This is a genomic window from Mycobacterium sp. (genome assembly GCF_032159565.1).
Lineage (GTDB): Bacteria > Actinomycetota > Actinomycetes > Mycobacteriales > Mycobacteriaceae > Mycobacterium.
Genome location: NZ_JAVHWR010000185.1, coordinates 1 through 46988, shown reverse-complemented (window position 1 = coordinate 46988; position 46988 = coordinate 1). Strand labels below are relative to the sequence as shown.

Below are 46988 nucleotides of genomic sequence, written 5' to 3'. Positions count from 1 at the left end.
GGTGGTCAGGGCCCGAATCGATAAATACGGGCGTCGATACGCTAATCTGTGCACGCCCATTGGCGCGGTAACCCAGTACCCGCCCCCGTAGCTCAGGGGATAGAGCGTCTGCCTCCGGAGCAGAAGGCCGCAGGTTCGAATCCTGCCGGGGGCACCACACATTTACCCAGTTCAGCGTTGGTTTTTGCGGGTTCCGGCCAAAGGCCGTGCGATTAACGTGCGATAGTCCCGGCGGTTTGGCGTGGACCAGCTAACTCGACCTGTCTATCCGTGGAAGCTGTCGAACACGGAGATCGCGAGACGCGCGAATACATATATATGTGGCGCGTGTCGTCGGGTCGGCATGTCAGACCGACTGGGTAGCGTGATATGCCACGTCGATTGCAGAGGTGGCCAAGTGCGCAAACTCGATGCGGACACGGCGTCGGCCGTGCGCCAAGGGATTCTCGCCGCGGCGGATCAAAGCGGCATTTTCTCGGGCCTGGACGGCTTCACAAAGGGTCTGTTTCCGCCGGGTGCGGCCATGAAGTCGATGTTGGATGCCTTCGGCAAGGATTTCGCAGGGCCGGGTGTCGTGGGGCTCAAGTTCCCCGAAGACCTAATTGGGCCGAGTGTGGGCCTGAAGATGCACGAGTTGTTTCCGTCGGGTGCGCCGATGACGTCGGTGTTCGATGCCTTCGGCAAGGACCTCGCAGGACCGGGCGTCGGCCTGAAGATGCACGAGTTGTTTCCGTCGGGTGCCCCGATGACGTCGATGTTCGATGCCTTCGGCAAGGACCTCGCAGGACCGGGCGTAGGGCTTAAATCGATCTTGGACGCCTTCGGTAAGGACCTGATTCCCCCGGGGTCGGCCTTTAGCACGATGGCGAATGAGGCTCTGGGCGGCCTATTGAGAGACGCTAAAAATTACCGCTCGCCGGAGGACTTCGCCGTAGCCGTTAGGCATACCGCAGCGCCCCTGGTCGCCGGACAGGTGCGGTCACTCAAGACCCGTGACGAGGTTATTGCATACATCAACCTCGTCGCTGCCATCATCAATTTGTTGGTGACGATATGGACTGTGGCGTCGAAAGTGGTGGACGATCCGACACCTCCGCGCGAAACCCAAAACCAGGTCGTGATCAACATACACGACGAATGTGACAAATCTGCCTCCAGCTGCGCCGTCTGTGCTACCAGTCCCGTCGCATCAGATCCCGTTCTCCGCCAACCAAATTGACCCGTCGTCGTCGTAGAAGGACACCGCCCCGTCTGCCGTCACGGTCGCCCGTAGCCACCAGTGGGAGTAGGCCTTCCCGGCGGGACGAACCCCAGCAGGGAGATCCCCGGCGCACACGTCGACCGGTTGCCCGGTGCGCAGCGCGGCCAGACGCGCGGCGTTCGAATGGTGCGGCATGCTGTGGCGGGATTCCTGTTCCTCGCGTGCCAACAGCATGGTGTAGACCCCGGCGTGCTGGCCGGTTGTCGGCGGGCGTCGCGGGCCATCAGGCCGCCCCCGGCGGCGGATGTGCACAGGGTCGCGATCCCATCGCGACCGGGCCGCCCGGACATGCCGGTCGGACTTCGCCTGTCCCGGTTCGGGGTTCACCCGCGCGAGCAGGTCGACGACGTGCTTCTCGCACAGCCGGATCTCGGCGGCCAGCTTGACCGCCACGCTCGCGCGGGTCTGTCCGGCCAGCTCGGCATCCCACAGGGCCCGCAGCTGATCGCCGCGATCGGCGGCCGCCGCCGCCGGTGATCGTCTGGGCCTCGCGCTCGTCGAACTCCAGCACGCGCCCCGCCTCGCGGGCGGCGTGCTCTAAGGCGCGGGCCATGTCGGCGCGGAGTTGGTCGCCTGCGGTCATGGTTTAATCGTCCTCTCTGACGTGGCCCAGGGCGTTCTAGATCTTCTTGGTAAAGGTGGAGATCTAGTTCTACTGCCGGACTTGATCTCCCGCCCAGAAATTCCGGTCGTACTGCATCGTGGCTGGCACGCTATGCGATACGGGCGACCGCCCGGAGTTTGCTGGGTACCCTCCCCACCGCATCTAGCCATCTGCTGGGACGACGAACTAAGCGACGACGAGAAGCGGGCCGCGGTCGACACGCTGTTCACGATCACGATCTACCCCGGGCCAGCGGGGCGGTAGCGCCCCGTTCGACAAGTCCCTGGTGGTCCCGAAGTCCAAGCTGTGACCGTGACGGTCCCGCAATCTGAATCGCATTAGCTGACCTAAGCATAAATCTGAAGTATCTCTGCGTTTTGCTGCTAAATCGCCGTACCACAGCGTTCGCGGGGTTACCGTGCAGCAATCTCCCAGACGAGGAGAAAGGTGGAGATGATGAACAGATCAACGATGGCAGCGGCGATCGGCGCGCTGGCGGTGGCGGGCCTGGTCGGCATGGCTCCGATTGTGATGGCGGCACCGGCCCCACCCGGCGGCGGCGGCAGCGACCCCACCGGCGGCGGCGGCACTCCCGGCACCCCGACCGCCCATCCCTGCGGCGTGGCCCACACCACCACCACCCCGACACCCTCAACAACCAAGGCGACGCCCAGGGATCACCCGCTGTGGCTCGACACCTGGCGGCGCTGACGCTTGACCGATGCGGCGCCCCGACCTACGGGTGATCTCCATGACCTAGATGCGTGACTCCGCACCGCCTCACCCCGTCCGGCTGTATATCGCCGTGCGGGGTGATTTGCGTTCTAAGGTGCACGCCACGCCCGGCGCATGCGCATCACCGAGTCGCGACAGGCAAAGTGGGACGACGGCGTTATCGCCAGGGCCTGGGTTGGTTGGTTTCCTGGTTTCACTGCTTTCCAGAACATTCGCCGCCGCCCACTTAGTCTTGTTAAGAGCCACCAAGTCCGATCTTGATAATGGCTGCTTGGTGTGGGTAGGCGAAGCCGAACCTGGTCACACAGCGCACGCCCAGGCGATCGCTGGAGAAGTACGCCGATCTGTCAGTGACCACGCTGACCGGAAGCCGCAGCACCGCAAAGACTTTGGCCTTCGGGATGCCCCAGATCCTGCCTTGGGGTACCGCCGGGCTCCAGTGCACCTGCACGCCCTGTGCCGATCTCTTTGTCGGGCTTGACGGGTCGATGCCCAGGAGCGGCTGGTTCCAGTCAGTGGCCACCTTCAGCGTCGAGAGGGTGAGCAGCATGTCGGGATGCATGACGAACGCCGTCAGTGTCGCGCCGACCTGCTCGGCCTTGCTGATGGCTTCGGCGAACACGTCGAGGTCGGCGATCGAGGACCCGGCGTTGACGAGCTGCACATCGGACAGGCTCTCCAGGCCGCTGGGCCCGTGGGTCGTGGTGTCGCCGAAGAATGCGGCGTCCAGACGAGTTTGAAGATCGCGAACCAGCCCTTGCCCGACAACGTCGAGCGCCGCCGGATCGGAGTCGTCGGCCAGCTCGGAGGACACGACGGTGAGGCCCTTCAACGCCGATGGGACACAGTTAATCTCATCGAGGTTCGCATCCGAAACCGCGATCTCTTGCCCCTCCTGGGTCCAGGCGGTTGTGGGGTCGGTCTGGACGACGGGAAAGCGCACGCTGTGGCTTTCGGTTTGAACGACCGTCGATACGGTGGTGGCGATGGAGCCTCGCACCAGTGGTTGGACGATGAGCGCTTCGACTTCTTCGGGCCGAAGGATGCTCGCACCGTCGCCGGAGGTGAGGAGTGTCATGGGTAGCTTTCCAGGAGAACGGATTTGGTGGACAACCGCGCCGATACCTGACCGGTCGTGCGGTGCGCTCTCCTGGAGCGACTGGCAGTAACTTTACTCCTGTGGGCGGGCCAGCGCCGCCTGCCAGGACGTGGGCCGAGGCTCGGCCAGGCCGGTTGCACCGGAGGCGAACGCGTTGCGAGCCGGGTACTTCGTTTGCACCCGCCAATGCGCGGGCACCCGAGTTTCGACGATCTCGGCCACCGTGTCCTCGCTGATCTCGCCGTCCTCGTCGAGCACCTCGGCCATCGTGGCGTGGTGCCAGATCTCGGCGGGGTCGATCAACTTGTGCCCGGCGGCCAGTGCCTCCACGTCGCGGGTGATCCGTTCCTGTTTCCAGTCCTGCAGCGTCGCGATCTCGGTACCGGCGGCCTGCAGTTGTTCGTCGAGTTCGGTCATCGCGACCCGCTTGTCGGCTGCCTCGCGGCGGAGCTTCTGGATGTGGTTGGCCAGCTTGGGGTCAGGCCGTCGAGCAGGCTGGGTTCGGGTTCACCTTCGGCGGCCAGCTCGGCGGCGGCGGCTTCGTAGTCGGCCGCGCTGAACGGGTGCCCCTCGTCGGGGTCGGCGGTCGTGTCAGGTGGGACATCGTGTCCCACCTAGGGTTGCTGGTCATCGGCCACGGCATCGGGTTCTGGTGCCTCAGCGTCGATCTCAGGGCCGGTATCGGGTGTCTGTGTCATAAGCCTGTTCCTTCGAGTCGGGGCCAGCGTCGGTTGCGCAGGCCGTTACTCAGCCAGGTGACCCGGGTGAGCAAGATGTCGGGCACGGTGTAACCCAAGTGCCCCAGCAGCTGTCGTTCGGCGTTGGTGGCAGGCCGGGCGAACGACACCCCGAATAGCTCACCGGCGATGCGCTCGGGATCGCCACCTAGGGTGGCGTCCTCGGCGCGCCGAAGATCGTCGGGCACGCCGTCGAAAACTAGCCAGCCGCGCGCATCGTTGACCCGTTGGGGCCCAATGGTTTCAGTCATCGTCCCTACCATGCTTCAGCGTTCCCTTCAGGGCTTCCACCTCGGCATCGGTGGCCTTGAGGACATGCTCCAGGGTCGTGTGCAGCAAGTGGAGGTTTGTGCGGCTGAGTGTCACCACGAATGTGCCCAGCCGGTTGTCGACGATCTCCAGACTCAAGGTCACCGTGTCGCTATCGTCGTCCGGCAATCGGGCCAGCACGGTGAGCCCGGTGGGCGTGATCGTGACAGTGTCGGGGTTGGGCTCGTGCCAGCCTTCGTAGATGTCGGCCAGGGTCATGAGGCGTCCTTTCTCGAGTGTTCCTCCGCAGTGATGGTGCTGCGGTTGGTTTTCGGATTCCGGCGGTGAACGAGACCGGCCACAACGCCCTCCGGCCGGTGCCGAGGAGCTAGGCCGTCGAACCATGCCCGGCAAGGCTGCAGGGCCCCACAGTGGCCGCACAGCGCCAGCGCGGCGGCCTCGTCGCCGTCTTCGTCGAACTGCGGGGCGCACCCCCGGCAGGCCGCTCCCGGTAAGGCCGGGGTCGCACAGAAACTATTTGTGCGCGTTCGGAGCATTGGCCGGTTTTCCGTACTGGCCGGGTAAGGGCCACCAAATTCTGAAACAGATCGCGAACGACATCATCGCGGCGTTCCCGATGTCGAACGGCCCGCGCCAGTTCAACGCCGACGAACTGGCGGGCTGCCTCAACCGGGCATGGGGAACGGAACTGCTGCTGGCCATGAGTACGCGTTTCGCCGGTGAAGACGAAATGATGCGCGTCTCGAATCATGGGGATGCATCCAGCTGTATACGTCGGCTACTCGTCGGTGCAGGCGTTAGTGGTCGCCAACGGTCAACCCCGACCGGCCAGCCACCCGAAGACCCAGGAACAGGCCATCACCTTCTGGGCGAACCGTTCGGCGAGCGTCCCGCCGTTCTCGTTTGCCGCCAAACCGGGATCAAGTTGGAACCGAGATCCACAGGCGTACGCGCACGGGCCAGACCGCGACATCGACAACGTCCATTCCTGGATCGCGTGTGATTCGACAAGCTGCTGGGACATCGCGGCGCTGGCGCTTCGGACGACCCGCCAGGACGCCGTCGAAAAGCAGTTGACCGAAGCGCGCCAGAAGAAAATCCGGCAGAAGCGCAAAGAATGGCAGACCGCCGAAAACGCGCGGCTGGCGAAAGGCAAGCCGCCGAAGACGATGCCGGTCTGGAAGACGGCGCAGTTGTCGACCGCCGAGAAAGCCGCGTGCGAACAGAACGTCCGCGCCTACGGATGGCTGGACTACCTCTACCGATTGCGGATCAAAGCCAACTACGAGGAAGCGCGAATGTTCACCGAAGGGCCGGACGACGAGCACACGTCAGCGATTTTCGCGCGCAACATGATTCGCTTTGCGACGGCGGTGATGATCGCGCACGAAGTGCGGATCGCCCGAACCATCGGCAAGACGGCGTTTCTCGATTTGGCGAACACGTGGACGGCGACGAACAGTCCCCCTGCAACGATGGGCATCGGCTTGCGATTACCGATCCTCACCAAGGTGCTGTGCGACGCATCACGCGTCGAGCAGTCCGAGCCGCCGCGCAGCGTCTTGCAGGTCGGCCTGGAACTGGTCAAGGCTGGTGAGTGTGTACATTCCGTCGATCTTCTTGTTGACCCAGAGTTCGTGGATCCTGCGCAGGTCCGCTAGTCGAGAGTGCCAACCTATGCCGTCAACGATGGCGAAGACGTATTGATGTGCGAACCGATGATTGGCTACGTCGGCAATCTCCCGGTACGCGTCAGTGAGCTTGCTGCCGGTCGAATCGAAACCCTTTGCGGCAACGACGATCTTCGCGTCTGCCACCGACGGCGCGAGCGAGCGAATCGAGGTGCTGGACAGCAAGATCGCGTGGCAGGTGCATGGCGAGGTCAAATGCTGTCCGATCGGGTGTCGTCACCGACAGGCCGTCTACCTGCATGATCTCATCTGCATCAATGCGCTCATTGCGGACGACGATGCCGGGCGGCGGTCGGCCACATCGCCAGATCATTTCGATCGGCGCAGCCGCCCTGACCCAGAGTGCGCCATGCATTGCCGCGGCGGCGCGACCCGTGATCACGCCACTGCGACCAGACCACAGCCACGCGCCGATGGTGTTTTGCGCTAGCGAGGGCACGATGAGCTTCGGCACGTACACGTCGGGGAAGATCGCGCGATAGTTCCACCGCAGGCGTCCGCGGGTAAGCCCGCCACCCGCCAGCGCTGCACTGCCGACGAACACCTCGTCCATGTCGCGATGGCGCGATAAGCGCCGACAATTCAGCCGCGAGATCCGAAGATTGCATCCGGGTTTGTGGATAACGCGGCGTCACGACCCTGCGTGCAAAATTGCGGCGTCAGACTCGTCGACCAGTGGCAGACCGAACAACGTGACCAGGCCGGGATCGCCGAACACGACAATGCGGGCGATCCCACCCGCGGTCACCTCGAGCGCCGCGATCCCGAACGCGCGCAGCACGCCGTCCTCGTCACGACGGTAGGCCGCTGCGGCGGGTTGCCCGTTGGCTGCGATGGCCACCATCCGCCAATCACCTGGCACCCCAACCACTCCGGCAAGATAGGGCAAGCAGGTCGCGCGGCCGGCGAACCAGGTCCGCGACCCGACCATCTCCAGCGCGGCGTCGTGGCGCAGCACCGCCTCCAGCAGGGCGGTGTCAGCGGCCTCGAAGGCGGCCATATACCCATCGAGCAGCTCGCGAGCCCGCGGCTCCGTGGGCTCGATGACCTCGTCGGCGCTCGGGGCGACGTCGCGCATCCGCGCCCGGGCCCGTTGCAACGCGCTCTTCACGGCGGCGACGCTGATGTCGAGCATCGCGGCGACATCCGTGGCGGGGAATGCCAACACGTCGCGCAGCAGTAGCACCGCGCGCTGCTGGGCCGGAAGGTGCTGCAGGCTGGCGACCAACGCCAGCCGCAGGCTCTCGCGCGAGGTAACGACCGCGGCCGGGTCGTCCGTCACCCAGGCATCGGGAATCGCCTGTAGCCATAAAACATCTGACGCCGGCACTGGCTCGGTGTGCGGGTCATCGGCCGCCGCGCCCAGACCCGACGGCAGCATGCGCCGACTGCCGTGCGCAAGCGTCGTCAGGCACGCGTTGGTCGCGATGCGGTGCAACCACGTGCGCACCGACGAGCGGTTCTCGAACTCCCGATAGCCGCGCCACGCGCGCAGATACGTTTCCTGGACGACGTCCTCGGCGTCGTGCGCCGAGCCGAGCATCCGGTAACAGTGCGCGAGCAGTTCGCGGCGAAACGGCTCGGTGTCGCGGATGAAATCGCTCATGCCGCCGCCGGCGGGAACTGGTAGACCTTCTGCGGCGTGATCCGCACGATCAGCCGCTCCGCGTCGGGCTCGGGCGTTGGCGCCATGCCGCCCATGTAGCGCTCATACATCTCATAGAGCAATCGCTTCTCGGGGTCCTCGGTGATCTCCCCCGTGCCACGGATCTCGACGTAGCGCCCCTTCTCGTCGATCACCAGCAGGCTGACCCGCGGGTCACGCGCGATGTTGCGGGACTTCAGCCTGCCCTTGATGGTGCTGAACACCACGGAGTCGCCGTCGCGTTTGACGAAGATCACCGACGATTGTGGGCGCCCGTCGGCGTTCGACGTGGCGATCGCCGCGATGTGCGGCCCATCGAGCACTTCGCGGGCGACGTCATTGAGCGTTATGTCCATGCGGTTATAGACCGGGCGGGGCGGGAAAAGGAATCGGTCACCGGCCCGGCTGGCGTTCAGATGCCGTTCAGGAACGGCAGCAGATGCTTACGGCGAAATCATTGATGGAGGTGACCACGATGCGCAGGCTCATCATCGCTCTCGTGACCGCGGTCGCGCTGGCCGGCTGCGGTTCGAAGGGCTCGACGTCGGCCCCGACCGGGCAGACGGGCTCGACCAACACCGGCAGCCCTACTGCGGCACCGTCGCCGCCGGATTGGACGGTGCCGTTGATGCAGACCCCCTACTCCCCCAAGGTCGATCCGACTCAGTTCACCGACACGATCACCAACAGGTACTTCCCGCTAGTTCCGGGGACCGTGATGATCTACGAAGGCAAGCGCGACGGGGTGCCGTTGCGAATCGAGCTGACGGTGACCAACGAGACGAAGGACATTTTCGGAGTAAAGACGATCGTCGTCAGGGACATCGTCACGGGAGCCCTTGAGGAGCGCACGTCGGACTGGTACGCGCAGGACGCCGCGGGCAACGTCTGGTACTTCGGCGAGGACACAAAGGAGTACACGAACGGGGTTGTATCCAGCACCGCCGGTTCGTGGGAGGCGGGCGTCGACGGAGCGCTACCCGGCATCATCATGCAGGCCAGCCCGCGGCAGGGCGAAGCCTACCGACAGGAGTACCGGCCGACGGTTGCAGAGGACGTGGCCCTCATCAAGCAGCTCGGCGCCTCGGCCGAGGTCCCAGCGGGTCGCTATTCCGACGTGCTGGTGACGAACGACCGAGATCTGCTGGACCTGAACAAGGACGAAGACAAGTACTTCGCCCCGGGCGTTGGGCTCGTCAAGCTCGGCGGGCTCGTCAACGGCCACCGAGAAGACGTGTGGCTGGTCTCCATCCTGGCGCCGAAGTGACCGACCGAACCGGCCCCGCGATGGAAGCCTGCGGGCTGTACCACATCTATCGCGAGGCCGAAGTCGAAACCATCGCGCTTCGAGGCGTGGCGTTGACCGTCGAACCGGGCACCTGGACGAGCGTCATGGGACCGTCGGGCAGCGGCAAGAGCACTCTCGTCTACGTGTTGGCCGGGCTCGTCGAGCCCAGCGGAGGAGCGGTGGTCGTCGACGGTGAAGACCTCACCCGGCTACCGCCGCCCGCGCGTGCTCGGTGGCGCCGTCAGCGGGTCGGCGTGGTGCTCCAACGGGACAACCTGCACCCGCTTCTCGACGTCGCCGAGAACATCGAGCTGCCGTTGCGCCTCGAGGGTCGAGGTCGCGCACAGATCCGGGCGCGGGTGGACCAGCTTCTGGACGAGGTCCGGCTCGCCGACCGGCGCCGCCACCGGACAGGGCAGTTGTCCGGTGGTGAGGGGCAACGAGCAGCCATCGCCGTCGCCCTGGCACCGCACCCGCAGGTGCTGCTGGCCGACGAGCCGACCGGTGAGCTCGACGAGTCAACGGCCGCAGGCGTTCTCGATCTTCTGGCGAATCTCAAGGCGCGGGAGGGTGCGAGCATCCTCACCGTGACGCACAACCCGCAGGTCGCCGAGCGGGCCGACCGGCGCCTCATCATGCGCGACGGCGAGATCCTCGATGGTGCCTGAAGCGCCCGCGATCGAGGCGCTCACGTTGACCCGGACGTATCGAGGCGGCGGGCAGGAGGTTCGCGGCGTCGATTCGGTGTCGCTCGCCGCCGCCAGGGGCGAGGTCGTAGCGGTTACCGGTCCGAGCGGCTCAGGGAAAAGCACCCTTCTCTATCTTCTCGGCGGACTCGACACCCCCGACGAGGGACACGTGCGCGTGACCGGCGTTGACTGGGCGATGCTACGGGGTCGTGCCCGTGCCCGATTTCGCCGGCGAACGTGCGGTTTCATCGTTCAAGGCCTGGCGCTTCTTCCGCAGGCGACGGCGGCCGAAAACGTCGAAGTGCCATTGCTTCTCGACGGAATCGAGCCGACGGCACGGGGTCCCCGGGTGGCCGACGCGCTCGAACGAGTAGGACTCGCGCAGGACTCGGTGAAGCTGACCGACCAACTCTCAGGCGGCCAGCAGCAACGGGTGGCGATCGCGAGAGCCCTGGTGGCCGAACCCGCGGTCGTTCTGGCCGACGAGCCCACCGGAAGTCTGGACTCGGTGACCGCCCAGGACATCATCGCGCTGCTGGTTGCCGCCGCACGCGAGCGCGATGCCGCGGTGGTGATGGTCACGCATGATCCCACCGTCGCGGCTCACGCCGATCGCGTGGTGGCCATGCACTCGGGGCGGGTCCAGTGATCCGCTGGCTGACGGCCCGCACCATCCGGCGTGCGCCGAGACGCCTCGTCCTCGGCACTTTGGGGGTCGCGTTTCCGGTCGCGATGCTGGCGGCGACGTTGCTTTTCGATGACGCCGATCGTGCCATGACGCGGGTGGCATTGGAACCGGTGCAGATCGAGATGCGAGCGATGGGCAGGTCGCTCGACGTCGACATGACGTCCGTCAGCCACGATCTGGGTGCGGTGCCCGCAGTGGCACGTGCCGAGCCCTTCGCTGCGACCAACGTGGTGGTGGAGGCCCCCGGCGCCGGGAAGTGGACCGCGCGCCTGATCGCCGTCGACCCTTCCTACTTCGCCGATCGACCCTGGCTCCGTGTCGTCAGCGGCAAGCCGGGCGGTGGCGCGCTGCTGGATGAAGCACTTCGCAACACTCCCGGATTCGCCTCGGCCCCAACGGTTTCGATCGCGTTGCCCGGCGACGCCCCGAAGCTTTCACTCACGCTCCCGGCCAGCGGGACGGTCGATCTGCGCCAGGCCACAACGTGGTTCTCAATCCCTTATGGCGACGTGCAGGGCGATGTGGTCGCCGTTCCCCGCTCAATCGTCATCGACTTCAACACCTTTGCGCGCGACATCCTGCCCGTGCTGCAGGAGTGGGCCACCCACGGTGGTATCTCCCCGGTGTTCGATCCCGGTTCCACCGATCTGCCGCCGGTAAGCATGGAATCCCACGTGACCGTGGACCACGCCACATATCCGCCGAACCCGAGCCGCGCGACCGCATGGTCGGGGCAGCTTCGATCGCTACTGGAGCGTCGGGCGGCGGGCTCGATCCTGGTTGCCGACAACGCCGCCGAGACCTTGGTGACTGCCCAGTCCGACGCCACCAACGCGAAGATCCTGTTCCTCCTGCTCGGGATTCCCGGGGTGCTCGCGGCGGGTGCGCTCGGTCTCGCCGCCGGTTCCGCCCTCGCGGAGGCCAACCGGCGTGAGGAGGCACTGCTCCGGCTGCGGGGCGCCACGACTGGGCAGGTGCTCCGCCTTGCCGCGGCCGACGCGGCGGTCGTCGGGCTCGCGGGGTCGGTGGTGGGACTTGTCGTCGCAGCCGCCACCGTCAGTTTGGTGACCGGTGGACCCGTGTGGCGCGGGGTCGCGCCGGGAGAGCTCGCCACCACGGCGATCCTGGCGCTCGCCGTCGGAGCACTGACCACGGTCATCCGGCTCATCCGGCTCAGAAGCACGGAACGCCGGTCAGAAGTCGCCGTGGAACGCCGTCTGCTCGAGCGGGGGTGGGCGCCGATGTGGAAGCGGGCCTACCTCGATCTGATCTTCATCGCCCTCGGGTTGGGCATCCTCGGCATCAACCGCCTGACCGGCGGGCTGTCGCAGACCCCGATCGAAGGCACGTCCCTGGCGCTGTCGTTCTATGTGCTGCTGGCACCCATCTTCCTGTGGCTCGGGGTCACCTTCCTTACGGTCCGGGTCGTGCTGGCGATCTTGAGTCGACGGGCGGAGCGGGGGCGGTCGAAGCCGTTGCCTTCGTGGCGCGCAGCGGCCACCCGATGGACGGGCCGCCGTCCGGCGCGGATGGCCGTCGCACTCATGCTAGGCGCGTTGGCGGTGGCGTTCGGCACGCAGGTGTTGGGGTTCGCGGCGACGTATCGGACCGCGAAAGCGGCCGACGCCCGGGCGGCTCTGGGCTCCGATATGCGCCTCACACCGGCCGATCCGACGAACAGGCTACCGCCCCTTGGGCCGGGGACCGCCGCCGTGAGCCCCTTCCGCCTCGTCCCCGCGCAGGCGGGAAGCGACCGCAAGACGATCATGGCGATCGACCTGTCCACCTATCCCGACGTGTCGACGATGGCGCCGCGGATCCTGCAGGGTCAGGGGCCCGAGGCGCTCGGCGGCGACCCGCGTGGGGTCCTCCTGCTCAAGGAGCTCGCCATCGATTTCGAGGTCGGACCCGGTGACACGCTGCCGATCACGATCTATCCGGACGACTTCGAAAAGAGCACCAACCTGAAGCTCCACGTGCTCGGCGTCTACGGCTCGTTTCCGCCGACGAGCCCGCCACCCGACCAGCCGGCCGAGCTTGTCATGTCCACGGCCGCGATACCACGGACGGTGCCGGCGCCCCCGGACTTCTACCTCGCCCGCGTCTCGGCCGGGCGATCGACCAATGCGGTGGCCGCCGAACTCCGCGGAGCCTTGTCCGATCGATTCGGCGTGACGACGGTCGGAAACCCGTTCCAGCGGGGCCTCACCGCATTGAACCTCGCCGGGCTCGGTCGCATCGAAGCGCTCGGAGCCGCGCTGATCGCCGCCGTCGGAGTCGCCGTGCTCGGCGCATTCCTCGTGCTCGAACGCCGCCGCGAGTTCGCGATCCTTCGGGCCGTGGGCGCCGACACGTCCCAGGTCATCGCAGGACCGGCTACCGAAGGCGTGCTCGTAGTGCTGGGAAGCTTGCTGATCGGCGTTCCGGTCGGGCTGGGGCTCGCGCTGCTCGAGGTCCGGGTGCTCTCGCTGTTCTTCGCGCTTCCCCCGCCGCTGCTCACCATCCCCACGGGTGCCCTCGCGGTGTTCATCGTGTTCATGGCGATGACGTCGACGGCCGCCATGGCCGCAGCGCTGGCCGCCGTCACCCGGGTGCGGCCGGCGTCGGTGCTGCGGGAGCTCTAGCGGACGTGCAGCCCCGCCATTGCCTGCTTGAGCGCGGCCGCGGCGCCGTCGACAGCGGACAGGTCTTCAGCATCGGCCACCTTGCGCAACTGCTGCAGCGCGGTGTCCACCCCTCCGGCCGAATCGACGCCGTGGCGGGTGCGCTCCCAAACACGTTCCAGCGCAGCCACATCGGCCCGCACCGCGCCTGCGTCATCGGCTGCCACATCGATCGGAAGCTGATCTGCCCATATGGCCATCCGGGCCAGGTCGACATCGATCACCCGCTGGTACAGCAGCCGCAGGTCGAGCTCGTTCTGGGCGACCCGCAACGCAGCCGACTGCGCGGACTTCCAATCCTTGACGTCTACGGCGGTGGCGAGCTCGCCCATGTCCCTCTTCATCTGCGACTGCGACTGCGGCGGAATGCCCTTGGTCAGCGCAGCACCCCACGCCTGATCCAGCGTCGTAGCTGGTTGCTTTGCACGTTCGGCGTCGGAATCGGCGGCGGCCTCGAAGACCGCTCGAACCGCGGCCGAGAGCGCGCCGAATTCGGCCGGAGCAGGATCCAGCCTCCGATCCGTCGGCGACGCGAGCGACACCGCCTCCAGGTCACCGCCCGGGTCTCCGGTGGAGAACTCGCCGTAGCCAGGAGCGAAGATCTTTCCCTCCCGCGTGCCGTCCATGTGCAGCTCGTTGACTTCCATTGCGCCGCTGATGTTTCCGCTTGGACCGGGCACGTTCATGTCGACCTTGTCGACACGTACCTCCTCGAACACCACCTCCGGTACGTTCTCCGGGCGGTACACGTCACCCACGCGCGGATGCGCCGGCATGATCAGCGCGGCCGGAGTCTTGTCATCGACCACCCAGGTTCCTTCGGTGTCGGTGACCTTGCCGTCCTCGAAAGCGGAATAGTCCTCACCGAAGTACCACACCGACCCGTCGTCGGCCTGCGCGTACCGGTCGATGGCCACCTCTTGGATCCGGCCGTCCAGGTACGCGACGTACTGGATGAGCGCCGTGTCGATCGTCGCGCCGCGATAGGGCGTCGGCTTCATCTCCGGCAGCAGGGTCACCTCGGTGCGGAACGGCTTGTTGTCCACGTGGCCGCCGAAGATGACCTGCTCGACACGACTGGTCGGATGCAGCGGGTTCGTGATCGGCGTCGGGTGGCTGAATGTCGGGGTGGCCAGATCGATGCGTTGACTGTTCGGCGCGACCGGCAGGCACTCGTCGGTGCGCTCGCCGGATTCAGAGACGACCTTGATGCAGTCCGCGGCCACCGGTGCCGGACCGCCGCTGCACGCGACGCTGAGTGCGGAGACGATCGGCGTGCAGATCGCTAGCGTGACGAGCCGGCGACCGGTGGCGTTCATGGTCGGCTAGTTGCCGTCGCCGTCGGGCTCGTTGTCGGACCCCGGCGGCTCCGTCTTGCTGCCCACGATCATGAAGTCCTGGTTGAGGTTGACGTCGGTCACACTCCCGTCGGCCTTGGTCACCTCCACCTGGTAAAAGCTCTCCTCGTCCCCGGCCTCGGTGGCAGTGATGGTTCCCCCACCGGTGAATGCCAGCGCGGCCTGGCTGGCCTTGGTCAGGGCGTCATCGGTGATGGGCGTGCCCTCACCGTCGTCGGGTTGTGCTGCCGCGATTCCGGTCCCGATGGCGACCGCCGCCGCACCGACAGCCGTCACGATTCCAATGCTCTTGAGTTTCATGGTCGACAGGTTGCCCCGAATCACCTGACAGCAGCCTGAACGCGGTCACCACTCGTCGGCCGGCAGCCTCACCTGGATACGGGCGCCGCCGAGCGGGGACCGCGTGATCGACATCGAGCCGCCGTGCGCCCGGACCACCTCGTCGACGATCGACAGGCCGAGGCCGCTGCCGCCGTCATCGCGTGAGCGGGCCTCGTCTAGGCGGACGAAGCGTTGCAGGACGCGCTGGCGTTCTGATTCGGGGATGCCCGGCCCGTCGTCGTCGACGGTCAGCACCACGTCGTCGCCGAGATCGGCGAGGGTGATGTCGACCCGACCCGACGCATGCCGAGCGGCGTTTTCGCCGAGGTTGCGCAACAGCCGCCCCAGGGCGTCGGCGTCCCCGTGTACCCGGGCCGCCTCCACGGCCGCCGTGTCCACCCGCAACGACGTCGTTGATCGCAGGCGGCCCGCCTCCTCGAAAGCCAGATCGTCGAGGTCGACCGGGGCGCGCGGCAGTGGGACGTGTTCGTCGGCCCGGGCCAGTAGCAGCATGTCCTCAACCAGACGTTGTATCCGCATTTCCTCGGCCAGCACCACTTCGGCCAGCTCCTCGGTGGTGGTTCCGTCAGGATGTGCTAGCGCGACCTCGGCGTGTTGGCGGATCGTGGTGATCGGCGAGCGCAGCTCGTGCGAGGCATCGGAAACAAGGCGGTGCTGACTGTTTCGGGCATCTTCGAGCCGGGCCAGCATCCGGTTCATTGTGGCGGCCAATCGGCCGATCTCGTCGTCGGCATCCGGCTGCGGCACACGGCGATGCAGCTGTGCAGCCGAGATTTCGTCCACCTCGCGACGCATCGCGTCGACCGGGGCGAGGGCTCGGCCGACCATCACCCAAGTCGTGACCGCCACCACAAACAACAACAACGGCAATCCGATTAGCAGCACCTTGGTGACCACCGCTGTGGTCTCGAAGACACCGATCAACGCCCTCGCCACCAACACCGTGCGTGGCCCGGCGGAGGTTTGCGCGCCCTCCGCGACCGCCATGAACTCTTCGTTGTCGAGCGGAGTGAGGACCTGCTCGGACTCGCCCGGCCGCAATCGTGCCACTGCGGCTTCACCAGTGACATTGCGGCTCGACGCGAGCACGGAGCCATCCGGGCCGAGCACCTGAATCAACTGCTCGTCGCTGGGGGCAACCTCCAAGATCGGCAGCTGGCCGGAATCGAGTTGGCGCGCCACCTCGAGCGCCTGTGCACCCGCAGCATCCTTCACCTCGTCTATCAGCGTGCCGCGCAGCACAGTGAGTAGCGCCATGGCGCCAGCAACAAGTGCAATGGCGACGATTACGATCGCTACGGCAGTGGTGCCCGCCCGAACCGTGCCGATGCGAGCTCGAGTACGCCGAGCCGCCGCCAGTACGCGATCAATCACCATGAGCGACAAGCCGGTATCCGGCTCCCCGAATCGTTTCGATTACCGGCGAATCCCCAGCCCGGTGCAGCTTCATGCGCAGTCGCCGCACGTAGACCTCGACGATGTTCGGGTCACCGTCGAAGTCGAAATCCCAGACGTGGTCAAGAATGTCGCGCTTGGCCAGCACCTCCTCGGGATGGTGCAGGAAGTACTCCAGGATCGCGAACTCTCTTCGAGTCAAGTCGATCGGCTCGTCGCGAAGCCACACCCGCCGCGTTGCCGGATCCAGCCGGATATCGCTGGCCTCCAGCATGGTCGGCCGGGGTCGCGCACCTCGGCGACGCAGTGCCCTCAGCCGCGCGATCAGCACCGCATAGGAGAACGGTTTGGTTAGGTAGTCGTCGGCGCCAGTGTCGAGGCCTTCGACCTCATCCAACACGCCGTCCTTCGCGGTCAGCATCAGGATGGGCGTCCAATTGCCCTCGCTGCGCAGCGTCCGGCACACCTGATAGCCGTTGGCGCCGGGCAGCATGACGTCGAGAATGATCGCGTCGAACGGGTTTTCGCGCGCCATCCAGATGCCGTCGGTGCCGTTGTGTACGACATCGACGGCGAAGCCTTCGGCCTCGAGCCCCTTTCGCAGGCCGGCAGCCAGGCGCTGCTCGTCTTCGACCACCAGTAGACGCATCCTGGCTGTCATGATCGCAGCCCGAAACTGACTGGCGGCTGAATTCGCTAGGTGAGCCCAGCCATGATGTCGGCCACAGTGGCCGACTTGGCGTTGCGGAATCCGGTACCGGCCCACACGTTCACGCCCTGCGGATCGCCCGCCCGCACCGACGCTTGGCGGAGCCATTGGCAGCCAGCCGAGCCGCTGACCGACCAGCCGAACCCGTTCGGAGCGACCGACCCGCCACCTGACGAACTCATGGCGTTTGATGATGCTGTCATCCGTGCCGCTCGGATCAACAATATGGGCAATGCTGGGCATGCAAGACTGCACCGACCGCAGCGGGCATTGCCACGTGGTCTCTACACTCGGTAATCCGGCAGAGTTAAAACCTGCAGGGGGCACCAGAATCTTCGCAGGTCAACTGTATTTTTCGGTTGCGGCGCGAGTAATCGTGCCCTAAGCATGCCCTAGCGATTGGTTTGCCGCCGTTGCTCGCCAGGCCAGTCACAGCGTCGCGGATCGTCAGACCGTCCAGGCGTGCGCGCAGCTGGCGCACCTCGTCGGTGGACGGTCCGGACACTTGGGCCAGGGATACGCGGCGCCAGCCGTCGTCGGTCATTTCGTCGTCCCGGGATGACGAAGCCGATCGACGGCATTCACGCCGCCAGGCCTAAGCGATAGGGCCGGAAACAGCGAAGGCTGTGCAGACATGACCGCTCCGCCTGTCAAGGCTATGCCGCCACGGCGAGTTGTGGTGCGCACGACAGACTTCGACGACGCCCGCCGGGCCATGGAGCATACGTTTCTGCCGATGGCGATGTGGCCGATGGAGCCGCTGGCAGGCTTGAACATGCGCCTGGACTCCGCGCGGGTCGACGAAATGACCACAAGCACAGTCACGTTCGGCCGCTGCATCGGATTTCGCACTGTCGAGTCACGCACGTATCATGTTGCCGTCCCCGTGACTGGGGTCGCCGAATCACAAGCGGGATTGCGCGAACCGATTGTTACAACCGAGGAGCAGGCGGCGATCTTCTCAGTCGATGAGTCCTTCGCGATTCACTGGCGGGGTGACTGTACGCAGCTGTGCCTGGACTTCCCGGGGGCAGCGCTGAACTCCAGACTCGAGCAGCATCTCGACGTGCCGATTGGCAAGCCGCTCGCCTTCGAGTCCGCGATGGATCTGACCACGCCGAAGGGTCGCGGGTGGTTACGGCTGCTGCGTTTGGCCAACCGCGAGGCACGTCGTCCCCATGGGATTCTGGAGAATCCGCTCACCGCGAAGAGCATCGAGGCCGCCTTGATGGACGGACTTCTGCTGGCCCAGCGGCACAACTACAGCGACGCGCTCCTGCGCGACGCCAGCGCCGCCCCACCACGCGCTGTGCGCGACGTCGTCGAACTCCTCGAGACCTCACCGGAGCGAGCCTGGTCGGTACCGTTGTTGGCCAAGGAGGTTCACGTCAGTGTCCGTTCGCTGCAGGAGGGCTTCCGACGTTCCCTCGACACGACGCCGACGGGCTATCTCCGCGCGGTCCGCCTGCGCAAGATACGGGAGGACCTGTTGTCGGCGGCCGCTGAGGACACGACGGTCGGCGCCATCGTCTACAGGTGGGGCATCGTGAATCAGGGACGCTTCGCCAACTCGTATCAACGTAAGTTCGGCGAAACACCGTCGGACACCTTGCGTGGGCGCTGACCCTTCTGGTCACTATTGCGCGCCAATCGAACAATGTTCTGCGCAATCCGTACGGTTTGTCCGCCGTCGCGTGCATTTCACTGGAGTTGTGACCAGGCCAGACGACCGCGACGATTCGGCTGACGGAAACATCCCGCCGTTGACCGTCCAGCTGGACGTCATCCGGCCGGCGGTGCCGCTCCTGCAAGCGTCCGGCGTGCTGATCCCGGCGACGGCTGACACGCTGCTCGATCATCTCGACCGTGAGATCGGCAACGGGGCGCGGGCAATCGTGCTCGACCTGTCCGGGTTGGCTGTGCTGGGTGTCGACGCCGTCCCCGCCCTCGTCGAGGCGGCGCGCCGGGCGGGAGAGGTCGACGTCGGCCTGTACGTGGTCGCAAGCAACGGCATCGTGATGCAGGCGCTACGCACAGCCGGCGAGCTGGACCTCTTCGACGTGTACGGCGACGTCGCGGACGCCGTGGCCGCAATGCGCTGACGTCAGTCCGGTGTGACGGTGGTGAGGCAGAACGGACGCCCGGCGGGGTCGAGGAGAACGCCACCTCGATGGTGGTGGTTGGTGGCCGGTCTGCCGCCCACCCAGGGCGACGGCACGCGCCACCGCGTCGTCCAACTCACTCACCGAGACGTCGAGGTGCATCTGCTGTCGCTGTATGGGTGCATGTCCCACCTCGAGCGGCCATCGCTTCTCCCCGCAGGTCGAACATTGGTCACTCGGTTTCGCGCGAGACCCGTCAGCGCTCCAGCGCCGCACTCAACTCACGCGACACCTCGTCGGTGATGCGGGCGGCCACCGCGCTGGGGTCGGACGGCACCGGCGCCTCCGCGGTGACGCCGGCGAAGGTTTCCAGCGCCTCGGACGCCAGCGGACTCCACTTCTCGATCCAGCCCGACACCACCTCGGCATTGGCGGTGTTGTCGTCGACGATGTGCCGCAACAGCGCCGCAGTCCAGTCACGATGCCAGCGAGCATCCTCGTCGAGCGAGAAGTGGATGCTCGTCAGGATCGGGTCGCCGTTCGCGGTCGCGAGCGTGCCCGCGATGTTCTGGTTGACGAGGCGGTCGATCCGGGGCTTGATGACTGCGTTGGTCACGATGAAGGATTCGCCCCAGTCATAGGCGACCAGTGCACGTTCGATGAGTTCACGCAGCGGCTGAAACGCGGCAGCTTCCTCCCACGCCGACCGCTGTCGCGCCGCGGACTCGTCATCGAACGGCGGACCGGCCAATTGCACAGTGCGGTAGGCGATCCGCTGGACCCGGCGCATCTCGTCGCCTGTCTGGAAGGAGGCGCAGTTGGTGATCCTTGAGGAGGGCGCCATCTGCGCGACGTAGGCGGCCAGCATCTGCAGCCCGTGCACGGGGAAGCGCAGCGGGGAGTACCAGCGGTCGAGGAACCTCACCCACTCGTCGTCTAGCTGGGTGTCGTACGCCGTGTCGTCGACCTCCCGCAGCAGGCCGTCGACGACGTCTTCGCGACCGTCCTGCAGCCCGGTGTAGATCTGGTAGGTGGTGCGGCGCGGGTCGGCGAACTGCTCCCAGTCGCACTCTTGCAGGGCGGAGCCCTCGCGATTGCGGTAATACCAGTCGACAACCGGGTTGCCGGCCGGCAGTTCGAAGCGCCGGGGGTGGTTGTAGTGGAGGTCGGTGCTCATCAGCTCGTACTCGGTCGGGATGCGCCGGCCCGTCGCCAGTCGGGTGTAGGTCTTGCGCCTCGGCGGCCGATCCGGCGGCGTCACGATGGCTCACCCGCGAGCTGCCAGACCACGTCATCCTCCGTCAGCTGCATTACGCCCGTGAACGACGACATCACCACCTCCAGCTCACCGGGAAATCGGACGGTCACCCCCGTCACTGCCTCGAGCGCTGCCCGCGACAGTCGGCAGATTCGAGGGACCAGCACGCGTAGGTAGGCGCCCTCGTCCTGGACGATCACCTGTTCGTTCTCGTCCCGGATGGCCGAGATGACCGTGCGTGCGAACGGCGTTGAGTGCAGGACTGGGCCAACGCTTTCGGCCGCTCTCATCCGACCTGCCCCAGCTGCACCAAGATGCGGTCGCCGTCCACTCGCACCGGAAAACGGCGTAGGCACGCGTCTTCGGGGTTGACTCCGTCGCCGGTCCGTGCGTCAAACACCCACTCGTGGGCAGCACAGGTGAGGATGTTGTCCCGGAGTTCGCCCTCCGACAACGGGTTGGCCAGATGAGGGCACCGGTCCTGATAGGCGTGCACCTGGCCGTCAATGTTGCACAGCAGGACGTCCACGGCACCCAGGCTCACTGCGCACATCTCGCCCTCCCAGACATCTTCGAGCGTCCCGGCGTCCAGCCAGTCCCCCACTGCGCCGTCACCCCCGCTCGACGGTGAAGATGTCACCATTGCCCAGTCCTGCCGCAGCGATCGTCGAATTGGGATCGAGCAGGTCACCTATCTCGTTGCGCACGCTCAGCGACCCGCCCCGCTCGGGCTCCAGTCCCCAGGCGACCAGCTGATCAGCCAGTTGCGCCACGGTGCGTTCGTTGGGTGTCACTATTACCCTCGCCAAGAAGTCGTCGCTCGCGTAGCCGAACAGATAGATCCGCACGGCCGCACCCCTACGCCGTCGGGATGGGATCGAGGCGCCATGGATTCAGTCCGCGCCGCAGATCCTTGCCGGTCTCGACGGGCGCCTCGAGTCCCATCCACTTGTGTAGATCCGTGAGCTTTCCCGGCGCCTCCCCGACGACGATGCGATCGACCACGCTCTTGTGGTCCGCGAACCGGGCACTTTCTTGCTGGAAGATCCAGCGGCACGGCTCGGAGCAGAACAAATAGCGTCTGCCGTGCATCTCCAGGGTGCACGCGGTGTTCCGTCCGGGTCTGACGAACAGCGCCGGAAGCTGACAGAGGTTGCACAGAGCGGGCAGCCCGTAGGACAGCGTGTTGCTCTCGCCGCCCGCCTTCCAGCTTCGCTCGAGCCGATCCCACAGCGGTCCGTAGGTCGCCTCCCAGTCCGGGTACTTCGCGTTCAACCACTCGCGCTCGGCGTCGTCAGGCATTGCGACGTCGAACCACAGCGTGGTGCGGTAGGTATACAACCCCAGCTGGAAGCTATGGTGTGCGTAGTCGAGCTCTTCGACGAAAAGGTCCCAGAACCAAGGCTTTTCGAGGTCGAACTCGGCGAGATTCTTCATGAACTGTTCCGTCACCCACTCTTTCATGAACTCCTTGAACGAGCGGGTCCGCGCGTCGAGCGGGGTGAGGTACTCCATGGCGGTTCCCGTCAACGCCAGGAACAGCCGCCAGCACCGCCACCACATCTTGTCGACGAGGTACTGTGCCCGCTCCCGAGAACCGTTCTCGAGCAACGTCCGCATGACCGGGTGGCCGATCTGGGCGTGGCGGGCCTCATCGGTCTGAATGCTCGCCAGCGTCTTCTCGAACAGGTGATGGTGGGCGCGGTCGGCCATCGCCGCCATCGCCATGAACTGCAGGTTGGAGAAGCCCGTCTCGAACACGAAGTTGAGCTGGATCGCGCTGTCGATTGCATCGGCGGCGAGAAACATGTCGTCGAACAGGTGACGGGCGGCGAGAATCACCCACTCGTTGGTATGGAAGGCCTTGTGTGTCCAGTCGAAGTTGCCGTCGTAGGCCAGCATGTCGTGGCCGATCAGCAACGGGATCTGGGTGTGCCGGATCTCGTCGAGCGCGCCCAGGCTCGACATCATCCGCCAGGCGCTGTCGCGGCCGAAGCGCGCCATCCGCAACTCCGCGATCGCGCCGGCGTATTCCACGAGAGCAACCGCACCGTTGTGGAACTTGACCAGCTGCACCCAACCGGGATCGAGGCCGTCGAACAAATGCGGTTTGTCCAACGCCGACCGCACGCCCAGCACTGCGGCGTCTTTCTCGCGCTGATTTGCGACGTATTCGCGGTAGGTGGTGCGGTAAGCCTCGTTCCAGTCGCGCCAAGCATCGTGTGCCAACCAGGGGTGGCCGCTGAGTTCTTCAGGAAACATCTCCCGCTCGTCGACATAGCGGGGTGTCCAGTTGACCTTGCGGGCTAGTTCGAGCCAGTCGTCTCGTCGAAGTACCATTTGGCCGCCTCATTGATCTCGGCATCCGCGGTCTCTGGATCTCCGCGCTCCGCCCGGTGAAGGAGTTCGTCGGGTGACGTGTAATAGGGGTTCTCGACGAGCATCCCGCCAATCAGCATCCGTGGATGCGTCTTCAGTAGGTTGACGATGATGCCGCTGCCGAAGCGATCGATGTCGTAAAGGCACACGACGACCTGCGGGAACAGCGGCAGGAATTGATTCATCTCGGACTCGAGCATCATGAGTTCGTCCATGTCGGGAACGACGTCACGGCGTGACCACGTCTCCACCGCCCGCACCACGTCGAACCGGCCGTCATACATGACGTCGGACATCGCGGCCTTCCACGAGCTGATCACCTCATCCGCAGAAAAGCCGCCGGACCGCATATACATGTCGGGTGCACGGATGACGTCGAGCTGCTTGTTCGCCGCGAACTTCGCGGCGTCGACGCGGGTGTCGAGGGCCGCGATCACCTCTTTCGGATCGGTCCCGTCGACGACGCAGATGCACTTGTCGCCGGCCGCAAGACCTGCCTCGAGGAAGGGGAGCAGGATCTGGTCGCGCTGGAGTTGGTTGGAGTACAGGCCACAGATGTGATCGCCCAGCGCCGCTTCGATGCCCGTGACGCCCAAATCGAGGGCATCGGACACAGCGCCCCCCGATCGGCTGAAGTTGCTCGAAGAGACCACTTTAGATACTCCTGCGGAATAAAGAACCGTCACCGCGTGACGAACTTTGGCCGCCGTTTGGGCGGGATGATCGGCGCGAAGGCCTGGCGGTTGACGCTCGCAGCCCGCCCTGGCTCATCGACCGCGCAACACGACTCGTCACGCTGCGCCACCAACGGCACAGCCTGACCGTCTCAGAAGACGCTGCGCGCCAAGACAAGACATCTCCGACCATCGCAGTGAAGACAATGAGAGCGTTGCGGCTCATGTGGAAACCCGAATTCCGAAGTAAACGGTCATGCGCAATAGCCCCTTCGAGTCGGTCGTTGGGAGAAACCAAGTCGCTGGTCACAGGAGGACTATGACGGCGCGCTGGGACGTCGCAGTCACTCGGCGACGGCAACTTAGACCTGCGGTATCACATTGGGCAGAAGGGCTGCTGGGTTAACGTCGGCGTCCCCGACTGAACTAGCCACGGCGCTTCGACGTGTTGATTGCGCGCACTAGCTGCCGTTTCCCGGCTGTCGAGCGTGCCGTCACAATGTTGGCTAATCATGCTGTGGTTGCAATACGTCTGGCCCGAAACTGTCCTGCGAGGTCGAAGAGGGCGGGTTCTGGTTGTGTGACGATGTGGAGGCAATCACTGGTTGATACGGGCTTGGAGGCGGGATAATTGACTGCGGCGCGTGAGCCCCTTGACTTCTTCTCCTCCAGGCGGATTGCGCTGCGCTCATCGGAGGACGCCCGCGCTCAGCTGTCGAACCTGTATGGCGTCCTTGTCCTGTCGGCGTTGATGTTCGACGGTCGCGACGCCGATTCGATACTCGAGTTAGCGGCCAACGCGGTGTCGTCTCTCGGCGCGTTTCACACCGACGCGACGTACCGAATCATGAACGGGAAGCTGGTAGACGGTCGTGATCCCGACAGGAAGCTTGATCGCCGCATTGACTCCCTGGTCACAACCAACTTAGGGACGGATGTTCCCATCAAGCTGCCCGACGGTCAGTGGCGATATGCGATCGCCCTACAGGCGGTGGAAGGTAGCAAGGGTGCGCTAGTGATCCGGGCCGAAGTCGCCCTCTCCGACTACGAGCTGTTCCTGCTCCGGGCATTGGCCCAACAAACGGCAGCGGCGATGACGAGTGCCGACCTGCTGGATAAGGAGCGCGCATTCATTGAGGAACGTCAGCGTGCCATACACCGGTTGTCCGACACCGTTTCCGAGCTCAAGCGGCAGGGCCAGATCCACGCGACCCTGACGGCCGTATCCGGCTCGGGCTCGGGCGTGCAAGGAATCGCTGATGCGCTTCGGGAGCTTACGTCTTTGAACGTCACTGTCGAGGACGTGTTCGGCAATCCGCGGGCGTGGTCTGGCGGAGTGGAGCCAGAACCGCACCGGCCAATCGGCGGTGACAACCGCGAAGAAATACTCCGGCGCGCGGCCGCGCATGGCACACCCCAGCGTGACGGCAATCGGATCTTCTGGCTTATCCGGCAGAAGGCGAACATCCTGGGAGTGGTGCTCCTGCACGATCCGGACAGCCACGCCGATCGTCTGGACATCGTCGCGCTGGAGCATGCTGCGACTGTGTTGGCACTCGAGTTTGCCCATCAACGCGTCCTAGCCGAAACGGAGCTGCGGCTGCGCCGCGACCTAGTTGAGGACTTGCTGGCTGGCACGGACGATGAGAGCGCATTCCTGCGCGCCGAGGCACTCGGTCACAATCTTCGCGTCCCACACACCGTCACGGTTCTGCATTGGCGGCAAGGAGTCCCCGGTGATGTGATCGCCACAGCCGCGCGACGGTGGGCCGCTAACGCGCGGATGCATTCCCTCGCGGTGCGAAGACCAACAATGACAGTCTTGCTCACCGACGGTATGCCCGAGCCGTCCTCTCTTTACCGCGCGATAGCAGCCGATGTCGCTTCCGAACAGGGCGCGATCGGCATCGGCTCGGCGGCCGCCACTCCGTCCGAGCTGCCACGGTCGCTCGCTGAGGCGCAACGGGCGCTGCAGGTCCAAAGGGCATCGATGTCACCGCACGGTGGCCGGCGCTTCGAGGACCTCGGCCTGTACCGCATCCTTGATCGCACTGGCGATAGGCCAGAGGTTCACGACTTCGTGCTGGAATGGTTGGGTCCACTGCTGAGCTACGACCGCGAGAAGAAGGCCGATTTGGTCATGACACTCACGCAGTATCTGGATTGCGGCGGGAACTACGACGCGACGGCGCAGTCGCTCACTATCCACAGAAGCACTTTGCGCTATCGGCTTGGACGTATTCGCGACATCTCGGGGCGTGACCTGCAGGACGTCGAGGACCGACTGAACTTGCATTTAGCGACCCGGATTGTCCGCGTTGCCGGGGTGCCGCTGCCACCGGAAGGCAAGGGGGCCTAGGCGTCTCTGCGACTATCCGCCGCACACGAACGACCATTACGCCCCATGCGTGACGCTGGCCGACGGGTCAAAGTCATCAAGTACTGCTGCACGCATTGCTTCCGACGCGATCAGGAGAAACTGCCTGAGGGCCGGCGCGAGACATCGCGCTGCTTTACGAGGGCATGCTCAATGCAGTGGCCATCCCGTTGAACACCGAACCTGGTCGCTCGGGCCACCCGGATGGCGCGCGCGTTGTTGGACGACGGTTCATCACGGTCTGCGAAGCGCGTTTCGACTACAGGGAGTGACGGCCGTCAACACCCCCAGCCGCCGGTGCCCCAGCCGCCGTTGCCCCAGCCCCCGTAATATCCCGGATAACCCCACGCCGGGGGAGGCGGTGGAGGTGCCCAATACCCTGGGGCGCCCCAGCCGCCACCTCCGTCGTTCCCTCCTGGTCCCCAGTACCAACCGCCATGTCCGCGTTGCGCCCAGGTAGTCGCCGGCGGATCGTGCGACAGCGGAGTCGCATGTCCCACACCGCTGCCTAGGCCGAACACCGTGACGCCGAGCGCCGTGACAAAGGCCGCCTCGACAGCTGTTTTCTTCAGATTCATGGGTGGCACCTCGTTTATAGCCAGACCCCAGGCGGCCAAGCGATTGACATCCATGCCCGTCGGCCGCTGGGGCCGAGAATACTCCTTCGCGTGTCGACCCGACACGGGTTGAAAATCCGGAATGTCCCAATTCCTTGCTATCGCAACGACATTTGGCCCGCCGCGCGGAGGCGAGTGCGCCAACGTGAAGATCGTTGGGCGGAGAGCGGGGGCATCCCGCGTATCGGCGGAAGGGGCGTCAGACAGTTTCGCCAGGCCCGGACCGACCCAGCCGAGCAAGGCGGGTAGTGGCACATGCATCAACCCGAAGGCAGGCACGGCTCACACTGTGCGATTCGATGGCTGGCGCATTTCGCTCGCCCAGGCGTGCGTGCCGCCGAGGGTCCGTCCGAGCGCAACAACGCCGAACAGCGAAGCGGCGGCCACCAGCGCATTGCTCAACGAGTAGCAAGGAAGGGTCGCCAGCAGAAGTGGCTTGCGGCCGAAACGGGACGTCGCAACGGTAAAGGGAAACGCGAAGGCCGCGACGAGCACCGCGCCAGCCCCACGGGCAGCATCTCCGTGGTCACCGCGCCGAATTAGGCTGCGGCCCAACGTGATCGCCAACGCGACAAGTCGCCGACCAAAGCGGTGGCCGAACCGAGCACGCGCCAATGATTTTTTAGCCGTATACGCCAGGTGCGCCGAACGCGCTTTTCGTCACCGCCGCTGCCGAGCTATCGGTACGTCTGCACGTTGCGCACCGGCTGGGGTTGCGTCAGCGTAGGCGATTTCACCAGCCCGCAGCTTGGCCTTGATCAAACATCCGCGATCAGTATTGGGGCACGGCGTTATCGGCGCCGGCCGGGTTCAATAGTCCAGGCAGTATCAGGTTCGGGTTCGGATACGTATAGGGCGAACGCGTTGTCGCCGGACTTTGGGGAGCCTGCACCGACGGGGCAGGTATCCACTGTGGTGCCAGTGGCGCGGGAGTCCATTGCGGGGTCAGCGCTGGCGTCCACTGCGGGACCTGCGCTGCCGGCCGCGGGGTCAGCGCTGGCGTCCACTGCGGGACTTGCGCTGCCGGCTGCGGGATTTGGGGTGTCCACTGCGGGACTTGGGGCGTCCACTGCGGCGCTGACTGCTGTCGAGGCCAAAGAACAATCTGCAGACCGGGCGACGCCTGTTGCGGCCATTGCCCGACCTCTTGCTGGGGCCCTGAGGGATTCGGCAGCCATTGACGACCCGGAAGCGGTTGAGCGGCTTGCTGTTGGGATGGTGGTGTCCCAATCCGCAGCCACGGTGGGGTCCACGGCGATGACGAGGAAGGCGGGCCCGGTGCGGCGGGGTTGATAGCCGGTGCGTTGATGACCGGCGACGGCAGCGAGGCTGGTGGTAATGGTGGCAGCGACACGGCCGGGGGCGGCGCTACGACCGCAACCGGCTCAGGAAGCGCTTCGGGTGCTTCAGGCTCGACAACAACAGGCGCGGGTGCCGGCAGTGCTTTTTCAACCACGACCGGGGCTGGTTGAGCGATGACACGCTGCGGAGCAGGTCGACGAACCTGGACGACGGGTTCCGGCGCCGGTACTGCAGGCGCCGGGACTGCAGGCGCCGGTAATGGCGGGGCAGGTGGAGGGAGCGCCACTGGTGTCGCAACCGGCACGCTTTGCGGATCGGCAGGGGCTGGAACTGCGGCTTGCGCGACGGGTAGCTCGGGCGCAGGACCGCTCACCTCAGCCGCTCCGGCTGGAACGGAGTCCCGGTCGATGGCGGTGCGGACGTTGCCGGCAACCGACATCGCCAGCGTCACCGCACCGACCACCAGGATCGCGGCCGCGATGCTCCCGATGGGGATTCGCGCCTTGGAATTCGCTTCGCGCTGCGGTGAGGGGCCGACATCGTCATTTCTGATGGAGTCGAACAGGGCCACCTGTGTTTCCGCGTCGGCCAGTTTGACCGGGGCTCGACCGAGTACGGCAACTTCCTCTGGATCCTGCGAATAGGCCAGACCGCACGTGGACGCCTCCGAGCCGGGGACACTCGCCGCGGCCAATGCCGCGCCACGGGCGAGAGCGAATTCCGGCTCCTCCGGGACGATGACCGGCTGCGATATCAGCCGTTCGAGGCTCGACTTCACCGACGTGACCACCGGCCGTGGACCCACCACAAACACACTGCCGGGCTTGGGATTTGTGGACTCCAAGGTGGCCGCCATCGCCGGCAGGACGTCGCTCACATGGTCACCGTTCACGGTGCACATTCGCGCTTCCACAAGCGACCCGTCGTTGCTGTCGACGACCGACAACGTCGCGGTCTGCGGTCCTATCACCATCACTGCTGTGGTGTCGAAACCGAGTGCACGCCCGATGTTCTGGGCCAACGCGCCTGTGGCGTGCCGCTCCGCCACCAGCATCACGTTCTGAAGATCGCGCGCGGAGATGCCGTCGCGGAAGGACCCCGGCGTCGGGTCATCGTCCCACGCAACGCCGCTCACGACCAAGTGGTGGCCCATTGACAAGGCGCTCTGCTGGGTTGCTCTGATTGCGGCGCTGATCTGTTCGTGCGGACTGGCTTTGATGTCGCCGCCGGAGGTGTCGAACGTGGCGCATTCGATGATGACGCCATCAGCTTTTTCACCCTCGATGAGCACCATTCGCACGGTGGTGGTCGTCACCGACACACCAAGCACAGTGTCCATGGCCCCTCCGAAAGTTCCGGCGTGCAGTTCCCGTATAGGAGGCGTTGATCTGACGCTACGCTGGCGGGCCCATTCGTATGGCGAATCGGCGGACTCTTTCCTACTACGCCTTTCCTAGTATTTTCGGCGCGTCAGACTTTTCGTTTGGGGCTCGGAGTCCGACTTGGGGCAGGAAAGGCTGGGTCACCCCTGTCGTGACAGCGGCGGACCGAGCCCGGCAGCTTTACGGATGGCGACGTCTGGTACCCGGGTTGACGTTCACCGTTCCGACGTAGACGCCGAATCCTTGAGTTTGTTGCCACTAGCGTCTGAGTAATCCGCCCAGTGTCGGTTAGCGTCCAACTGCGGGCACGACAGCGACGTGCCGATATGGATCCGCTCAATCTGGGTATTCGACTGTGATGTTGAACCGCGCAACCGCAGCCTTCGCCCTGCTAGCAGCACCGGTAGCCGTGATAGCTGGCTGCTCCAACCAAACGACCAATGAGCAGACCAGCTCCTCGTCCTCGAAGTCGGCCGCATCAGGCGACCAGACCATCAAGGCCGAGTTGAAATCTGCCGATGGCACACCGGTCGCTGATGCGACGATCGACTTCACGAGCGGCTATGCAACGGTGACGGTGGAAACCGTGAAGGCCGGGGTTCTGTCCCCGGGCAGCCATGGCATGCACATTCACTCCGTGGGCAAGTGCGAGGCCAACTCCGTCGCTCCGACCGGCGGTGCGTCGGGCAACTTCCTTTCCGCCGGAGGTCATTTGCAGGTCGGAGGTCGCACCGAGCATCCGGCAAGCGGCGACCTGACACCACTGAATGTCCGCTCGGACGGTTCCGGAAAAGTCGTCGCAACCAGCGACGCGTTCACCGTGGACGACCTGAAAGGCCCCGAAGGAAGCGCCCTGATCATTCACGAGCGCCCTGACAACTTCGCCAACATCCCGCAGCGCTACACCCACGACGGCGTGCCGGGCCCAGACGCGGAGACACTGGCTACCGGCGATGCCGGTGGGCGGGTGGCGTGTGCCGTCCTCGCGACCGCGACCGCTGCCGCCACCACGTCGGTCTCCACTAGCACGTCGACCGTCACGGAGACGAGCGGCGTTCCGGTGCCGGCCACTTCGAGTCCGACCACGTCGTCAACGTCGTCGTCGACCAGCGCGACCACCACGACGCCTTCGACCTCGGTGACAACCTCGACGTCGCCGCCGACCAATCCGGCGCCAGCCGGCTGAGACGGCCTGCACGCTTGCCCCGGCAGGTGTTAAGCCCGGATTGGCCTCGGATGAACCCAATTAGGGATACATCGGCCGGTTCGTACTGTCTAATGCATCGGGGACCGCACGAAGATCACCGAATCGGCTGAGGTCTCAGCAACCTAATAACGCGCCGAGAAGCTCCCCCACACGCCGCAGACGGCAGGCGCGCTTTATTTGCGATCTTGAATTTTGTCGTCGGCTTCTGCAACCGTAAAACGTCCTTCAACAGCTAATTTGTTATCCCGTCAATTACCAATTAATCTTTTGCTGCCCGGGGAGATCAAGTGACCGGCATCACATCAAGGGGAGCAAATGATTCGAACGGTATTTCTCGCCGCCGCCATAGCCGCAGCGGCCATCGGTATCGCTCCGGTTGCCGCCGCAAGCGGACAGTATGCGAACTGCACACAGGCGCATAAGGATGGGCGATACGACATCCCGCAGGGCGACCCGGACTACTGGTCGGGCGGGGATCGTGACGGCGACGGCATCGCCTGCGAGTCCTGACCACGATGCGATTGGGGGTTGGCGGCGGCGCTTTCGGCATCCGTGGAGGCATCTCCACTAGAGGGCTGGGCGTCGGTGTCGGCCCGTTTTCTGCGGGCACGTCCTGGCGGCGGGGGGTTCGGGAGGCAGCGGGTTCTTCGCCTGGCTGATCGTCGCCATGTCTGTGATCTTGCTTGTCGCGTGGCCGTACCTATCGGGTACCTACATCGCCGTCCAACTCGGCGCGGGTGATCCGTCATCCACCCGCACGGTGCTCGGTCGGTTCTTCCAAATCCTCTACATCGCCGGTCTAATCGCCTGGTTCGTATTGACCGGAGAGAAGCGAGCACAGCAGGTTCGGGATGAAGCGCAGCGGTTCGCCGACCTCGCCGCGTCAGGGGTCGTCTACCAGACGCAGGCGGGTCGCACGCTGGCGTACCGGCACGAGCATGCACCGTGAACCATCGGTCGCATGCCACGGCGGAAAGGTGCCCCAACGGCTAGCACCATGACGGCGAATGTCCGCACCTGCGCGATCGCGATCGCTATCGCATTAATGGTGGCGACGATCCTGATCTCGCCGCCGAACGCCACCGCCGATCCCGTCACCGTGACGGCGACGGTGCTGAAAATCGTTGACGGAGACACCATCGACATTCGCGACGATGTGCGGGGCCGGCTTCGCGTGCGGCTCTTGGGGATTGACACACCGGAGACTAAGAAACCCGGCTATACCGTCGGCTGCTGGGGACCCGAAGCAACGAAGTTCGCGGAATCCACCATGCTCGGCCAGCGGGTGGCTCTCGTGGCCGACCCTACGCAGGACAAGACTGACCGCTACGGCCGCACACTGGCGTATCTCGTGCGGCAGGACGGCTGGGACTATTCGGTCGAAGCCGCTCGCGCCGGTGCCGCGAGATCGTATGTCTACGGCGGAGTCCCGGTCAGCCGTTATGACGCTATCGCGGGGGCCGAACAGCAAGCGCGAACTGCCCGTCGCGGATTATGGGGCACGCCGTGCAACGGCGACACAGCATCGGTCAGGCAATGAGGACAGGGAACGATTGGTGCGGATGAAATTACGCCTCGTTGCAGCAGTCGCGGGCCTGTCCACCGCAATTACCGCGATGCTAGTGCCTGCTTTGGCGACGGCTGCTTCCAACGACTGCTCTGAGAAACCTCGGATGACCTTATCGGGGAGCCCGGTCGGAAATCGTAGACACCATCGACCTGGGCCGGTCCATCGCGGGATGCGACGAGTGAACGGGCGGCAACAATTGCACCCCGCAATGAGCCAGGGTGCTGCGCCTATCCGGACGCGTGAACGCATACGTTGACATGACACATTCCGGCTGGTTGTCTACCGCCGATGAGAGACGACGCCCGCGAGATAGAAACCCTGGTGTACACCTACGCGGAACGTCTCGACGCCGGAGACCTGGACGGGGTGGCCGCGTTGTTCGCTCACGGCCGCATCTGTGGCATGGAGGACGGTCCCCCGGAGACGGTTTTCGCCGGCGTCGCCAGGGTGCGTCAGATGTATGAGATGGCGACCCGCCTCTACGAGGACGGCACGCCGAAGACCAAACACCTCACCACCAATGTGGCGCTGCACGTCGACGAGGACGCCGGAACCGCGCACGGCAGCGCGTACTACTGCGTCACCCAGGCGACGCCTGAACTGCCGTTGCAAGTGATCGTGACCGGCCGATACCGCGACACCTTCCACCGCATCGACGGCACGTGGTGGTTCGACACCCGCATCATGTACGTCGATCAGGTTGGCGACACCAGCCAACACCTGAAGTTCTCACCACCGTGACACACGCCTTCGACGCCGGCGGGCTGATGAGCGCTGCGCAATGCAAGGAGAGCCTCGACGACTGGGGCCCGTTGCCGTTCGAGCCGTTGGCAGTGCTGGCAGACAGCTACTCCGCCGCCGACCTGAACGACATCGGCGTGCACATCCTGCGTTCGAGTCTGATCCACAGCCTGCGGATGCGGTTGCGTGCCGAGGAATGGATACGTAGGCACCCCGAGATCACCGACGAGAGCATCATCGGTCAACTTCAAGGCTGCGGACGCGACGAGAACCGAAGGCGTGACTGACGAGTGAATAGTCCCGACGGCCGCGTCGCCTTGATCACCGGGGCAGCACGCGGAATGGGCCGCGCGCACGCCGTGAAGCTGGCCGGCGAGGGCGCCGATGTCATCGCCGTCGACATCTGTGCGGACTTCCCGTCCACCGACTACCCCGGCTCGACCGCCGACGACCTGGCGGAAACCGGACGACTGGTCGAGAGCCATGGCCGACGAATCCTGGTGGGACGGGTCGATGTTCGCGATGGCGAAGCCATGCGGGCTGTGGTCGCGTAGGGACTGCGTGAGTTCGGTCGCCTCGACATCGTGGTCGCGAATGCCGGCATCATCCGGGTCACCGACAGCGAAGACCGTGAGCAGACGTTCCGCGACATCGTGGACGTGAACCTCATCGGCGCGTGGAACACCGTGGACGCGGCGATCCCCGCGCTGATCGACGGCGGACGGGGCGGCTCCATCGTCCTGACCAGTTCGACACAGGGAATCAAGGCGTTGGGCACCGACCGCACGGGACCGCAGGCGTATGCGGCGTCAAAGCGGGCCCTGGTGGCCCTCATGCAAGGGTGGGCGACCGACCTCGCACGGCACTCGATCCGCGTCAACACCATTCACCCGAGTGGCGTCGCGACCGACATGATCCTCAACGACGCGACGATGGCGCTCGTCGCAGCCAACGACCCCTGGATCGTCGCCCAACAGAACGCTTTGCCCATTCCCCTTCTGCAGCCGGAAGACGTCGCGGGAGCGGTGGCGTGGCTGGTCTCCGACGCGGCCAAATTCGTCACGGGCACCTCGTGGCCACTCGACGCGGGCTTCCTGCTGCGCAATTGACCGGCTTCGGGTTACTGGCCGACGACGCACAACCCGTCACTGCCGTTGGGCTTGTCGGCCCGGACAACGGGCTAGAACGGAATGAACCGCTCCTCGTTGAGCGCTTTCCATACCTTCCGCAACGCGCTGAGGGTGGCACGCGTCAGCTGCGACGCCGTGCGCCGAAACCATAAGTGGGAAGGGCCGGCCGCTAGCTGCTCGATCAGCTCGCTGTCGGCGATGACATAGCCGTCCCTGGCGTCTATCCATAGATTCGCAAGGCACAGTTCGAGTGCGGCCATCGTGGTGGTCGGACCAGGTGCAATCGCGTCGAGCTCGGTGTAGCCGATGAAGGCGGGACACTCGGTATGGACGCTTCGCGCGACGGTCCGGACGTGAACTTCCAAGGCGGCGGCAGAGATGTGTCGTCGGTGGGGTTCGCGTCCCAGGTCGGCGATTACGGCGAAGACGGCTCTGTCCTGCACGGTATGAAGGTACTCCCGACACGCGTGTAATGTCGAGTTAACAATTGGTTTGCCCACGGCTCGCTTTCGAATTCCGTTCGGGCGCATCCACGCACCGAATTCGACTCAGGCGACCAGGGCAGACCAGCCGCCGTCGAGCGTCTGCTGCCAGCTGAGGCGACGCTTGTCCTTCGGGCGTCGTCGCCACGGGACGCACCTGCTGCAGCGAGCCGTTTCCCGACCTTGCGGCGACGCCACGGGTCAGCCAGCAAATGTGTGTGGGTCCGCCGAAGCCGGACCGCCGGCTTCGCTCGGCACAGGCGCTCAAACGTCATTGCCAGGAAGTGATGTCACGATGACGATGTGCGTCGGCTCCTGATCCTGGCCGTCTGCGCTGGTGTCATCGCCGCCGGCTGCGGAGCCCCTCCCAGTCGGGCGCCCATGCTTCCGCCGATGGGCTGGAATTCCTGGAACTCGGGGATCCCGCTGACCGAGCAGACGGTCCGCCAAACCATCGATGCGATGGTGTCGTCGGGTCTGCGCGATGCCGGCTACCGCTATGTCAACCTCGACGCCGGCTGGGCCGCGCCGACCCGTGACCACAACGGCGAGTTGCGGGCGGATCCCGATCGCTTCCCGCACGGCATCGCCGCGCTTGCCCGCTACGCCCATGACCGGAACATGTATCTGGGTATCTACCACAGCCCGTTCAACGAAGGCTGCGGCCAGGACCCGCGCATCGGTGGGGCCGGCCACGAACGCGTCGACGCGAAGACGTTCGCCGACTGGGGTGTCGACTACCTCAAATACGACTGGTGTCGCGCCGATGCGTCTCATCAGTTGCAGGTGCGCTACTTCTCGGCGATGCGAGATGCGCTGCGCGCCAGCGGCCGTCGCATCTTCTACAGTGTCAACCCGAACAGTTCGGCCGACGGGGGCGCCGGCGTTAGATACGACTGGTCGAAGATCGCCGACATGAACCGCAACTCGGTCGATCTCGTGCCCGCCTGGGGCGACGACGACCTGTGGTCAAGGGGGCTTGCCGGTGTCGTACAGGGCGCGGGTGCGTCAATCCCGCTGGCCGGCAGAAGCAGTCCCGCGCACATCAACGACCCCGACATGATGGTGATCGGTATCGGGTGGAACGACTTCGTGCGTACGCACCCGACGATGACTCTCGGGCCGACACAGCCCAATCTCAGCGACACCGAGGAGCGGACGCATTTCTCGCTCTGGGCGATGCTGGCGGCGCCGCTGCTGGCCGGCAACGACATCCGGTCGATGAGCCCGCAGACCTTGGCGATCCTCACCAACCGTGACGTCATTGCCGTCGACCAGGATCCGCTTGTCGCACAGGGACATCCGTTGGACAATGATCCACGCGTGTGGATCAAACCGCTCGCGGACGGCTCGGTCGCCGTGGCGTTGACGAACGCCGGTGCTGCTGCAGGGGACGTCGGTTCGACGGCCGCTGCGATCGGTCTACCGGACAGCGACTGTTACCGCGTGCGGAACCTGTGGGCACATAGCGAAAGCGAGAGCACCGGAAGTGTGGGTCCAGTGCAGATTCCCGCGCATGGCGTCGCCATGTTCCGGGTGAGTTTCTGCGGCTGAGTCGACCTCAGGGCTGTCGCGGAAACGCTCTGCGGCAGAGCAGGATCACGCCGAGCCCGCACGCCATCAGCAGGGCGCCCGGCCACGGTAACCACGACAGACCCACCGTGTGTAGCAGGCCGGCGCCAATGGCGGCCCCACCGGCGATTCCGATGTTGGCGGTGGAGTTGATCCACGCTCCGGCCAATTCGGGCGGCATCGCCTGTGCGCGCACCGCGCACGCCTGGTAGATCGACGGCACGCCGCCGAACGCTGCACTCCAAATCGCGGTCGCGACAACCACCGTAACCAACGTCGGCCATGTGACACCGAGAAGGAGGACTGCGCCCACTGTCCCCGCAACCACGACTACTGCGGTTCTTCTCGGATTCCGGTCGAGGCCGCGGCCGGCGTACCACAGGCCCAATAGTCCACAGGCGCCGGACGCGAGCAGGATCGGTCCGACGAACGCCGGGGTGGCTCCGCTGGCAAGCAGCAGCACGCTGATGAACGTGTAGACGGTGAACTGCCCCAGAAACACCAACGTATTCGAGGTCGCCACCGCCGCGACTTGACGGCGGCCACCGGAAAAGTGTCGGGTCGACATCGGCTCGTGGTCGACGCGCGGAAGCAATCTGGTCACGAGAATGAAGGTCAGAACCGACAGCACAGCCAGGGCCGCGAACGACGCCCGCCATCCCGCTGCCGCACCGAACGATGTCAACAACGGCACGCCGAGAACCAGGCCGGCAGATGCACCGCTGCCGGCGAGTGCGAGTGCGCGGCCGACGTGCGCGCCCGACACCAATCGCGGCGAGTAGCCGATCACCAGCGAGAAGAACAAGGCGTGCGTCACTCCACCGAGAGTCCGTCCCACAGCGACGACGGCGAATGAGGGGGCGGCGGCGACCAGCGCGCTACTCAACGCGTAGCAGGCCAAGGTCGTCAGCAGCAGAGGCTTTCTGGCGAACCGGGACGTCGCAACGGTCAACGGAACCGCAAGCGTTGCGACCATGGCCGCATAGAGGCTGACCAACAGTCCGGTGACCGAGTCGGCCACCGTGAACGTCGTGCCGATCTCCGGTAGCAAGCCGACAGGCAACATCTCGGTCGTTACGGCTACGCACGATGCGAGCGCCAGCGACAGCAGTCCCGGCAGGCTCTCCCGCAGGCCTCGTGCAGATGTCTGCTCAGCCGTCAACGTCATGTCCGTCGAATATACTCGTGGACCGAGTTTATTCAAGTGGGATACTACCGGCGATGGCACAGGATCAACGGCAAGCCGCACAGGTGCGCTGGTTGGGCGCCGCTCAGCTGGTCGATCTCGTGCGATCGGATCCGGGCGTCACCCGGGTCGCCGCTGCGCAGCGCCTCGGTATCGGCAGCGGCGGCGCCACCGAGTTGGTTGCGCGGATGCGGCAAGCCCGACTGCTCGACGAGACACCGGCCCCCGCTCAGGGCCGAGGCAGGCCGACGACCGTGTTAGGTGCACACGCGCAGGGCCCGCTGGTGCTCGCCGCCGACTTGCGCGCAACGGATTGGCGCCTCGCACTGGCGGGAATCGACGGCGTGCCCGAGGTTGTGGCCCAGGCCCGGTATGCGGGTGGACAGCTGGATCCCGCGCTCAATCAGCTCGCGGAGGAGATCGGAAAGGTCTATCGACGAAAGTCTGGGCGCCTGAGGGCAATCGCGGTGTCGGTCGCGGGAACCGTCAGCGGCGCCAAGCTCGTTCAGTTCACCTCCCGCGGTTGGCATGACGTCGACCTGTCGGTGCTGGCCGCGAAGATCCCGGACCGGGCGGGCGTTTCGCTCCTACTCGGTAACGACGCCACGTTGGCCGGGCTGGCCGAGGCGCGGTCCGGCGCCGCCCGCTCAGCCGCCACTGCCTTGTATCTGATTGTCGCCCAAGGGATCGGCGGCGTGCTGGTAGTGAATGGGGAGCCCCTCACCGGCGCATACGGCGCAGCGGGCGAGTACGGTCACATCCCCTTCGGCGACCCGAAGCTGTTATGCCCGTGCGGCGCACGCGGCTGCTGGGATCTCACGGTCGACGGTCGCGCGTTGGCCCGGCATCTCGGCGAGGCGCCCCCCGACGATCCGGTCGGCTATGTCCACGACCTGATCGGCCGCCCCAAGCGCGACGCCGCAACACGGAGGGCGTTCGAAGCCGTGGCGGCGTCGCTTGGCCGCGGTGTCAGCGCTCTGGTGAACCTTCATGACCCCGAGGTCGTCACGCTGGGCGGCGTCGCGGCGCAGCTGCGGGCTGCCGCACCGACCGTCTTCGACGATGCACTCAGGGACGGCTTGATGTCCTTCCGTAAGGGGTCTCCGCCACCGGTGCGCGACGCCGAGCATGGCGAGGACGGACCGCTGCACGGTGGCGTCGCGATGGCGCTGGACCACATCACAACCGCAGCCGGCCTTGCGGACTGGGTCGGGCGTCAGCGTGGCTGACCGTCGATCACGACTCGGGTGGAACGTCACCGGCACCTGAAGCAGCCGTTGCCCGCACCAGCGTCGGTTTGTTGAAGCCGGCCTCCCGACAGGCACCGGGGATCGCGGTCATGATGGCGTCCAGAGCGTCTTCGGGTACGAGCGCGATGACACAACCGCCGAATCCGCCGCCGGTCATCCGCGCGCCCAATGCGCCTGCGCCGACGGCGGTGTCGGCGATGAGGTCGATCTGGGGGGTGGTGATCTCGAAGTCTTGACGCATCGACGTGTGCGACGCGGTCAGGATCGATCCCGCCCGGTTCCACTCCCCTTCCTCCAGCGCGACGACGAAATCGAGCACTCGGGCATTCTCGGTGAAAATGTGGCGGGCCCGTCGCGCATCGACTTGATCTTTCACACTGTCCAACGCCGCCATCCCCCAGTCCTGCGCATCGCGCAGTGAGCCCACGCCCATGGCGGCCGCGGCCCGTTCGCACGAACGCCTCCGCGCCGCATACTCACCACCGGCGTGCCGATGCGGCGCGCGTGAGTCGATCAGCAGCAGGGCGACACCGCAGGCGTCGGGGTCGAACGGCACCTCGGTGACGTCGATGCTCTGGAAGTCCATCAGCAGGGCGCGCCGCGGTGCGCCGCACAGCGACGCCAGCTGATCCATCAGTCCCGTTGGTGCGCCGACGTATTCGTTCTCGGCCCGCTGTGCGATGCGGGCCCGTTCGGTGCGGTCCAGCCGCCCTCCGGTGGCGGCGGTCACCGCGCCCAGCACGGCGCACTCGAGAGCGGCCGACGATGCCAGGCCGGAGCCCATCGCGACGTCGCTGGTGACCGACATCCGGCCTCCGACCACGGCCTGGCCGGTTTCCCGCAACGCCCAGATCACGCCCGCGACGTAGGCGCCCCATCCGGTGACCGATCCGGGGTTCGTGTCCAATGGGATGACGATTTCGCCCGGCTCGTCGGCGCTTTTGACGCGCAACGTGTCGCCGTCGTCCGGATGCAGGGTCACCACAGTGCGTTCGGGCAGAGCGATGGGTAGTGCGAAGCCGAGGTTGTAGTCGGTGTGCTCGCCGATGAGGTTGATGCGTCCCGGTGCGGCGTAAGCGACGGTTGCGGTCACGTGGCCACCTCCCGCAGGCGTTCGGCGACACTCTCGGGCGTGACATCGCTGATGAACGCGTCCATGGCGGATTCCGAGCCGGCGAGGAACTTCAGCTTGGTCGCGCTGCGCCGCACCGACATCAGTTCGACGTGGAAATAACCCTCGCCCTGCTCGTCGTCGTTCCGGAACTGATGCAATGCCGAGATATACGGCAGCGCAGACTGATACAAGCGGTCGAAACGGCCAAGTACGTCAAGGTAGACCCTCGAGAACGCGTCGACCTCGGCGTCGTCGAGGTCGAGCAGATTACGCACGAAGCGGTTGGGGTAGATGTGCACTTCGACCGGCCATCTCGCGGCGAACGGAACAAAAGCTGTGAACAGATCGGTGCGCGCGATGACGCGGGCACCGGCGGCGACTTCGCGTTCGAGGATAGAGCTGAACAGATTGCCGCCGTGGCGATTACGGTACTCGCGCGCCTCGCGGAGCATGATCGCCGACCGCGGTGTCACATAGGGGTAGCCGTAGATCTGCCCGTGCGGATGGGTGAGCGTGACGCCGATCTCCTCCCCCCGGTTCTCGAAGCAGAAGACTTGCGCGATTCCGGACCGGTTCATCATGTCGGCGGTGCGGTGCCGCCATGCCGTGACCACAAGACGCGCCTGCTCGGGCGGCAGGCTGGCGAACGAGGCGGTGTGGTCGCTGGAGAAGCAGATGACTTCGCACCGGCCATGGCCCGGCGCCGCGGTGAACCCGTCGACATACGGATCCGGTAGCGCGAAGGGCTCTACTCCGGCACCCGACAGGCTGGGGAACCTGTTCTCGAACACCACGACGTCGTAGTCGGCGGCCGGTATCTCACTGGTCGACCCCGACGGACCTGGGCACAGTGGACACTGGTCGGGCGGTGGCTTGTAGGTGCGGTCCTGGCGCAGCGCCGCGATGATCACCCAGTGGCCGGTCTGGCTGTCGAACCTCAACTCGGACCGCTGACTTGAGCGGGCCGGCAGCGGACGACGATCAGGTACGGGGGCGGGTTCATGTCCCGGCAGGGCGAAGAACCACTCCTGGCGTCCGTCGGCGAGTGTCCACGGAATCGGGTTCGTCATTGTGCTTGTCCGGCCGCCACGATCATCAGCGCGCCGACGCGCCCCTCCAGCGTCGGCCACTCGGCGGGATCCAGCCCGTCGTCGACGACCAGTGTGTGCACCTGGTCCAGTCGGGCGAACACGTTGGTGCCAACCTCCCCGTACTTGGTGTGATCGGTGAGCACCACGAGCCTGGGCGCGATCTCGATCAGCGTGCGATTCGTCTGTGCCTCTGCGATATTCGGCGATGTCAGTCCGGCATGCACGTCGAATCCGTGCACGCCGAGAAAGGTGGCGTCCACGCGAAACGAGGCGAGGGCGGTGTCCGCGATCGGACCGACCAGCGCGTCGGACGGGGTACGCACGCCCCCCGAGAGGTAGGCGGCGGGACCGTCTTCAGCGGCACCTCCGGCACTGGCGGTCAGCACGTCGAACACGGTGATCGAGTTGGTGATGACGGCGATCGACGGACGGGCCCGTAATACCCGTGCCAGCTCGGTGGTCGTGGTGCCCGCGCCGATGGCGATCGTCATCCCGTCGCCGACGAGGCCCGCCGCGGCCTCGGCGATCGCGATCTTCTCGGCGCGCATATGCCGGGCCTTCTCCGTCGACGTCGGCTCCTCGCCTCGGTGATGCCGGGTCACCGCACCGCCATGCACCTTGCGAAGGAAGTCCTGGGAGTCCAGAACGTCGAGGTCACGGCGAACGGTCATCTCCGACACCGACAACTCGGCAGCCAGGTCGGAGACCCGCACCGCGCCGCCCGACTGCAGCGCGGTGAGGATCGCGCGGCGGCGTTCGGCGGCGAGCATGCGACCGAGATCCTTCCTGGGACGGGGACAGAAACCGAACAATTACAAACAATTCCTCACCAAAACTATCGCAAGTGAGGCCACTTTCTTGTTACTTTCTGCTTGTTTGGCCCGAATCTCAACGAAAAGGAGGTGGGGACAACGACCACCACGCTGGCGGCCGAAAGCGTGCTCCGTCTGCACGTCGGCGCACTGGATTACCTGCTGATCGCGATTTACTTCGTCTTCGTTCTCGGCATCGGTTATCTGGCTCGCAGCCAGATCTCCACCAGCCTCGACTTCTTCCTCTCCGGCCGCCGCCTACCCGCCTGGGTCACCGGGCTGGCATTCGTGTCCGCCAACCTCGGCGCCGTCGAGATCATGGGAATGTCGGCAAACGGAGCCCAGATCGGGCTGTCGACGATGCACTACTACTGGATCGGCGCCATACCCGCGATGGTGTTCCTCGGCATCGTGATGATGCCCTTCTATTACGGCTCCAAGGTGCGCAGCGTCCCGGAGTTCATGCGCAAGCGGTTCGGGCCGGGCGCACACCTGGTCAATGCCATCAGCTTCGGGGTCGCGCAGGTGCTGATCGCCGGCGTCAACCTGTTCCTGCTCGCCACCGTGATCAACGTGCTCCTTGGCTGGAACCGGTGGCTGTCGTTGATCGTGGCGGCGGTCATCGTGCTGACCTACACCGCGCTGGGCGGGCTGTCGGCCGCAATCTACAACGAGGTGTTGCAGTTCTTCGTGATCCTGGCTGCGCTGGTGCCCCTCACCATCTTCGGCCTGATCAAGGTCGGCGGGTGGAGTGGGTTGCGCGACAAGGTGATCGACGCCGTCATGGACGACGGGACGGTGACGGCCTCGGTGCACGAGCAGTTGACCAGCTGGCCGGGCCAGGCGCTGAGCGGGTTCGACAGCCCGGTGTGGTCGGTGATCGGTATCGTCTTCGGCCTCGGATTCGTGCTGTCGTTCGGCTACTGGACGACGAACTTCGTCGAGGTGCAGCGCGCCATGGCGTCCGACTCGATTTCGGCTAGTCGTCGGGCACCGATCATCGCGTCGTTCCCGAAGATGTTCATTCCGTTCGTCGTCGTGGTGCCCGGGATGATCGCCGCCGCCGCGATCGGCGACATGATCCACCTGAAATCGACTGGCTCCGGTGACATCACGTACAACGATGCAATGCTGCTGATGATTCGTGACATCCTGCCGAACGGACTCATCGGCGTCGCGGTGGCGGGGCTGATCGCATCGTTCATGGCGGGTATGGCGGCCAACATCTCGGCCTTCAACACCGTCTTCAGCTATGACATCTGGCAGCAGTACATCGTCAAGGACCGTTCTGACGGCTATTACATCGCGGTCGGGCGGATCGCGACGGTGGCCGCAACGGTGCTCGCGGTGTTCACGGCGCTCATCGCGGCAGGCTACTCGAACTTGATGGACTACCTGCAGACGCTGTTCGGCTTCTTCAACGCGCCGCTGTTCGCGACGTTCATCCTCGGCATGTTCTGGAAGCGCATGACGGCCACCGCGGGCTGGGCCGGGCTCGTCGCCGGAACACTCTCTGCGATCACGGTTTTCGTACTTTCCGAAGTCGGCGTCATCAACTTGCCTGGTCAGGGCATGCCGTTCTTGGCTGCCACCGCCGCATTCATCGTCGACATCGTCGTCAGCGTCGTCGTCAGCCTGGTCACCACGCCCAAGCCTGTCGCCGAGCTGGCCGGCTTCGTCTACTCGGAGACTCCGGTGCAGATGTTCGCCGACCCCGAGTCCGACGGCAAGGCCTGGTACATGAAGCCCGTTCCGCTCGGCGGCGTCGTGCTGGCGTTGGCCATCGTGCTCAACATTATCTTCCACTGACCCATTTTCGTTGAATCGCAACAGGAGTGAACATGACGACCCAGAGAAAAACAGTGTCCCGACTGTTCGACATTCGCAACATCATCGGTGCACTGCTCGCGATCTACGGCGTCCTGCTCACGATCGCCGGGCTGGCGCCCGGGCTGGTCGCCTCACACGACGACGCGGCCGCAGCAGGCAACAAGATCGACCTCTATGTCGGCACCGACGCCAATTGGTGGGTCGGCCTGGCTCTGCTCGCCGTGGCGGCCGTGTTCCTCGCATGGGCGGCGCTACGGCCCCTCGTCGTCGAAGTCGAATCGGATAGCGTGGCGCAGGACGGGTAGTCCGACCGAGATCAGGCTATCCACGCGGGTGGATGCGGCCCGGCCCACGGGGCCGCACTTTCGAGTTGGGCAGCGAGTTGCAGAAGGACCGTTTCGTCCGGTGCGACGAGCTGCACGCCGATCGGCAGGCCGTCGCGAGTGCTGCCCAACGGAAGTGAGATCGCGGCCCACCCAGTGACGTTCGCCAGCGAGGTCCACCCCGTGGTGGCGAACTCGACGTCGAAGAACGCACGGGTGGTGCCGCGCGGTTGGTCCAGCAGCGCGTAGGGCGGCGGGGGCGTCAGCAATGTCGGCACGAGCAGCACGTCATGGCCCGCCATGCCGGCCGCGAAGCGTCGCGTCTGGGCATGCACCGCGTCGATGGCACCGGCATATGCGGCGCCCGTAGTGGTGAAGCCCTCACGGACCATCACCCACGTGCTCGGCTCGAATTCGTCTTCCGCAGGTTCACGGCCGAGATGATTCGTCGCAAACGCGTGAAGCGCGGCGTTGCTGACGGTGTGCAGAATTGCGATCGCGTCGGCGACGGCATCGGAATCGATCGCGGGAAAGCCCGGTTCGACGAAGTGACCGATTTCGCCGAGTAGCTGTGCGGTGTTCTCGACGGCGGTAATGACGGCGGGATCGGTTGGCGGACCTGGAAAAGGCGAGGCAGTCGCCAGCAGAATGCGTTGTGGCGGGGGGTCTTTGGTGATGGCATCCACGTACGTGGTGGCCGGCGGAGCGGCGGTATAGGGGTCGCCGGGGGCGCTGCCCGCGATGACGTCGAGCAGGGCGGCGCTGTCCCGCACGGTACGGGTGAGCGCGTGTGCGTTGACCAAACCCTCCAGTGAGTGGCCGGAGTCCGGCGCGAACGAGCTCCGGCCGCGTCGCGGTTTGAGGCCGACGAGTCCGCAGCACGACGCGGGCACCCGGATCGAGCCGGTGCCGTCGCCACCCGACGCCGCGGGGACAACGCCTGCGGCTACAGCCGACGCCGATCCCCCGCTCGACCCACCCGGCGTGATCGACGGCGACCACGGATTGACCGTCGGGCCGAAGAGCGACGGCTCGGTGGTGCAGTGGTTGCCCCACTCAGGGGTATTCGTCTTACCGAACACCACCAGACCCGCCGACAGGTAACGGTCAACGATCCAAGCCGTTTCGGTCGCGACGTGAGTGCGCAGAGCGCGCGAACCCATCGCCTCCGGCGCCCCTGCGAGCGACGCGCCGAGATCCTTCAGCAGGAACGGCACCCCGGCCAGCGGACCCGATTCGGCCGCGCGCGCCCGACCTGAGCCGTCCAACTCGGCGGCCTGCTCACGCCCACGGTCGAACAGGTCGTGGATGACGGCGTTGAGGTCCCGCGCGGCCTCGAGCCGCGTGATCGCCGCGTCGAGCAGCTCAACCGCGGACAATTCACCGGCAGTGACCAGTGCCCCCTGCCCGACGGCGTCAGTGTCGGCCAGTTCGAAGGCTTGTGCGGAGTCCATTGATTGGGAATCCTCGCGCCTCACCACCGGACCGGCAACCCGGCCGCGCGATAACAGTCTCCGACTCCGACTGCGCGGCGGCCGGTGCTGCTCCACACTGAGTGCTGTGTTCACACTTGCTGGAAAGTCCGTCGTCGTCACCGGCGGCAGTAAAGGTATCGGTCGAGGTATCGCCTCGGTGTTCGCCGGAGCCGGTGCGAACGTGGCGGTGGCCGCACGGTCGGCGGCTGACCTCGATGCGGCAGTAGCGGCTCTGGACGGTCTCGGCGACGGCAAGGTGGTCGGCGTGACGACCGACGTCAGCGAACCCGCCTCATGTACGGCGATGGCCGCCGCGGTCGTCGATGCCTTCGGCGGCATCGATGTGCTGTGCGCCAATGCCGGCATTTTTCCCGAGGCGCCGCTGGCCACGATGACTCCCGAGGAGCTGGCCGAGGTGCTCGACGTCAATGTCAAGGGCACGGTGTTCGCGGTACAGGCGTGCCTGCCCGCGTTGATCGACTCGGGCCGCGGCCGCGTCATTCTGACGTCGTCAATCACGGGTCCCATCACAGGATTTCCCCGATGGTCCCACTACGGCGCGTCGAAAGCTGCGCAACTCGGTTTCATGCGCACCGCCGCGATCGAGCTCGCGCCGCATGCGATCACCGTCAACGCCATAATGCCGGGCAACATCCTCACCGAAGGCCTCGCCGACATGGGCGAGGATTATCTCGCAGGCATGGCACGGGCCATTCCTGCCGGCGCGCTGGGCAGGCCGGCTGACATCGGCTACCTCGCGGCGTTCCTTGCGACGGACGAGGCCGGGTACATCACCGGCCAGGCGATCGCGGTGGACGGCGGACAGGTGCTGCCGGAGTCACCGGACGCCGTCACGCCGTAGATCGGCGCGGCCCGGGCGAAGGACGAGCACTCCCGCATGGCAGGAAGTCGCCCATGGGTGCGATCCTGCCATGGACCCGTCCCTCAGTGCACGCCCTCCATCTCGCGGCTGATCCACGGCGCGAGGGCGAACACCGCTACACCCGCGACGATCGCGACCATGCCGATGATCCCGAAGTAGGCGAATTCACGCGAGGCGTCGTAATACTTGGCGAGCACCCCGGACATCGATGTGCCGAGACCGACCGAGAAGAAGTACAACGCCATCATTTGCGCCCGGAATGCCTCTGGCGCAAGCTTTGTCGTTACCGATAGCCCGATCGGTGACAGCAACAGCTCGGAAACGGCGAACACCGCCAACACCGCCGCGACATACAGCGCGGGAACCGCCTTGCCCTCGGTGCCCGCCATCGGAACGAACAACAGGAAGGCGGCGCCCATGCCGATCACGCCGTACGCGAACTTGCGCGGCGTCGTCGGCGCCCGGTTTCCCAGCTTCGTCCACATGATCGCGAACAGCGGCGAGAGCAGGATGATCCACACCGGCTCGATGGAGCCGATCCAGCTCGACGGCGCCGTCCACCCGAAGATCGACCAGTTCATCCGCTCGTCGGAGTACACCGCGAGGACCGTGAAGATCTGCTGGAACAGCGACCAGAACACCGCGTTGGCGATGAACAGCGGAATGAACGCCCGCACCCTGGTGCGTTCGACCGCTTCGACTTTCGAGCTGGTGAGCATGATGACGAAGTACGCAATCGACGCCACGATGATGACTCCCGTAGTGACCTGTGACAGGTTCGCCAGTTTGACAAGGCCCGTGACGAAGGCGACCACGACCACGACGACCACCACGACGGCGGCAATGACGGCCCATTTGATTCCACTGCGCGGCAACGGGTTCGGCACGCTACGACCGTGCTCGCCGAGGTTCTTGCGAAAGGCGACATACTGCGCCAGGCCGAGCGCCATCCCGACGGCTGCGGCGCCGAAGCCCCAGTGGAAGCCGATTCGCGTCTGCAGCAGGCCGGTGACCAGCGGACCGACGAACGCGCCGAGGTTGATGCCGAGATAGAACA

51 protein-coding genes, 1 tRNA gene and 2 pseudogenes are annotated in these 46988 nt (G+C 65.5%); 22 read left to right on the top strand and 32 right to left on the bottom strand.

What is annotated here, in order from left to right; genetic code table 11:
• Nucleotides 1-81: 81 nt before the first annotated feature.
• Both QOC76_RS25275 and QOC76_RS25270 read left to right on the top strand, forming a co-directional pair.
• Nucleotides 82-157: transfer RNA gene (locus QOC76_RS25275), tRNA-Arg, on the top strand.
• Between the two features lie 240 nt (nucleotides 158-397).
• Entirely contained in the window at nucleotides 398-1219 is an 822-nt protein-coding gene (locus tag QOC76_RS25270) for a hypothetical protein (RefSeq protein ID WP_526361595.1), read from the top strand.
• Here the strand turns inward: QOC76_RS25270 and QOC76_RS25265 are convergent.
• Nucleotides 1190-1654, bottom strand: a complete 465-nt coding sequence (locus tag QOC76_RS25265) for a hypothetical protein (RefSeq protein WP_526361593.1) — start codon at nucleotides 1652-1654, stop codon at nucleotides 1190-1192. The two genes, QOC76_RS25270 and QOC76_RS25265, sit on opposite strands and share 30 nt — an antisense overlap.
• 667 nt (nucleotides 1655-2321) lie before the next feature.
• On the opposite strand from QOC76_RS25265, the gene QOC76_RS25260 reads away from it, so the two are divergent.
• Nucleotides 2322-2576 (top strand): hypothetical protein, encoded by a 255-nt coding sequence (locus QOC76_RS25260; protein ID WP_526361591.1) that lies wholly within the window; start codon nucleotides 2322-2324, stop codon nucleotides 2574-2576.
• Nucleotides 2577-2835: 259 nt separating this feature from the next.
• Here the strand turns inward: QOC76_RS25260 and QOC76_RS25255 are convergent, their stop codons facing one another.
• The 9 genes and pseudogenes from QOC76_RS25255 to QOC76_RS25215 form a co-directional block, all read right to left on the bottom strand.
• A complete protein-coding gene (locus QOC76_RS25255; protein WP_526361589.1) occupies nucleotides 2836-3678 on the bottom strand; it encodes a phage major capsid protein in 843 nt (280 codons plus the stop codon).
• Between the two features lie 93 nt (nucleotides 3679-3771).
• Nucleotides 3772-4116: a hypothetical protein gene (locus tag QOC76_RS25250; protein ID WP_526361587.1), complete on the bottom strand. Its 345-nt coding sequence runs from the start codon at nucleotides 4114-4116 to the stop codon at nucleotides 3772-3774.
• Nucleotides 4113-4313 (bottom strand): hypothetical protein, encoded by a 201-nt coding sequence (locus QOC76_RS25245; protein ID WP_526361585.1) that lies wholly within the window; start codon nucleotides 4311-4313, stop codon nucleotides 4113-4115. Before QOC76_RS25245 ends, QOC76_RS25250 begins: the two co-directional genes overlap by 4 nt.
• Nucleotides 4314-4393: 80 nt before the next feature.
• Nucleotides 4394-4687 carry a hypothetical protein gene (locus tag QOC76_RS25240; RefSeq protein ID WP_526361583.1) on the bottom strand — a complete coding sequence of 98 codons (294 nt, stop codon included), beginning with the start codon at nucleotides 4685-4687 and terminating at the stop codon, nucleotides 4394-4396.
• Nucleotides 4680-4964: a hypothetical protein gene (locus QOC76_RS25235; RefSeq protein WP_526361581.1), complete on the bottom strand. Its 285-nt coding sequence runs from the start codon at nucleotides 4962-4964 to the stop codon at nucleotides 4680-4682. The genes QOC76_RS25240 and QOC76_RS25235 overlap by 8 nt, the downstream gene beginning before the upstream one ends.
• Before the next feature lie 1268 nt (nucleotides 4965-6232).
• Nucleotides 6233-6514: pseudogene (locus tag QOC76_RS25230) on the bottom strand (hypothetical protein); the annotation flags it as partial.
• Nucleotides 6459-6710 (bottom strand): type IV toxin-antitoxin system AbiEi family antitoxin, encoded by a 252-nt coding sequence (locus QOC76_RS25225; RefSeq protein ID WP_526361599.1) that lies wholly within the window; start codon nucleotides 6708-6710, stop codon nucleotides 6459-6461. The pseudogene QOC76_RS25230 and the gene QOC76_RS25225, both read right to left, overlap by 56 nt.
• Nucleotides 6711-7028: 318 nt before the next feature.
• Entirely contained in the window at nucleotides 7029-8003 is a 975-nt protein-coding gene (locus QOC76_RS25220; RefSeq protein ID WP_526361579.1) for an RNA polymerase subunit sigma-70, read from the bottom strand.
• On the bottom strand, nucleotides 8000-8398 hold the full coding sequence (locus QOC76_RS25215) for a PPOX class F420-dependent oxidoreductase (protein WP_526361577.1): 399 nt from the start codon (nucleotides 8396-8398) through the stop codon (nucleotides 8000-8002). Before QOC76_RS25215 ends, QOC76_RS25220 begins: the two co-directional genes overlap by 4 nt.
• Before the next feature lie 119 nt (nucleotides 8399-8517).
• Here QOC76_RS25215 and QOC76_RS25210 point away from each other — a divergent pair, with 119 nt between their 5' ends.
• From QOC76_RS25210 to QOC76_RS25195, 4 genes are read left to right on the top strand one after another with little or no spacing between them, the layout of a single operon-like run.
• Complete coding sequence (locus QOC76_RS25210; protein WP_526361575.1) at nucleotides 8518-9309, top strand: hypothetical protein; 792 nt, start codon at nucleotides 8518-8520, stop codon at nucleotides 9307-9309.
• A complete protein-coding gene (locus QOC76_RS25205; RefSeq protein ID WP_526361573.1) occupies nucleotides 9306-9998 on the top strand; it encodes an ABC transporter ATP-binding protein in 693 nt (230 codons plus the stop codon). The genes QOC76_RS25210 and QOC76_RS25205 overlap by 4 nt, the downstream gene beginning before the upstream one ends.
• A complete protein-coding gene (locus QOC76_RS25200; protein ID WP_526361571.1) occupies nucleotides 9991-10668 on the top strand; it encodes an ABC transporter ATP-binding protein in 678 nt (225 codons plus the stop codon). The genes QOC76_RS25205 and QOC76_RS25200 overlap by 8 nt, the downstream gene beginning before the upstream one ends.
• Nucleotides 10665-13331 carry an ABC transporter permease gene (locus QOC76_RS25195; RefSeq protein WP_526361569.1) on the top strand — a complete coding sequence of 889 codons (2667 nt, stop codon included), beginning with the start codon at nucleotides 10665-10667 and terminating at the stop codon, nucleotides 13329-13331. The genes QOC76_RS25200 and QOC76_RS25195 overlap by 4 nt, the downstream gene beginning before the upstream one ends.
• Here QOC76_RS25195 and QOC76_RS25190 read toward each other — a convergent pair.
• The 5 genes from QOC76_RS25190 to QOC76_RS25170 all read right to left on the bottom strand — a co-directional run bounded on the left by QOC76_RS25190 (nucleotide 13328) and on the right by QOC76_RS25170 (nucleotide 17356).
• A complete protein-coding gene (locus QOC76_RS25190; protein ID WP_526361567.1) occupies nucleotides 13328-14689 on the bottom strand; it encodes a hypothetical protein in 1362 nt (453 codons plus the stop codon). The two genes, QOC76_RS25195 and QOC76_RS25190, sit on opposite strands and share 4 nt — an antisense overlap.
• Nucleotides 14690-14695: 6 nt before the next feature.
• A complete protein-coding gene (locus QOC76_RS25185; protein ID WP_526361565.1) occupies nucleotides 14696-15028 on the bottom strand; it encodes a PepSY domain-containing protein in 333 nt (110 codons plus the stop codon).
• Nucleotides 15029-15073: 45 nt separating this feature from the next.
• Nucleotides 15074-16327 carry a sensor histidine kinase gene (locus tag QOC76_RS25180; protein WP_526361563.1) on the bottom strand — a complete coding sequence of 418 codons (1254 nt, stop codon included), beginning with the start codon at nucleotides 16325-16327 and terminating at the stop codon, nucleotides 15074-15076.
• 109 nt (nucleotides 16328-16436) lie between these two features.
• A complete protein-coding gene (locus QOC76_RS25175) occupies nucleotides 16437-17114 on the bottom strand; it encodes a response regulator transcription factor (RefSeq protein WP_526361597.1) in 678 nt (225 codons plus the stop codon).
• A gap of 47 nt (nucleotides 17115-17161) precedes the next feature.
• Nucleotides 17162-17356: a hypothetical protein gene (locus QOC76_RS25170; protein WP_526361561.1), complete on the bottom strand. Its 195-nt coding sequence runs from the start codon at nucleotides 17354-17356 to the stop codon at nucleotides 17162-17164.
• Between the two features lie 452 nt (nucleotides 17357-17808).
• Here QOC76_RS25170 and QOC76_RS25165 point away from each other — a divergent pair, with 452 nt between their 5' ends.
• The gene (locus tag QOC76_RS25165) at nucleotides 17809-18798 is read left to right on the top strand and encodes a helix-turn-helix transcriptional regulator (protein ID WP_526361559.1); all 990 of its coding nucleotides are present in this window, start codon (nucleotides 17809-17811) and stop codon (nucleotides 18796-18798) included.
• Between the two features lie 88 nt (nucleotides 18799-18886).
• The gene (locus tag QOC76_RS25160; protein ID WP_526361557.1) at nucleotides 18887-19276 is read left to right on the top strand and encodes an STAS domain-containing protein; all 390 of its coding nucleotides are present in this window, start codon (nucleotides 18887-18889) and stop codon (nucleotides 19274-19276) included.
• Here QOC76_RS25160 and QOC76_RS25155 read toward each other — a convergent pair.
• From QOC76_RS25155 to QOC76_RS25125, 7 genes are read right to left on the bottom strand one after another with little or no spacing between them, the layout of a single operon-like run.
• Complete coding sequence (locus tag QOC76_RS25155; protein ID WP_526361555.1) at nucleotides 19202-19552, bottom strand: VOC family protein; 351 nt, start codon at nucleotides 19550-19552, stop codon at nucleotides 19202-19204. The two genes, QOC76_RS25160 and QOC76_RS25155, sit on opposite strands and share 75 nt — an antisense overlap.
• On the bottom strand, nucleotides 19533-20537 hold the full coding sequence (locus tag QOC76_RS25150) for a ferritin family protein (RefSeq protein WP_526361553.1): 1005 nt from the start codon (nucleotides 20535-20537) through the stop codon (nucleotides 19533-19535). The genes QOC76_RS25155 and QOC76_RS25150 overlap by 20 nt, the downstream gene beginning before the upstream one ends.
• Nucleotides 20534-20824 (bottom strand): MmoB/DmpM family protein, encoded by a 291-nt coding sequence (locus tag QOC76_RS25145; RefSeq protein WP_526361551.1) that lies wholly within the window; start codon nucleotides 20822-20824, stop codon nucleotides 20534-20536. The genes QOC76_RS25150 and QOC76_RS25145 overlap by 4 nt, the downstream gene beginning before the upstream one ends.
• Nucleotides 20821-21138, bottom strand: a complete 318-nt coding sequence (locus QOC76_RS25140; protein WP_526361549.1) for a Rieske (2Fe-2S) protein — start codon at nucleotides 21136-21138, stop codon at nucleotides 20821-20823. The genes QOC76_RS25145 and QOC76_RS25140 overlap by 4 nt, the downstream gene beginning before the upstream one ends.
• A 7-nt stretch (nucleotides 21139-21145) precedes the next feature.
• Nucleotides 21146-21382: a ubiquitin family protein gene (locus QOC76_RS25135; protein ID WP_526361547.1), complete on the bottom strand. Its 237-nt coding sequence runs from the start codon at nucleotides 21380-21382 to the stop codon at nucleotides 21146-21148.
• A 10-nt stretch (nucleotides 21383-21392) separates the two neighbouring features.
• Complete coding sequence (locus QOC76_RS25130; RefSeq protein ID WP_526361545.1) at nucleotides 21393-22874, bottom strand: ferritin family protein; 1482 nt, start codon at nucleotides 22872-22874, stop codon at nucleotides 21393-21395.
• Nucleotides 22841-23566, bottom strand: a complete 726-nt coding sequence (locus QOC76_RS25125) for an MEDS domain-containing protein (RefSeq protein WP_526361543.1) — start codon at nucleotides 23564-23566, stop codon at nucleotides 22841-22843. The genes QOC76_RS25130 and QOC76_RS25125 overlap by 34 nt, the downstream gene beginning before the upstream one ends.
• A gap of 868 nt (nucleotides 23567-24434) precedes the next feature.
• Between QOC76_RS25125 and QOC76_RS25120 the strand changes: the two genes are divergently transcribed.
• Nucleotides 24435-25946: a PucR family transcriptional regulator gene (locus QOC76_RS25120; RefSeq protein ID WP_526361541.1), complete on the top strand. Its 1512-nt coding sequence runs from the start codon at nucleotides 24435-24437 to the stop codon at nucleotides 25944-25946.
• A gap of 296 nt (nucleotides 25947-26242) precedes the next feature.
• On the opposite strand, the gene QOC76_RS25115 is transcribed toward QOC76_RS25120, so the two are convergent.
• The 3 genes from QOC76_RS25115 to QOC76_RS25105 form a co-directional block, all read right to left on the bottom strand.
• Nucleotides 26243-26542, bottom strand: coding sequence for a hypothetical protein (locus tag QOC76_RS25115; protein WP_526361539.1), 300 nt, complete (start codon nucleotides 26540-26542; stop codon nucleotides 26243-26245).
• A gap of 321 nt (nucleotides 26543-26863) precedes the next feature.
• A complete protein-coding gene (locus tag QOC76_RS25110; RefSeq protein ID WP_526361537.1) occupies nucleotides 26864-27076 on the bottom strand; it encodes a hypothetical protein in 213 nt (70 codons plus the stop codon).
• Nucleotides 27077-27353: 277 nt separating this feature from the next.
• Nucleotides 27354-29222 carry a DUF7159 family protein gene (locus QOC76_RS25105; RefSeq protein WP_526361535.1) on the bottom strand — a complete coding sequence of 623 codons (1869 nt, stop codon included), beginning with the start codon at nucleotides 29220-29222 and terminating at the stop codon, nucleotides 27354-27356.
• A 401-nt stretch (nucleotides 29223-29623) separates the two neighbouring features.
• On the opposite strand from QOC76_RS25105, the gene sodC reads away from it, so the two are divergent.
• From sodC to QOC76_RS25070, 7 genes and pseudogenes are all read left to right on the top strand, one after another.
• A complete protein-coding gene (gene sodC, locus QOC76_RS25100; protein WP_526361533.1) occupies nucleotides 29624-30451 on the top strand; it encodes a superoxide dismutase[Cu-Zn] in 828 nt (275 codons plus the stop codon).
• 336 nt (nucleotides 30452-30787) lie between these two features.
• Nucleotides 30788-30982 carry an excalibur calcium-binding domain-containing protein gene (locus tag QOC76_RS25095; protein ID WP_526361531.1) on the top strand — a complete coding sequence of 65 codons (195 nt, stop codon included), beginning with the start codon at nucleotides 30788-30790 and terminating at the stop codon, nucleotides 30980-30982.
• Nucleotides 30983-31139: 157 nt separating this feature from the next.
• Complete coding sequence (locus QOC76_RS25090) at nucleotides 31140-31421, top strand: hypothetical protein (protein WP_526361529.1); 282 nt, start codon at nucleotides 31140-31142, stop codon at nucleotides 31419-31421.
• 48 nt (nucleotides 31422-31469) lie between these two features.
• Entirely contained in the window at nucleotides 31470-32012 is a 543-nt protein-coding gene (locus QOC76_RS25085) for a thermonuclease family protein (protein ID WP_526361527.1), read from the top strand.
• Nucleotides 32013-32330: 318 nt separating this feature from the next.
• Nucleotides 32331-32783: a nuclear transport factor 2 family protein gene (locus QOC76_RS25080; RefSeq protein ID WP_526361525.1), complete on the top strand. Its 453-nt coding sequence runs from the start codon at nucleotides 32331-32333 to the stop codon at nucleotides 32781-32783.
• Nucleotides 32780-33070, top strand: a complete 291-nt coding sequence (locus tag QOC76_RS25075; protein WP_526361523.1) for a hypothetical protein — start codon at nucleotides 32780-32782, stop codon at nucleotides 33068-33070. The genes QOC76_RS25080 and QOC76_RS25075 overlap by 4 nt, the downstream gene beginning before the upstream one ends.
• A 3-nt stretch (nucleotides 33071-33073) precedes the next feature.
• Nucleotides 33074-33892: pseudogene (locus QOC76_RS25070) on the top strand (mycofactocin-coupled SDR family oxidoreductase).
• Between the two features lie 71 nt (nucleotides 33893-33963).
• Here the strand turns inward: QOC76_RS25070 and QOC76_RS25065 are convergent.
• Entirely contained in the window at nucleotides 33964-34356 is a 393-nt protein-coding gene (locus QOC76_RS25065; protein ID WP_526361521.1) for a hypothetical protein, read from the bottom strand.
• Between the two features lie 432 nt (nucleotides 34357-34788).
• Between QOC76_RS25065 and QOC76_RS25060 the strand changes: the two genes are divergently transcribed.
• Nucleotides 34789-35949: a glycoside hydrolase family 27 protein gene (locus QOC76_RS25060; protein WP_526361519.1), complete on the top strand. Its 1161-nt coding sequence runs from the start codon at nucleotides 34789-34791 to the stop codon at nucleotides 35947-35949.
• A gap of 7 nt (nucleotides 35950-35956) precedes the next feature.
• Here QOC76_RS25060 and QOC76_RS25055 read toward each other — a convergent pair whose 3' ends face one another.
• Nucleotides 35957-37135 carry an MFS transporter gene (locus QOC76_RS25055; protein WP_526361517.1) on the bottom strand — a complete coding sequence of 393 codons (1179 nt, stop codon included), beginning with the start codon at nucleotides 37133-37135 and terminating at the stop codon, nucleotides 35957-35959.
• A gap of 53 nt (nucleotides 37136-37188) precedes the next feature.
• Between QOC76_RS25055 and QOC76_RS25050 the strand changes: the two genes are divergently transcribed.
• Nucleotides 37189-38382, top strand: coding sequence for an ROK family protein (locus QOC76_RS25050; protein WP_526361515.1), 1194 nt, complete (start codon nucleotides 37189-37191; stop codon nucleotides 38380-38382).
• Between the two features lie 7 nt (nucleotides 38383-38389).
• Here QOC76_RS25050 and QOC76_RS25045 read toward each other — a convergent pair whose 3' ends face one another.
• From QOC76_RS25045 to QOC76_RS25035, 3 genes are read right to left on the bottom strand one after another with little or no spacing between them, the layout of a single operon-like run.
• A complete protein-coding gene (locus tag QOC76_RS25045; protein ID WP_526361514.1) occupies nucleotides 38390-39496 on the bottom strand; it encodes a galactokinase in 1107 nt (368 codons plus the stop codon).
• Complete coding sequence (galT, locus tag QOC76_RS25040) at nucleotides 39493-40587, bottom strand: galactose-1-phosphate uridylyltransferase (protein ID WP_526361512.1); 1095 nt, start codon at nucleotides 40585-40587, stop codon at nucleotides 39493-39495. The genes QOC76_RS25045 and galT overlap by 4 nt, the downstream gene beginning before the upstream one ends.
• The gene (locus QOC76_RS25035) at nucleotides 40584-41378 is read right to left on the bottom strand and encodes a DeoR/GlpR family DNA-binding transcription regulator (RefSeq protein WP_526361510.1); all 795 of its coding nucleotides are present in this window, start codon (nucleotides 41376-41378) and stop codon (nucleotides 40584-40586) included. Before QOC76_RS25035 ends, galT begins: the two co-directional genes overlap by 4 nt.
• 132 nt (nucleotides 41379-41510) lie before the next feature.
• Here QOC76_RS25035 and QOC76_RS25030 point away from each other — a divergent pair, with 132 nt between their 5' ends.
• Together QOC76_RS25030 and QOC76_RS25025 are read left to right on the top strand one after the other, a co-directional pair.
• Nucleotides 41511-43229, top strand: a complete 1719-nt coding sequence (locus QOC76_RS25030; RefSeq protein ID WP_526361508.1) for a sodium:solute symporter family protein — start codon at nucleotides 41511-41513, stop codon at nucleotides 43227-43229.
• 32 nt (nucleotides 43230-43261) lie between these two features.
• Complete coding sequence (locus QOC76_RS25025; protein ID WP_526361506.1) at nucleotides 43262-43555, top strand: hypothetical protein; 294 nt, start codon at nucleotides 43262-43264, stop codon at nucleotides 43553-43555.
• Nucleotides 43556-43566: 11 nt separating this feature from the next.
• Here QOC76_RS25025 and QOC76_RS25020 read toward each other — a convergent pair whose 3' ends face one another.
• Complete coding sequence (locus QOC76_RS25020; protein WP_526361504.1) at nucleotides 43567-45027, bottom strand: amidase; 1461 nt, start codon at nucleotides 45025-45027, stop codon at nucleotides 43567-43569.
• A 106-nt stretch (nucleotides 45028-45133) separates the two neighbouring features.
• Between QOC76_RS25020 and fabG the strand changes: the two genes are divergently transcribed.
• Nucleotides 45134-45910: a 3-oxoacyl-ACP reductase FabG gene (gene fabG / locus QOC76_RS25015; protein ID WP_526361502.1), complete on the top strand. Its 777-nt coding sequence runs from the start codon at nucleotides 45134-45136 to the stop codon at nucleotides 45908-45910.
• A gap of 83 nt (nucleotides 45911-45993) precedes the next feature.
• On the opposite strand, the gene QOC76_RS25010 is transcribed toward fabG, so the two are convergent.
• Nucleotides 45994-46988, bottom strand: a 995-nt coding sequence (locus QOC76_RS25010; protein WP_526361500.1) for a peptide MFS transporter, incomplete at its 5' end; no start/stop codon positions are given.

Excerpts from the sequence above, each read along its gene's own strand:
- QOC76_RS25260 (WP_526361591.1), top strand. The coding sequence starts at position 2,322 with ATGAACAGATCAACGATGGCAGCGGCGATCGGCGCGCTGGCGGTGGCG.
- QOC76_RS25255 (WP_526361589.1), bottom strand. The coding sequence starts at position 3,678 with ATGACACTCCTCACCTCCGGCGACGGTGCGAGCATCCTTCGGCCCGAA.
- QOC76_RS25250 (WP_526361587.1), bottom strand. The coding sequence starts at position 4,116 with ATGACCGAACTCGACGAACAACTGCAGGCCGCCGGTACCGAGATCGCG.
- QOC76_RS25240 (WP_526361583.1), bottom strand. The coding sequence starts at position 4,687 with ATGACTGAAACCATTGGGCCCCAACGGGTCAACGATGCGCGCGGCTGG.
- QOC76_RS25235 (WP_526361581.1), bottom strand. The coding sequence starts at position 4,964 with ATGACCCTGGCCGACATCTACGAAGGCTGGCACGAGCCCAACCCCGAC.
- QOC76_RS25225 (WP_526361599.1), bottom strand. The coding sequence starts at position 6,710 with ATGATCTGGCGATGTGGCCGACCGCCGCCCGGCATCGTCGTCCGCAAT.
- QOC76_RS25220 (WP_526361579.1), bottom strand. The coding sequence starts at position 8,003 with ATGAGCGATTTCATCCGCGACACCGAGCCGTTTCGCCGCGAACTGCTC.
- QOC76_RS25215 (WP_526361577.1), bottom strand. The coding sequence starts at position 8,398 with ATGGACATAACGCTCAATGACGTCGCCCGCGAAGTGCTCGATGGGCCG.
- QOC76_RS25210 (WP_526361575.1), top strand. The coding sequence starts at position 8,518 with ATGCGCAGGCTCATCATCGCTCTCGTGACCGCGGTCGCGCTGGCCGGC.
- QOC76_RS25190 (WP_526361567.1), bottom strand. The coding sequence starts at position 14,689 with ATGAACGCCACCGGTCGCCGGCTCGTCACGCTAGCGATCTGCACGCCG.
- QOC76_RS25185 (WP_526361565.1), bottom strand. The coding sequence starts at position 15,028 with ATGAAACTCAAGAGCATTGGAATCGTGACGGCTGTCGGTGCGGCGGCG.
- QOC76_RS25180 (WP_526361563.1), bottom strand. The coding sequence starts at position 16,327 with ATGGCGCTACTCACTGTGCTGCGCGGCACGCTGATAGACGAGGTGAAG.
- QOC76_RS25175 (WP_526361597.1), bottom strand. The coding sequence starts at position 17,114 with ATGCGTCTACTGGTGGTCGAAGACGAGCAGCGCCTGGCTGCCGGCCTG.
- QOC76_RS25170 (WP_526361561.1), bottom strand. The coding sequence starts at position 17,356 with ATGAGTTCGTCAGGTGGCGGGTCGGTCGCTCCGAACGGGTTCGGCTGG.
- QOC76_RS25165 (WP_526361559.1), top strand. The coding sequence starts at position 17,809 with ATGACCGCTCCGCCTGTCAAGGCTATGCCGCCACGGCGAGTTGTGGTG.
- QOC76_RS25145 (WP_526361551.1), bottom strand. The coding sequence starts at position 20,824 with ATGAGAGCGGCCGAAAGCGTTGGCCCAGTCCTGCACTCAACGCCGTTC.
- QOC76_RS25130 (WP_526361545.1), bottom strand. The coding sequence starts at position 22,874 with ATGGTACTTCGACGAGACGACTGGCTCGAACTAGCCCGCAAGGTCAAC.
- QOC76_RS25120 (WP_526361541.1), top strand. The coding sequence starts at position 24,435 with ATGAACGGGAAGCTGGTAGACGGTCGTGATCCCGACAGGAAGCTTGAT.
- QOC76_RS25115 (WP_526361539.1), bottom strand. The coding sequence starts at position 26,542 with ATGAATCTGAAGAAAACAGCTGTCGAGGCGGCCTTTGTCACGGCGCTC.
- QOC76_RS25105 (WP_526361535.1), bottom strand. The coding sequence starts at position 29,222 with ATGGACACTGTGCTTGGTGTGTCGGTGACGACCACCACCGTGCGAATG.
- sodC (WP_526361533.1), top strand. The coding sequence starts at position 29,624 with ATGTTGAACCGCGCAACCGCAGCCTTCGCCCTGCTAGCAGCACCGGTA.
- QOC76_RS25095 (WP_526361531.1), top strand. The coding sequence starts at position 30,788 with ATGATTCGAACGGTATTTCTCGCCGCCGCCATAGCCGCAGCGGCCATC.
- QOC76_RS25090 (WP_526361529.1), top strand. The coding sequence starts at position 31,140 with ATGTCTGTGATCTTGCTTGTCGCGTGGCCGTACCTATCGGGTACCTAC.
- QOC76_RS25085 (WP_526361527.1), top strand. The coding sequence starts at position 31,470 with ATGACGGCGAATGTCCGCACCTGCGCGATCGCGATCGCTATCGCATTA.
- QOC76_RS25080 (WP_526361525.1), top strand. The coding sequence starts at position 32,331 with ATGAGAGACGACGCCCGCGAGATAGAAACCCTGGTGTACACCTACGCG.
- QOC76_RS25060 (WP_526361519.1), top strand. The coding sequence starts at position 34,789 with ATGGGCTGGAATTCCTGGAACTCGGGGATCCCGCTGACCGAGCAGACG.
- QOC76_RS25055 (WP_526361517.1), bottom strand. The coding sequence starts at position 37,135 with ATGACGTTGACGGCTGAGCAGACATCTGCACGAGGCCTGCGGGAGAGC.
- QOC76_RS25050 (WP_526361515.1), top strand. The coding sequence starts at position 37,189 with ATGGCACAGGATCAACGGCAAGCCGCACAGGTGCGCTGGTTGGGCGCC.
- galT (WP_526361512.1), bottom strand. The coding sequence starts at position 40,587 with ATGACGAACCCGATTCCGTGGACACTCGCCGACGGACGCCAGGAGTGG.
- QOC76_RS25035 (WP_526361510.1), bottom strand. The coding sequence starts at position 41,378 with ATGCTCGCCGCCGAACGCCGCCGCGCGATCCTCACCGCGCTGCAGTCG.
- QOC76_RS25025 (WP_526361506.1), top strand. The coding sequence starts at position 43,262 with ATGACGACCCAGAGAAAAACAGTGTCCCGACTGTTCGACATTCGCAAC.
- QOC76_RS25020 (WP_526361504.1), bottom strand. The coding sequence starts at position 45,027 with ATGGACTCCGCACAAGCCTTCGAACTGGCCGACACTGACGCCGTCGGG.